The 57,671-nt window shown below is 48.8% G+C and carries 43 protein-coding genes, 3 rRNA genes and 1 pseudogene (2 of these 47 only partly in view); 27 read left to right on the top strand and 20 right to left on the bottom strand.

Annotated elements, in window-relative coordinates; all coding sequences use genetic code 11:
• Together ACO6UX_RS06440 and ACO6UX_RS06435 are read right to left on the bottom strand one after the other, a co-directional pair.
• A protein-coding gene (locus ACO6UX_RS06440; protein ID WP_422445930.1) for an AbgT family transporter crosses the window boundary here: on the bottom strand, positions 1-1,030 show its 5' portion. Its footprint begins 545 nt before the window's first position; only the first 1,030 of its 1,575 coding nucleotides appear in the window; it begins with the start codon at positions 1,028-1,030; its stop codon lies beyond the left edge, outside the window.
• A gap of 177 nt (positions 1,031-1,207) precedes the next feature.
• Positions 1,208-2,005, bottom strand: coding sequence for a substrate-binding periplasmic protein (locus tag ACO6UX_RS06435; protein ID WP_422445928.1), 798 nt, complete (start codon positions 2,003-2,005; stop codon positions 1,208-1,210).
• 94 nt (positions 2,006-2,099) lie between these two features.
• Between ACO6UX_RS06435 and ACO6UX_RS06430 the strand changes: the two genes are divergently transcribed.
• The gene (locus ACO6UX_RS06430; RefSeq protein ID WP_422445926.1) at positions 2,100-3,161 is read left to right on the top strand and encodes a radical SAM protein; all 1,062 of its coding nucleotides are present in this window, start codon (positions 2,100-2,102) and stop codon (positions 3,159-3,161) included.
• Positions 3,162-3,383: 222 nt separating this feature from the next.
• On the opposite strand, the gene ACO6UX_RS06425 is transcribed toward ACO6UX_RS06430, so the two are convergent.
• A complete protein-coding gene (locus tag ACO6UX_RS06425; protein ID WP_422445924.1) occupies positions 3,384-4,619 on the bottom strand; it encodes a hypothetical protein in 1,236 nt (411 codons plus the stop codon).
• A gap of 879 nt (positions 4,620-5,498) precedes the next feature.
• Between ACO6UX_RS06425 and ACO6UX_RS06420 the strand changes: the two genes are divergently transcribed.
• From ACO6UX_RS06420 to rrf, 3 genes are all read left to right on the top strand, one after another.
• Positions 5,499-7,067, top strand: a 16S ribosomal RNA gene (locus ACO6UX_RS06420).
• Between the two features lie 362 nt (positions 7,068-7,429).
• Positions 7,430-10,744 (top strand): 23S ribosomal RNA (locus ACO6UX_RS06415).
• A gap of 141 nt (positions 10,745-10,885) precedes the next feature.
• A 5S ribosomal RNA gene (gene rrf / locus ACO6UX_RS06410) occupies positions 10,886-11,001 on the top strand.
• The 16S, 23S and 5S rRNA genes sit together here, the layout of an rRNA operon.
• A 155-nt stretch (positions 11,002-11,156) precedes the next feature.
• Here the strand turns inward: rrf and ACO6UX_RS06405 are convergent.
• Positions 11,157-13,766, bottom strand: coding sequence for a hypothetical protein (locus ACO6UX_RS06405; protein WP_422445922.1), 2,610 nt, complete (start codon positions 13,764-13,766; stop codon positions 11,157-11,159).
• 228 nt (positions 13,767-13,994) lie between these two features.
• On the opposite strand from ACO6UX_RS06405, the gene putP reads away from it, so the two are divergent.
• On the top strand, positions 13,995-15,515 hold the full coding sequence (putP, locus tag ACO6UX_RS06400) for a sodium/proline symporter PutP (protein ID WP_422445920.1): 1,521 nt from the start codon (positions 13,995-13,997) through the stop codon (positions 15,513-15,515).
• Here putP and ACO6UX_RS06395 read toward each other — a convergent pair whose 3' ends face one another.
• A complete protein-coding gene (locus tag ACO6UX_RS06395; protein ID WP_209203948.1) occupies positions 15,516-16,064 on the bottom strand; it encodes a hypothetical protein in 549 nt (182 codons plus the stop codon). It abuts the gene before it with no gap.
• A gap of 150 nt (positions 16,065-16,214) precedes the next feature.
• On the opposite strand from ACO6UX_RS06395, the gene ACO6UX_RS06390 reads away from it, so the two are divergent.
• Positions 16,215-16,439 carry a hypothetical protein gene (locus tag ACO6UX_RS06390; RefSeq protein WP_101749297.1) on the top strand — a complete coding sequence of 75 codons (225 nt, stop codon included), beginning with the start codon at positions 16,215-16,217 and terminating at the stop codon, positions 16,437-16,439.
• Between the two features lie 53 nt (positions 16,440-16,492).
• Here ACO6UX_RS06390 and ACO6UX_RS06385 read toward each other — a convergent pair whose 3' ends face one another.
• Positions 16,493-16,837, bottom strand: a complete 345-nt coding sequence (locus ACO6UX_RS06385; RefSeq protein WP_422445917.1) for a hypothetical protein — start codon at positions 16,835-16,837, stop codon at positions 16,493-16,495.
• Between the two features lie 255 nt (positions 16,838-17,092).
• On the opposite strand from ACO6UX_RS06385, the gene ACO6UX_RS06380 reads away from it, so the two are divergent.
• The gene (locus ACO6UX_RS06380) at positions 17,093-18,544 is read left to right on the top strand and encodes an isochorismate synthase (protein ID WP_422445915.1); all 1,452 of its coding nucleotides are present in this window, start codon (positions 17,093-17,095) and stop codon (positions 18,542-18,544) included.
• 77 nt (positions 18,545-18,621) lie between these two features.
• On the opposite strand, the gene ACO6UX_RS06375 is transcribed toward ACO6UX_RS06380, so the two are convergent.
• The gene (locus tag ACO6UX_RS06375) at positions 18,622-19,857 is read right to left on the bottom strand and encodes a hypothetical protein (protein ID WP_422445913.1); all 1,236 of its coding nucleotides are present in this window, start codon (positions 19,855-19,857) and stop codon (positions 18,622-18,624) included.
• Positions 19,858-20,096: 239 nt separating this feature from the next.
• Here ACO6UX_RS06375 and menD point away from each other — a divergent pair, with 239 nt between their 5' ends.
• The 8 genes from menD to ACO6UX_RS06335 all read left to right on the top strand — a co-directional run bounded on the left by menD (position 20,097) and on the right by ACO6UX_RS06335 (position 29,057).
• The gene (gene menD / locus ACO6UX_RS06370; protein WP_422445911.1) at positions 20,097-21,848 is read left to right on the top strand and encodes a 2-succinyl-5-enolpyruvyl-6-hydroxy-3-cyclohexene-1-carboxylic-acid synthase; all 1,752 of its coding nucleotides are present in this window, start codon (positions 20,097-20,099) and stop codon (positions 21,846-21,848) included.
• A complete protein-coding gene (menH, locus tag ACO6UX_RS06365; protein WP_422445909.1) occupies positions 21,845-22,666 on the top strand; it encodes a 2-succinyl-6-hydroxy-2,4-cyclohexadiene-1-carboxylate synthase in 822 nt (273 codons plus the stop codon). Before menD ends, menH begins: the two co-directional genes overlap by 4 nt.
• A 20-nt stretch (positions 22,667-22,686) precedes the next feature.
• Positions 22,687-23,526 carry a 1,4-dihydroxy-2-naphthoyl-CoA synthase gene (gene menB / locus ACO6UX_RS06360; RefSeq protein ID WP_422445907.1) on the top strand — a complete coding sequence of 280 codons (840 nt, stop codon included), beginning with the start codon at positions 22,687-22,689 and terminating at the stop codon, positions 23,524-23,526.
• A 3-nt stretch (positions 23,527-23,529) separates the two neighbouring features.
• Complete coding sequence (menC, locus tag ACO6UX_RS06355; RefSeq protein WP_422445905.1) at positions 23,530-24,525, top strand: o-succinylbenzoate synthase; 996 nt, start codon at positions 23,530-23,532, stop codon at positions 24,523-24,525.
• A 36-nt stretch (positions 24,526-24,561) separates the two neighbouring features.
• On the top strand, positions 24,562-25,962 hold the full coding sequence (gene menE, locus ACO6UX_RS06350; protein ID WP_422445903.1) for an o-succinylbenzoate--CoA ligase: 1,401 nt from the start codon (positions 24,562-24,564) through the stop codon (positions 25,960-25,962).
• Positions 25,963-26,085: 123 nt separating this feature from the next.
• Positions 26,086-26,727 carry an RNA 2',3'-cyclic phosphodiesterase gene (gene thpR / locus ACO6UX_RS06345; protein ID WP_422445901.1) on the top strand — a complete coding sequence of 214 codons (642 nt, stop codon included), beginning with the start codon at positions 26,086-26,088 and terminating at the stop codon, positions 26,725-26,727.
• Between the two features lie 317 nt (positions 26,728-27,044).
• Positions 27,045-28,052 (top strand): ubiquinone anaerobic biosynthesis protein UbiU, encoded by a 1,008-nt coding sequence (ubiU, locus tag ACO6UX_RS06340; RefSeq protein WP_422445899.1) that lies wholly within the window; start codon positions 27,045-27,047, stop codon positions 28,050-28,052.
• Positions 28,053-28,184: 132 nt separating this feature from the next.
• Positions 28,185-29,057, top strand: coding sequence for a U32 family peptidase (locus ACO6UX_RS06335; RefSeq protein ID WP_422445897.1), 873 nt, complete (start codon positions 28,185-28,187; stop codon positions 29,055-29,057).
• A gap of 39 nt (positions 29,058-29,096) precedes the next feature.
• Here ACO6UX_RS06335 and ACO6UX_RS06330 read toward each other — a convergent pair whose 3' ends face one another.
• Positions 29,097-29,480 (bottom strand): type II toxin-antitoxin system VapC family toxin, encoded by a 384-nt coding sequence (locus tag ACO6UX_RS06330; protein WP_422445895.1) that lies wholly within the window; start codon positions 29,478-29,480, stop codon positions 29,097-29,099.
• Positions 29,467-29,748, bottom strand: coding sequence for a hypothetical protein (locus ACO6UX_RS06325; RefSeq protein WP_422445893.1), 282 nt, complete (start codon positions 29,746-29,748; stop codon positions 29,467-29,469). Before ACO6UX_RS06325 ends, ACO6UX_RS06330 begins: the two co-directional genes overlap by 14 nt.
• A 228-nt stretch (positions 29,749-29,976) precedes the next feature.
• Here ACO6UX_RS06325 and ACO6UX_RS06320 point away from each other — a divergent pair, with 228 nt between their 5' ends.
• Both ACO6UX_RS06320 and ACO6UX_RS06315 read left to right on the top strand, forming a co-directional pair.
• A complete protein-coding gene (locus ACO6UX_RS06320) occupies positions 29,977-30,114 on the top strand; it encodes a type II toxin-antitoxin system RelE/ParE family toxin (protein ID WP_422445891.1) in 138 nt (45 codons plus the stop codon).
• A complete protein-coding gene (locus ACO6UX_RS06315) occupies positions 30,095-30,385 on the top strand; it encodes a helix-turn-helix domain-containing protein (protein ID WP_422445889.1) in 291 nt (96 codons plus the stop codon). The genes ACO6UX_RS06320 and ACO6UX_RS06315 overlap by 20 nt, the downstream gene beginning before the upstream one ends.
• A 171-nt stretch (positions 30,386-30,556) precedes the next feature.
• Here ACO6UX_RS06315 and ACO6UX_RS06310 read toward each other — a convergent pair whose 3' ends face one another.
• Together ACO6UX_RS06310 and ACO6UX_RS06305 are read right to left on the bottom strand one after the other, a co-directional pair.
• Positions 30,557-39,055 carry an autotransporter domain-containing protein gene (locus ACO6UX_RS06310; RefSeq protein WP_422445887.1) on the bottom strand — a complete coding sequence of 2,833 codons (8,499 nt, stop codon included), beginning with the start codon at positions 39,053-39,055 and terminating at the stop codon, positions 30,557-30,559.
• Between the two features lie 196 nt (positions 39,056-39,251).
• Entirely contained in the window at positions 39,252-39,485 is a 234-nt protein-coding gene (locus tag ACO6UX_RS06305; protein ID WP_422445885.1) for a DUF6364 family protein, read from the bottom strand.
• A 330-nt stretch (positions 39,486-39,815) separates the two neighbouring features.
• On the opposite strand from ACO6UX_RS06305, the gene ACO6UX_RS06300 reads away from it, so the two are divergent.
• Positions 39,816-40,130, top strand: a complete 315-nt coding sequence (locus ACO6UX_RS06300; protein WP_422445884.1) for a type II toxin-antitoxin system HigB family toxin — start codon at positions 39,816-39,818, stop codon at positions 40,128-40,130.
• On the top strand, positions 40,127-40,552 hold the full coding sequence (locus tag ACO6UX_RS06295; protein WP_422445882.1) for a helix-turn-helix domain-containing protein: 426 nt from the start codon (positions 40,127-40,129) through the stop codon (positions 40,550-40,552). The genes ACO6UX_RS06300 and ACO6UX_RS06295 overlap by 4 nt, the downstream gene beginning before the upstream one ends.
• Positions 40,553-40,742: 190 nt before the next feature.
• Here the strand turns inward: ACO6UX_RS06295 and ACO6UX_RS06290 are convergent, their stop codons facing one another.
• From ACO6UX_RS06290 to thiM, 7 genes and pseudogenes are all read right to left on the bottom strand, one after another.
• Positions 40,743-41,111: a type II toxin-antitoxin system PemK/MazF family toxin gene (locus tag ACO6UX_RS06290; RefSeq protein WP_422445880.1), complete on the bottom strand. Its 369-nt coding sequence runs from the start codon at positions 41,109-41,111 to the stop codon at positions 40,743-40,745.
• A complete protein-coding gene (locus ACO6UX_RS06285) occupies positions 41,111-41,377 on the bottom strand; it encodes a hypothetical protein (protein WP_422445878.1) in 267 nt (88 codons plus the stop codon). The genes ACO6UX_RS06290 and ACO6UX_RS06285 overlap by 1 nt, the downstream gene beginning before the upstream one ends.
• 378 nt (positions 41,378-41,755) lie before the next feature.
• Positions 41,756-42,829, bottom strand: a complete 1,074-nt coding sequence (locus ACO6UX_RS06280; RefSeq protein ID WP_422445876.1) for a lipase secretion chaperone — start codon at positions 42,827-42,829, stop codon at positions 41,756-41,758.
• A 68-nt stretch (positions 42,830-42,897) separates the two neighbouring features.
• Complete coding sequence (locus tag ACO6UX_RS06275) at positions 42,898-43,854, bottom strand: esterase/lipase family protein (RefSeq protein ID WP_422445874.1); 957 nt, start codon at positions 43,852-43,854, stop codon at positions 42,898-42,900.
• A 44-nt stretch (positions 43,855-43,898) separates the two neighbouring features.
• Positions 43,899-44,069, bottom strand: a pseudogene (locus tag ACO6UX_RS06270) (IS1 family transposase); the annotation flags it as partial.
• 208 nt (positions 44,070-44,277) lie between these two features.
• Positions 44,278-44,790, bottom strand: coding sequence for a ubiquinone anaerobic biosynthesis accessory factor UbiT (gene ubiT / locus ACO6UX_RS06265; protein WP_422445872.1), 513 nt, complete (start codon positions 44,788-44,790; stop codon positions 44,278-44,280).
• On the bottom strand, positions 44,787-45,596 hold the full coding sequence (gene thiM / locus ACO6UX_RS06260) for a hydroxyethylthiazole kinase (RefSeq protein WP_422445870.1): 810 nt from the start codon (positions 45,594-45,596) through the stop codon (positions 44,787-44,789). Before thiM ends, ubiT begins: the two co-directional genes overlap by 4 nt.
• Positions 45,597-46,057: 461 nt before the next feature.
• On the opposite strand from thiM, the gene alaE reads away from it, so the two are divergent.
• The 6 genes from alaE to hemG all read left to right on the top strand — a co-directional run bounded on the left by alaE (position 46,058) and on the right by hemG (position 53,310).
• The gene (gene alaE, locus ACO6UX_RS06255) at positions 46,058-46,486 is read left to right on the top strand and encodes an L-alanine exporter AlaE (protein ID WP_163369906.1); all 429 of its coding nucleotides are present in this window, start codon (positions 46,058-46,060) and stop codon (positions 46,484-46,486) included.
• A gap of 407 nt (positions 46,487-46,893) precedes the next feature.
• Entirely contained in the window at positions 46,894-48,657 is a 1,764-nt protein-coding gene (locus ACO6UX_RS06250) for a dipeptide ABC transporter ATP-binding protein (protein ID WP_422445868.1), read from the top strand.
• 63 nt (positions 48,658-48,720) lie between these two features.
• Positions 48,721-50,289: an ABC transporter substrate-binding protein gene (locus ACO6UX_RS06245; protein WP_422445866.1), complete on the top strand. Its 1,569-nt coding sequence runs from the start codon at positions 48,721-48,723 to the stop codon at positions 50,287-50,289.
• 128 nt (positions 50,290-50,417) lie between these two features.
• A complete protein-coding gene (locus ACO6UX_RS06240) occupies positions 50,418-51,398 on the top strand; it encodes an ABC transporter permease (protein ID WP_422445864.1) in 981 nt (326 codons plus the stop codon).
• 5 nt (positions 51,399-51,403) lie between these two features.
• The gene (locus ACO6UX_RS06235; protein ID WP_422446157.1) at positions 51,404-52,372 is read left to right on the top strand and encodes an ABC transporter permease; all 969 of its coding nucleotides are present in this window, start codon (positions 51,404-51,406) and stop codon (positions 52,370-52,372) included.
• A gap of 332 nt (positions 52,373-52,704) precedes the next feature.
• Positions 52,705-53,310, top strand: coding sequence for a menaquinone-dependent protoporphyrinogen IX dehydrogenase (hemG, locus tag ACO6UX_RS06230; RefSeq protein WP_422445862.1), 606 nt, complete (start codon positions 52,705-52,707; stop codon positions 53,308-53,310).
• 28 nt (positions 53,311-53,338) lie between these two features.
• Here the strand turns inward: hemG and ACO6UX_RS06225 are convergent, their stop codons facing one another.
• Positions 53,339-53,959, bottom strand: a complete 621-nt coding sequence (locus ACO6UX_RS06225; RefSeq protein WP_422445860.1) for a hypothetical protein — start codon at positions 53,957-53,959, stop codon at positions 53,339-53,341.
• Positions 53,960-54,264: 305 nt separating this feature from the next.
• On the opposite strand from ACO6UX_RS06225, the gene ACO6UX_RS06220 reads away from it, so the two are divergent.
• Both ACO6UX_RS06220 and msrA read left to right on the top strand, forming a co-directional pair.
• The gene (locus ACO6UX_RS06220; RefSeq protein WP_422445858.1) at positions 54,265-55,065 is read left to right on the top strand and encodes a M23 family metallopeptidase; all 801 of its coding nucleotides are present in this window, start codon (positions 54,265-54,267) and stop codon (positions 55,063-55,065) included.
• Positions 55,066-55,116: 51 nt separating this feature from the next.
• Positions 55,117-55,758: a peptide-methionine (S)-S-oxide reductase MsrA gene (gene msrA / locus ACO6UX_RS06215; RefSeq protein ID WP_422445856.1), complete on the top strand. Its 642-nt coding sequence runs from the start codon at positions 55,117-55,119 to the stop codon at positions 55,756-55,758.
• A 275-nt stretch (positions 55,759-56,033) separates the two neighbouring features.
• On the opposite strand, the gene mnmC is transcribed toward msrA, so the two are convergent.
• Positions 56,034-57,671, bottom strand: the 3' portion of a protein-coding gene (mnmC, locus tag ACO6UX_RS06210) for a bifunctional tRNA (5-methylaminomethyl-2-thiouridine)(34)-methyltransferase MnmD/FAD-dependent 5-carboxymethylaminomethyl-2-thiouridine(34) oxidoreductase MnmC (protein ID WP_422445854.1). The gene runs 375 nt beyond the window's last position; 1,638 of the gene's 2,013 nt are visible here — the last part of the coding sequence; the start codon falls outside the window, past its right edge; the stop codon is at positions 56,034-56,036.

Raw genomic sequence — 57,671 nt, 5'->3', positions numbered from 1 at the left:
TAGAGGTCTTGAAGGTGCCAGAAACTTTACCGTAGACAATACCCGGAATGATAAACAGGATAAAAATCAGCGGCACGATAGACTGCATCAACGGTGCAGAGAATGCTGTGATTTCACCGGTCGGAGAGCGCAGTGGCGAAGTCTCAGGAATAACGGCAGCAACCAGCACTGCGATACCTGCCAGCATAGCCAGGCCAGCGGCATTAAAGGCTTTGCTTTCTTCTGGCGTAAAGGAGCTAAGGTCTGGAGCTTTCTCTGCATCTTCATCCAGGGCAGCAGTTCCCCGCAGACGTGGCTCAACAATTTTGTCAGTGACATACCAGCCAATAGCGACGATGACAATACTGGACGCACCGGTGAAGAACAGGTTGGCCAGTGGGTTCATCTGGAAAGCCGGGTCCAGAATCTGTGCAGCCGACTGAGTAAAGCCCTGCAGCAGTGGATCAATACCGGACGGGATAAAGTTGGCAGAGAAACCACCGGATACGCCGGCAAATGCCGCAGCGATACCCGCTAAAGGATGACGGCCCGCCGCATGGAAGATAATACCGCCCAGAGGAATAACCAGAACGTAACCAGCATCGGCTGCAGTATGGCTGACAATGGCAACCAGGATCAGCATTGGGGTTAACAGTTTGACCGGGGTGACACCCAGCATTTTCTTGAGACCGGTATTGATGAAACCGGATTTCTCCGCCACGCCGATACCCAGCATGGCAACCAGGACGATACCCATTGGGGCAAAGCCAGCAAAATTCTTAACCATGCTGGCAAGAAAGGCCGCAAGAGCGGAGCCGGTCAGCAGGTTTTTTACCGCCACAGTTTCACCGGTGGCCGGATGCACCATGTCCAGGCTCATCTGGGACATCAAGGCAGACAAAACCCAGACGATGACCATGCCATAAAGGAATAACAGTGTCGGGTCCGGCAGTTTGTTGCCTGCCTTTTCAACGGCGTTCAGGAAGCGATTCATCAATCTGGAATCGCCCGGTTTCACCTCCGGCATTGGAGAAGCTTCAGCTACACTCATGGATGACTCTTTCTCTTACTACTATTTATCGAAATGGTGATTATGTAAAGATTTTAAAAAATCAAAGATGAGATACGGAATGATCCAGATCAATTAAATATAATAAAGGGAAGTGCAGTGATAATATTTAGAGATATTTTCTGATAAGGGTGGTGAAATTCGAGAGATATCACTGGACTATCTCATACTGCTCTTTCGTTTTTCGAGGCTGAACCCCATCCATTTGTAAAGACTGTCGTTTAATACTTTATCCGCATAACCTGATTCCTGTCGATTGACCAGTTTCTCTGAAATTTTGTTGACGGGCAGAGTGCATCCAAGCGCTTTGGATACCGCAATGTAAAGATCAAAGGGGGAAAGCTCAACGGGCATTTTTTCCAGCTTGCCTTCCAGATCCAGCAGGGAGACAAAAAGATCACCCTGGATCTGCGGGTAGATGGCGTAATCAACACGACCAACGTTCAGCATTTTCAGGCCCTGCTGTGCATGGAAGGTTTTCACAATGCTCAGGTGATCGTCTGCGTACTGCTCAAACGCCTTGCTGAACCGGACATTTCGTGGTGCAACTCCTTTAAGATCCTTCATATCTGACCAGTGCCGGATATCACGCTGATCATCTCTTCGGGTTACAACCATATAGCTTTGCGTGTAAATAGGAGGGTAGATATGGTAGACCTCATTCAGGTATTTCTGCTGATAGGTCATGGCCGGATTAATATGGATGATACCCTGGCGAAGTTTGTGGGTGACCCGATTGGCTCCGCCAAAGTAATCATTAATGACACGGATACCTTCTTCTTCAAGAATTTCAGTGAGCAAATCGGAGGCTGCGCCATGAGTGCTCTGGTAGTCGCCCCAGCTTACCGGCGGAAGGTCAGGATAACCGGTCAACACAACTTCTTTGCACATGGCGCTGTGTGCCAGCAGTTGCCCGGAAAACAGTACATAAAATACCAATACTGTAAATGTTCGCAAATGCTTGTCCTTTATAATGTCTTTCTTTTCAGTCCTTGATGACCAAGGGCTCAAGCAAATTTAATGATAACAGAAATCCACTCTGGTGTGTTGTATGGGTATTGATATTCGTCATCTGAAGGATGGTTGTAAAATAGAAGACAGTAATAGGTCAGCACGTATCAATAGTCAGGGGTATTGGTGTTCTTTCAGGGATGGGGCATCGTTCTATCGCCGTTGCATGGATGGCTCAATAGTGTTGGGTGCAGAGGCGAGGCGACTGCCAGCTGGTGAGATGGATAGAGTGCTTGAGGCGTACCAGGGGTGGATCAAAAATATTGCTGCTGATAATAAAGTCATTCGGGCAAGCCAGCAGCTAACCAATAAAGATTATAACGATGTTGCTGACCTCTATCGTGAAGTCTATCCCGAAGAAGTCACCATTCTCCCGCCTGACCGTTATGGCGATATTGTTATTATGCCAGCAACAGGGTGTCCGAACAGACGGTGTACGTTCTGTGCCTTCTATAAAGATAAGCCCTATAGGGTTCTTAATGAACCGGCGTTTGCTCAACATCTTGCTGATGTAAAAGAGCTGTATGGTGCAAAGGTGCATTCATCTCCCGGTGTATTTCTTGGCTCAGCGAATGCAATGGCTCTGTCCCAGAGGCGACTGATGTGCTGTTTGGCATTAATAAAGGAAAAGCTTGGCACTTTTAAAAGGGAGGTTAGTACATTCGCTGATCCTGATTTCAGTGCAAAACGGACAACAGCGCAGTGGAATGAGTTGCGTGAGAGCGGTTTGCGTCATTTGGTGATTGGTCTGGAAACCGGTTGGGGTGAGTTAAGAGCCAACCTGGGGAAATCAGGAGACCTTGATAAATGTATAGCCATGATTAACAGTGCCAGGCGGGCTGGGATCCATATTGGTCTGACGCTGCTGACCGGAGCGGCACCAGGGGAGTTAAGAAGAGAAAATCTGAAACAAACGTTGATTACCCTTGAAAGTCTGGAGCTTTCCGGGGGGGATCTCATATACCTGTCACCGCTGAGCAAAAATGGCTTTGTGCACGATGCCGCTTTAGAAGAGCAAAGTGAGATGATGACGGTGATAATGACGATGACTGAGGCGAAAGTGGTGCCTTATCAAATGCAGCGTTTTCAATATTTCATGTGAACTGAAGACGACCGTCTTTTAATGTTTGCAGCAATGGTGGATTGATCGAAAGAAAAACAACCGGTTGTGTTCAGTTGAATAGTCCAGATGATAAATGCTTACGTTTAATAAATGAGATTATGTTCCTGACTTAGTAAATTAGCTTTACAAAGCTCCCATTAACAACAATGGGAGCTTTGCTATCGTCATTAATAAATATTCAAGCAACCTTGCCTCGGGCGCTTAGGGCTCATTAGTATCTATCGAGATTCTTATGAACATAGTGTCATTCTTTACGTATTTATCCAGGTTCTGTGTGGATAATTCCAGTATACAAGGGCAGCCAGAAGCGATGTTGCGCTCCTTTTTAGGCCTTTGAAAAGATGAAGAATAGGGGGCGGGGCGAAAAGCATCATGCCTGTCTTCGCCGTGCGTCAGATCAAGAATATTAAAATGGACTTTGTGTCGGAACGGCCAATGCAGGGTTTCATCGTAGTCACCTTTCATCACCACTAAAAATAAGCTGATATGCGTTCCTTTTCCCAAGCCGTCACCATTCAGGTAGAGCTTTGCACACAATTTATAGCCATAAGTGTTTGTAAAGAATACAGGGGAGAATAGGATATTCGTTTTACCACTTATAGCATCATTTCGTTTGGCAGTGAATTGATCAATTTTCCAAAGCAGGGTGCCGTTTGTGGTTACCGGATTTCCTTGTACGGCTTTGGCTTTGAGAAGTTGATCTATCAAATGAAATGCATTGGCCAGTTGGTTTTCAAGATCTTTAACAGTATGGCAACATTCTGTGTTGCGTTTTTCAAGGTCAGTGATGCGTTGCTCGAGTTCGGATGTCAGCGAGGGACTGGGGTGCAGTCTTGGATTTTGAGGAGAGAAGTAAAAGGCCCGGGTAAGCGTTTGCAGTTGTTGGTTCAGTGAATCAATTTTTTTATCCAGTGACTCTATTTTTACATCAATCAGGGATTCTTGCTCTTTGAGCATTAATTGCCTCATCTGTTCTACCTGTTTTATCAGCTTTTCCACGCGTATATCAAGCGCTGAGTGGCTTTCGGTAGCCTCCGAACTCGCGTGTTGGAGCATGGTTATCCTGTCTTCCAAAGTAAAGTTTCTACATACGGCAATGTGCTTAAGGAGATCCCTATAAAGCCCGTGCCATTGACAATCAGTATTTTCATTGGTGGTGTTTGAAGGGCATTGATATAGATGTGTGGATTCGATTTCACGGGAGTGAAATTTGTCCGGATAGGTCTCGGAGTTATCGATAGGGCAACGGTATACCTCTACATTATCCGGGGTGCCTGGTTGTTTGGTGCGTGGGTTTGGTTGCTCGTGCTTCAGGCAATGACGACACAGCAAGTGAATAACTTCATCAGAGCTGCAATGGTAAAGTTCTCCAGGCAGGTGATTCATTTTATTGCAATATACTACTTTTTTCGTGAATAGTTCAGGCATTTCGGTCATAACCTGAACGCCACGGTAATAAAAACTGGTTATGTTTTTTGATGGGAGTGTATACAGACTACTTGCTATTGATGTGTTAGTAGAGGTTGCCCGGCTGTGGGGCGTGTTAAGTGATAACTGACCTGCGTGCATTTGATTATCCACTCATTACTGGTTTCAATAACCATTCGATTATGAAACTGCATGAAAGTTCCGACCAATAATGCTTTGTCATGCAAAGCCCTCTCAGGTGGAAAGCAACCCGGCACTGTAGAGAGTGGTATTTTCATTGTGTAGCCAATTGAGCACTTGTTTTACCGACTCATAGTGATGCCCATAATCTCTATAAGTCAGTTGGCGTAGGTGATTGTACGTAAAACCATCATCGCTTATTGATTAACATCAAAACTTCTCTATTATTTGCACCACTTCCACGGACTGGCCCAAACGGTCATCCACGGATCAGCAGAATGAATCATTATCGCTGACCGGGAAGTGCGGTTTGAAAATGGGTTGTTTGGATTGAATGAAAAACAACCGGTTGACAAATCAAACTGGCGCGGTAAGATGCGCATCCGCTGACAGGGCTTGAGAGCAACGTCAGTGAGTTGGAAAGCTTCCTTCTTCTTCTGAAAAATGATCGCTTGACAACGAAAGTTGCCACGGTAAGATGTGCAGCCTTGCTGATCGGCGCTGACTGCTGAATCAGCGATTAAATCGCCACAGTTTAATCAGTTCTTTAACAAGATATCAGACAATTCGTGTGGGCGCTTGTGCGATTGCATCGGTTACAAAAGGCTATCACCTTTTGTTAATAGTTAAATGCGACGCTTAAGCGAACATACTCGTTAATTTGCAGTAAGTTCTATTGAGCATATAAATTTTTCGCATGAAAAATTTAAACTGAAGAGTTTGATCATGGCTCAGATTGAACGCTGGCGGCAGGCCTAACACATGCAAGTCGAGCGGTAGCGGGAAGAGCTTGCTCTTTGCCGACGAGCGGCGGACGGGTGCGTAACACGTAGGAATCTGCCTGGTAGTGGGGGATAGCCCGGAGAAATCCGGATTAATACCGCATACGCACTAGCTCTTCAAGAGCGGTGGAAAGGAGGGGACCCGTTTCTTTTATAAGAAGCGAGCCTTTCGCTATCAGATGAGCCTGCGTCGGATTAGCTTGTTGGTGGGGTAAAGGCCTACCAAGGCGACGATCCGTAGCTGGTCTGAGAGGATGATCAGCCACACTGGGACTGAGACACGGCCCAGACTCCTACGGGAGGCAGCAGTGGGGAATATTGCACAATGGGCGAAAGCCTGATGCAGCCATGCCGCGTGTGTGAAGAAGGCCCTAGGGTTGTAAAGCACTTTCAGTGGGGAGGAAAGGTTGAAGGTTAATACCCTTCAGCTGTGACGTTACCCACAGAAGAAGCACCGGCTAACTCCGTGCCAGCAGCCGCGGTAATACGGAGGGTGCGAGCGTTAATCGGAATTACTGGGCGTAAAGCGTGCGTAGGCGGCCACCTAAGTTGGATGTGAAAGCCCCGGGCTCAACCTGGGAACTGCATCCAAAACTGGGTGGCTGGAGTACGGGAGAGGAGTGTGGAATTTCCTGTGTAGCGGTGAAATGCGTAGATATAGGAAGGAACACCAGTGGCGAAGGCGACACTCTGGCCTGATACTGACGCTGAGGTACGAAAGCGTGGGGAGCAAACAGGATTAGATACCCTGGTAGTCCACGCCGTAAACGATGTCTACTAGTTGTCGGTTGTCTTGTACGACGGGTAACGCAGCTAACGCGATAAGTAGACCGCCTGGGGAGTACGGCCGCAAGGTTAAAACTCAAATGAATTGACGGGGGCCCGCACAAGCGGTGGAGCATGTGGTTTAATTCGAAGCAACGCGAAGAACCTTACCTGGCCTTGACATCCTGCGAATCTCTTGGAGACAAGAGAGTGCCTTCGGGAACGCAGAGACAGGTGCTGCATGGCTGTCGTCAGCTCGTGTCGTGAGATGTTGGGTTAAGTCCCGCAACGAGCGCAACCCTTGTCCTCAGTTACCAGCACGTGATGGTGGGCACTCTGGGGAGACTGCCGGTGACAAACCGGAGGAAGGTGGGGACGACGTCAAGTCATCATGGCCCTTACGGCCAGGGCTACACACGTGCTACAATGGTGCATACAGACGGTTGCCAAGCCGCGAGGTGGAGCTAATCTGAGAAAGTGCATCGTAGTCCGGATTGGAGTCTGCAACTCGACTCCATGAAGTCGGAATCGCTAGTAATCGTGAATCAGAATGTCACGGTGAATACGTTCCCGGGCCTTGTACACACCGCCCGTCACACCATGGGAGTGGGTTGCTCCAGAAGTAGTTAGTCTAACCCTCGGGAGGACGATTACCACGGAGTGATTCATGACTGGGGTGAAGTCGTAACAAGGTAGCCCTAGGGGAACCTGGGGCTGGATCACCTCCTTAAACGAAAACCGACGTCCATAAGCGTTCACACGAATTGTTTGATAATCAGTTGTCAGTTGGCAGTAGCCAGTGGGCAGTTGATTTTTCTTTGTTCTTTAACAATGTGGAATCCAAATTAAGCTGAATTGATTTAAAAGAGGCTCTTAATATAAGAAGCGTCTTTTAAAGAAAATTCTTGCTGAGACACTCTCAAGTTAATTACCGAAAGGTAATAGCTAATGTGTATGGCGATGAATTTCGAAAGAAATTCATTTGATCGTTAAAGGTAGTTATTGCCTATAACCAGATAGTTTGCACAATCAGCTGCCAACTGGCGACTGACAACTGCCAACTAAACGATCGAAGATCGTTTCGGGTTATATGGTCAAGTGACTAAGCGTACACGGTGGATGCCTTGGCAGTCAGAGGCGATGAAGGACGTGGTAATCTGCGATAAGTCTTGGGGAGCTGATAAACAAGCTGTGATCCAGGAATTTCCGAATGGGGAAACCCAACGGCATAAGCCGTTATTCCTTACCTGAATACATAGGGTCTGGAAGGCGAACCCGGGGAACTGAAACATCTAAGTACCCGGAGGAAAAGAAATCAATTGAGATTCCCCCAGTAGCGGCGAGCGAACGGGGACCAGCCCTTAAGCAATTTTTGGTTTAGTGGAAGACTCTGGAAAGTGTCGCCATAGTGGGTGATAGCCCCGTACACGAAAGGCCAATCATTGTGAAATCGAGTAGAACGGGACACGTGAAATCCTGTTTGAACATGGGGGGACCATCCTCCAAGGCTAAATACTCCTGACTGACCGATAGTGAACCAGTACCGTGAGGGAAAGGCGAAAAGAACCCCGTTGAGGGGAGTGAAATAGAACCTGAATCCGTGTACGTACAAGCAGTGGGAGTCGGTGGTCAGTTGTCAGTTGTCAGTTGCCGGTAGGCAAGCGACAACCGGCGACTGATTACCCGGTCGTCAACGTCGGAAATACTGGCAGATTTGCACAAGAGTAAAATACCACTCGGAGCAAAACTGACCACCGACAACTGACAACTGACCACCGATGACTGCGTACCTTTTGTATAATGGGTCAGCGACTTACTTTCAGTGGCAAGGTTAACCGTTTAGGGGAGCCGTAGAGAAATCGAGTCTTAATAGGGCGTCGAGTCGCTGGGAGTAGACCCGAAACCGGGCGATCTATCCATGGGCAGGTTGAAGGTTGAGTAACATCAACTGGAGGACCGAACCGACTATCGTTGAAAAGCTAGCGGATGACCTGTGGATAGGAGTGAAAGGCTAATCAAGCCCGGAGATAGCTGGTTCTCCTCGAAAGCTATTTAGGTAGCGCCTCGTGTCTCACCATCGGGGGTAGAGCACTGTTTGGGCTAGGGGGTCATCCCGACTTACCAACCCCATGCAAACTCCGAATACCGATGAGTGCAATCACGGGAGACACACGGCGGGTGCTAACGTCCGTCGTGGAAAGGGAAACAACCCAGACCGTCAGCTAAGGTCCCAAAGTAACAGTTAAGTGGGAAACGATGTGAGAAGGCCCAGACAGCCAGGAGGTTGGCTTAGAAGCAGCCACCCTTTAAAGAAAGCGTAATAGCTCACTGGTCGAGTCGGCTCGCGCGGAAGATTTAACGGGGCTCAAACTGTTCACCGAAGCTACGGAATTCAGTGGTCAGTTGTCTGTTGTCAGTAATCAGTTGATGAGGCAATGCATGTAGGGTTTCGAAGAGCTTGAGGTATTCCAGGCGGCGTATCGACTTTCGTTGAAAGTACATGCGATGAGTCTTGAATTTCCAAAGCACAAACAAATGCGTGGACTGGCAGATCAAATGCGCAGGGCCAGTAAAGGCATCTGTGCCAAAGTTGCAAGAATGTTGGTGAATTTGCACAAGAGTTTCCAATAACTCGGAGCAAAACCGATCACCGACAACAGACAACTGATCACTGGATTGGTAGAGGAGCGTTCTGTAAGCCGTTGAAGGTGCATCGGGAGGTGTGCTGGAGGTATCAGAAGTGCGAATGCTGACATGAGTAACGACAAGGGGAGTGAGAAGCTCCCCCGCCGGAAGACCAAGGGTTCCTGCGCAACGCTAATCGGCGCAGGGTGAGTCGGCCCCTAAGGTGAGGTCGAAAGACGTAATCGATGGGAAACAGGTCAATATTCCTGTACCCCTTCTGACTGCGATGGAGTGACGGAGAAGGCTAGGTCAGCGCAGCGTTGGTTGTCTGCGTTTAAGATAGTAGGCAAGGGATCCAGGCAAATCCGGATCGCTCTCTTAATTGAGAATGCCGAGAATTGATGACGAGGTTCTACGGAACTGAAGTGATTGATGCCATGCTTCCAGGAAAAACTTCTAAGCTTCAGGTCAGAAGGGACCGTACCCCAAACCGACACAGGTGGTCAGGTAGAGAATACCAAGGCGCTTGAGAGAACTCGGGTGAAGGAACTAGGCAAAATGGCACCGTAACTTCGGGAGAAGGTGCGCCGCTGCTGGTGATCGGATTTGCTCCGTAAGCTGGCGGTGGTCGAAGATACCAGGTGGCTGCGACTGTTTATTAAAAACACAGCACTGTGCAAACACGAAAGTGGACGTATACGGTGTGACGCCTGCCCGGTGCCGGAAGGTTAATTGATGGGGTTATCTTCGGAGAAGCTCTTGATCGAAGCCCCGGTAAACGGCGGCCGTAACTATAACGGTCCTAAGGTAGCGAAATTCCTTGTCGGGTAAGTTCCGACCTGCACGAATGGCGTAACGATGGCCACGCTGTCTCCACCCGAGACTCAGTGAAATTGAAATCGCTGTTAAGATGCAGCGTATCCGCGGCTAGACGGAAAGACCCCGTGAACCTTTACTACAGCTTCACAGTGGATCTTGATGTTGCTTGTGTAGGATAGGTGGGAGGCTTTGAAGCGGTGACGCCAGTCATCGTGGAGCCATCCTTGAAATACCACCCTGGCAATATTGAGGTTCTAACCCGGGTCCCGAAACGGGATCGGGGACATTGTGTGGTGGGTAGTTTGACTGGGGCGGTCTCCTCCCAAAGAGTAACGGAGGAGCACGAAGGTGTGCTAAGTACGGTCGGACATCGTACGGTTAGTGTAAAGGCACAAGCACGCTTGACTGCGAGAGGTACATCTCGAGCAGGTACGAAAGTAGGTCTTAGTGATCCGGTGGTTCTGCATGGAAGGGCCATCGCTCAACGGATAAAAGGTACTCCGGGGATAACAGGCTGATACCGCCCAAGAGTTCACATCGACGGCGGTGTTTGGCACCTCGATGTCGGCTCATCACATCCTGGGGCTGAAGCCGGTCCCAAGGGTATGGCTGTTCGCCATTTAAAGTGGTACGCGAGCTGGGTTTAGAACGTCGTGAGACAGTTCGGTCCCTATCTGCCGTGGACGTTGGAAGTTTGAGAAGAGCTGCTCCTAGTACGAGAGGACCGGAGTGGACGGACCACTGGTGTTCGGGTTGTGTCGCCAGACGCATTGCCCGGTAGCTATGTTCGGACGGGATAACCGCTGAAAGCATCTAAGCGGGAAGCCCCCTTCAAGATGAGACTTCCCTTGCCCCCTGAGGGCACTAAAGAGCCGTTAAAGACTATGACGTTGATAGGTTGGGTGTGTAAGTGCTGTGAGGCATTGAGCTAACCAATACTAATGACTCGTGCGGCTTGACCATATAACGCCAAAGCGATTTGCGAATCAGTTGACAGTGGTCAGTTGTCAGTTGGAGCCATACGCATAGAGTGTGAAGCAAGAAAACAGCTTAATTAAAGGATTCCATCTAGAGACTGGTTTCTAGTCTCTAGTATCTAATTAGCCTGGCGACCATAGAAGGTTAGAACCACCTGATCCCATCCCGAACTCAGCAGTGAAATGACCGATCGCCGATGGTAGTGTGGGGTTTCCCCATGTGAGAGTAGGTCATCGCCAGGCACCCAACAGAAAAGCCCGGTTGAGTAATCAACGGGGCTTCTTTTCTATATGCTTAAAATCCTCTTTTTGTTAACGCTGTTTTTGATTGCCTCTCGATAACTGTGCCCGGGTAATGCAGTCTTGTGTAAGATGTTCTTGCGCCAAACTTTGTGGTCTTAGTTCCAGTCGTCATCAGTATCAGCATTAGCATTAGCATCACCATCAGGATTCATTTTTTTTTTAAATTCCTCTATGATTGTGTTAAAGGAATCTGGTGCCTTGGCCTCGCTTTTTTTAGAGTTTGCAGCGGAGCGATCGCTTTTTTTGGCTTCAGGCACTTTTCTTAATTTTTGTAAGTTTTGTTCATTGCGAATTTCGTTTAAAAGTGCAACTCTTCCAGAATCTTGACCTTTAACTCCACTACTGGCTTGCGTGGTTTGACTTCCGGCTGATGGTGCTGGCTGTCGCGGAGGAGGAGGTGGTTTATGTCCACCATCTGTTTGGTCTTTAGCTCCACCACTTTTTATGCTTTTGCCAGAAGGTAGTGGTGGTGGCGGTGGTGGTAATGGTTTACTACCATCAGTTTGCCCTTTAGCACCACCGAATTTTGTGGTCTTGCCAGAAGGTACTGGCGGCGGCGGTGGTGGTGTCGGTACTGATTTACTACCATCGGTTTGGCCTTTAGCTCCACCACTTGTTTTGTTTTCAGAAGATGGTGGTTTTGGTGCTGGCCAGGTTGGGCGATTTGATGTTGGTAGTTTTGGTAGTTTTGGTAGTTTTGGGCGTTTTGGTGGTGTTTGTTCTTCGGGTCGTGGGGGTACTATTGGTGGTAGTTTATTTCCATTGGGTTGTATTTCAGCGTCACTGTTCTCTGTAGTGTTGCTGTTACTGGGTATCGGTGGTAATACTTTTTTGGCTTGTAAGGTCTGTGGCTTTTCAGTAGCTGATTCTTGATGCAGGCCTGAGGTAATGTTTGCGTCAATACTGTCTTGAGGTACTTCAGCATCACTTACTGCTGGAGCTTTGTTACTTGAGTCAGCAGAACTGCTACTCAAAGAGTGATTATTGCTTTCATCCATTTCAGCGTCGGGCTTGGCATCAACACCGATGTGGTCAGTTTTATTGGTTACTGGCTTTGCATGCAACATTCTCAGTTGTTTTGCTGTGTCAAGCTGTTGCGAAGTAACAGTGCCTTGCACTATTTTGGCTTGTCGACGATACCTCTTGGCATTTTTTGTCTCATCCTTCGTGTCTTTTTGATATGCATTTCTGGCCAGCTCACAGGCGGTATGCGCAACAACCAATTGATCATAGGCTTCTTTCTGATCAGAGTTTTCTATTACTGATCCTTGAACATGATTTTTGAGTGTTTTTATTTCCTTTTCAGGCAACCAGCCCTGTTCCTCAGACACAAGTTCTTTAAAGTGACTATCAATGCAAGCATGATTGAAGGATTGTAAAGCCAAATTAGAATTGGTATTTGTTGGATCCAGGCTTTGTAGGCTTTCCCATGGTTTGGTTAATTCTACTCCTCTATAAGCAGTCAGGAATGCTTCAGGATGTGTGATGGCTTCTGGTGTCAGATTCTGTTGGTCTTTAAAATATATTTCGACACTGGAATCAAATTGTTTCAGTCTGGAATTCAATGTTTCATACAGGCTTTTATATTCTTTTTGTAGACTTTTAAATTCATTAAATTTATTAACTTCTCTTTCTTCAATTTTTTGGATTGTAGCTTTTGTTGGTTTTCTTTTGCCTTCTAATAAATTTTCATTAACTGCCGTTGCTTTCGCCTCATTTTTTATGATTTGAGAGGCAGTTGTTAGTTTTTGATTAAGTCTTGTAATTATTTTGGGTATTATTTCACGTTGTTCTTCTAAATCTTTTATTTGTATATCTGTGCTTTTTTTGACTTTATTAACATACTTGTTATATTTTGTATCAGCTTCTTCCAAGAATGGATATATTATTGAATTTCTTACTTCTATAATTTGATCTGATAAATATTTATTCTCTTTCAGATTATTTCTTGTTTTGCACCAAGTCGCTACTTTTTCAACATCTTCGGAAAACATGTCGATCATAGTATCTCTTAGTGCTTTTCTATGCTCTTTGCATAAGTCATAACCAATCGTTTTGGCAGCCTTGTACAGACCTTTTACCACTTCACACTTTTGCTTGGTCAATTCAAGGGTTGGAGTATCTTCTTTACAAGGATCAATGCTTCTGAGGTGATTTGGCATTTTCTCAACAAGTATTGCCATTTGAGCATTAATTTTTTTAATTAGAGGGTCTGTTATTTTGGGTGGCAGGCGATGGTGATCGCCGAGTCTCTTTACTTCCTCGTATAATTGAAGGAGCTTTTCTCCCGAGTTGCAGGATTTGATTTCGTAAGAGAGATATCTCTTAACATCTGATTGAACAAGCTTCTGGAATTTTTTCTGGCTGATAAATTCGCAGTCATTTGGAATTTCGTTAGGAAGCATCAAAATACTATCAATATGATCCGATGTATTTTGAACTTCTTGTGTTAAAAGTTTGACCCGTCTGCTGGTCATGGATTCTTGGAACTTATGCATTTTTTGACTGCGAGCATATTTTTCTGGATTAATTCGCTCTATTTTAAGGTAATTCTCAATCTTTCGTCCCCACTTGGAAACCAGCTTCCCATGACTATCCAATATTTTACTGTCCTTGCCTGATTCAATTCCAACGTACCTTGCTGGTTTTTGGTCAGGTAATTTTATCTGGTTATAGGAGGGGGGTGATATGCGTTGACTGTCCATGTCTGTATCCACAAATTACAAGTTCATTTTTGAATAATAGCGCACCTTAACTGGATCAATATAAGGGCAGCTTTAAATCAAAATAATTTATTATCGAAAGGCTAAGAGTCATATTTTTGGCAGACTTTATTTGATAAATAACTAATTAAATCAGCAGGTATTTCAATTGAATTGAACAAATAAATGTGGGCTAACGTTGAAGATATATATACCAAGAGTTTAGCCATCATGGAAAACCAAATACAAATAACCATAACCTTTCTGATCTATTTTATTGCCATGCTGGGGGTTGGTTATATTGCCTGGCAGAGAACCCAGAACTCCTCTGACTATTTTCTTGGCGGACGCTCACTGGGGCCGTGGTCGGCGGCATTAAGCGCCGGTGCTTCTGATATGAGTGGGTGGCTATTATTGGGCCTGCCAGGGTATGCGTTTGCGGCTGGTTTTGAGGCGATCTGGCTGGGGCTGGGGCTATTGGGAGGAACCTGGTTGAACTGGCTTCTGGTGGCCCGTCGTTTAAGAATATACAGTGCGGTTGCGAATGACTCTTTGACGCTTCCCGAATTTTTTTCCAACCGTTTCTCCGATCTGAAGTATATTCTGCAACCGGTCAGTGCGGGTTTTATCCTGATTTTTTTTCTTTTTTACACCAGTTCAGGATTGGTAGCCGGTGGCAAACTCTTTGAATCTGTTTTTGGCTTCGACTACCAGCTGGCAGTGATTCTTGGCATGTTGAGTGTGGTCTCTTACACCCTGTTTGGTGGTTTCCTGGCGGTCTGCTGGACCGACCTGGTGCAAGGCCTGCTGATGTCGGCAGCACTGCTGATCGTTCCGGTGACCGTGCTGGAAGTCACCGGAGGTGCCGGGCAGGTGATGGCCGACATTAACCAACTGAACCCCCATCTGACCAGCATGTTCACTGATGTTCGGGGGGAAGCGCTTTCTGTGATTACGGTTTTGTCATTATTGAGCTGGGGGCTGGGGTACTTTGGCCAGCCACACATTATGGCGCGTTTTAAAGCGGTGCAGTCCAGTCATCAGCTAACCTTGGCACGGCGTATTGCGGTTTCATGGACTGGAATCTGTATGCTGGGTGCTTTGCTGGTTGGTTTAACCGGAATCATATATACCCAGCGGCAGGGATTGGTATTAGACGACCCGGAAGCTATTTTTATGCTGATGGTGAATACCCTCTTTCACCCGGTCATAGCCGGTATTCTCCTGGCCGCGATTCTGGCCGCTATTATGAGTACCGCAGATTCTCAGTTGCTGGTTTGTTCTACTGCGGTAGCAGAGGATTTTTATCGCAATATGCTGCGTCCCAATGCTACTCAGGCTGAGATGCTGTTGGTTGGCCGTATTGCCGTTGTCGCTATTGCGGTGCTGGCCACGGTGCTGGCACTCAACCCGGACAGTTCGGTGCTGGAGATGGTGTCTTATGCCTGGGCAGGGTTCGGTGCCGCCTTTGGTCCTGCGCTGCTGTTTTCCCTTTACTGGAAGCGGATGAATGGGTTGGGAGCCCTTGCCGGTATTGTTGTGGGAGGCGTAACTGTGGTGGTATGGCGTTCGCTCAGTGGGGGAATTTTTGAAGTTTACGAGATTATTCCCGGTTTTATCGCGGCGTCAGTGGCAATAGTGGTGTTTAGCCTGTTGGGAAAAGCACCTTCTGATGCGGAGTCCGAAACCTTTCAGGAGGTGCAGGCGCTTGTGAAATCACCATCCCCTGACAATAGACAAGCTGGTTGTTGATTAATTATGGCGCGGATAACGCCAGAAGTTAGGGCTGAAAGGCAGTGTCAGGGTGGTATCCACACCGGCAAGAGAAGCTTCCGGATGATATTTGCTCAGATGGTAGCGCACCCGCTGCTCCTGTTGTCTGGAAACATCCACCATAATCAGATGTTTGCCTTTTACCAGATCATCGTGGAATCGGGCCGTTTTGTAATTCTCGCGGGTGATCCCTGCCAATCCACCACTCCAGGCACCAAACATGGTAAAGACACCAGCGACCACCAGAAGGGCGGGTAGCGGGATCTCTATCCCGATTGGGTTCCACCACTCAATCACTGTGGCCGCCAGCAGGCCGACAACACCGCCAATGAGGGCTCCCAGTTCTCCGGAGTGAATGACATCGTTTTCCTGCAGCATATTGGCACTGTGAACCTGCTTGTGATACAGGCCAGCTTCGTTTCGGCTTAAAACATGGAGATGCCAGTTGGTGATGCCATCCCGGTGCAGGTCTTCAGTAATTTTGGTGACGCTGTCCAGAGAGCCGGTCAGGTAGTAAAGACGTTTCATGGTAAACTCCTGCTTTACTGCGCGCAGAATCTAAGAATAGAGTATAGATTATCCGGGAGGCTGCCTGAGAAGAGATCACCTCGCTGCTATTCTTGCCGGGGTGTTATTCCAGGCCTGCCAGAGGCCCACGTTGTTTTAGGTGAGTTGACGATGAAGCAAATAAAAGTTGCAGTCAGAAAGAAAGGATCCCGAAGCGCTCAGGAATTCAGTGAAGCAGATAATGAGCTGAAGCAGACTCTGGAGCGACTGGCAAAAAAGGGACTGAACCCTATGCAGATGTGCCAGAAGCTGATTGAACACGAGGTGAAGCATCCCGGCGGCGGGGACTGGACCTACGACCGGGTCGTTGAAGAGTGTGAGCGGTTGAAAGTGTGATGCCCCGGCAGCGGGTTGGCGAGGTTGCCTGAGCGCAACCTTACCATTTGCCGTTATTTTTTTGTGTCCTTCAGCAGGTTCTGGAAGCGGCGCAGCTTCTCTTCCTGAGTCAGCTGAGGGACTGTTTCCGACGGCTCCTGAATAAGCGGGCTGTAATCCAGCGTTGAAGCGTCCGCTGCTGTTTCCTGAGGTGTTGCGCGTTCCTGAAGCCAGGCATCCATCACATCAAGGGCCTCCAGCAACCCCTGATGTTCATCCGATACAGTCAGGTCCTCAGCATCCGCCAACTGATTTATTTTTTTTACCAGGTTACTGCGAATCTGGAGAATTCGTTCCTCCGAGATCTGCTCCCTGTTCTGTTCCAGCCATTGTCTGGCTGACTCTCCATTGGTGGCCATGGTGAATAGTTACCCGTGCTGATGAAACTGATCAAGGGTTCAGTTCTGCTGAAAGGCATGAATTTCAGCGTTGAAAAAAATGCAATGATAGAAAGTTACGTTGAAAAATTCATCTACTATTACCAACAGTCGGTTATACCCTTAGGGATGCTATGGCTTTTCTCGGTAAATACGATCCAGATACCGGTGGCCAATCTACGTACAATTTCGTTATCTTACGATGTCTTTTTTTAACGATCTTATTGGCAGGATGTCTTGACCAGTGTAATTCAGACTCAGTTGGCATTGATGGTGCAACAGTTGGAAAAGCTGTTATCTCAACCTGTGCCTGAAAAGCGGCTGGTCAGAATTGAGCTCCCTTTCCCGGCCATTCACCTACAGGGCTTTCTGGCGGCACAGGATGGCTGTGAAAAAGCATTCTGGAGAGACCGGGAAGGCGATCATGCTATCGCGGCGCTCGGTTACAGCTGGTCAGAAACATTATCCTGCCGACAGGACCTGGCTTGTGCATTTGCCAGTGCTCACAAAATCCTGAGCCATTTGCCGGCGCATAGGAGCAGTCACTGCCTCTGCTACCTCTCTTTTGCGGATGATGAAGCGTCAATCTGGCCTGCTTTTGGTTATGGCAGGGTCATCCTGCCACTGCTGGAACTGGTTCAGACTCGCAAGGGAACGGTGTTGGGTGTGAACCTCAGGTCTGACAATACTTTGGAATACCATGGCAGTATTCGCAAGGCTCTGGAGATTATCGCAGCACTCAACTACTGCCAGCAGTTACCCGAGGCTGACTTTACGTTTCAGCTCGCAGGTTATCAGCCTGATGCCAATGTCTGGAACCAACTGGTGGACAAGGCCCGGCAGGCGTTTGCATCGGGTGTGCTGGATAAGGTGGTGCTATCCCGGGAAACGTGTCTGAAACTTGAGGGGCATCTCTCCCCATTCTCATTGCTTTACGCATGGCAGCAGGCGAATCCGCATTCCTATCAGTTCCTGTTTCAGGGGCAGGGGCAAACGTTTTTTGGCTGCTCTCCGGAGCGACTGGTGAAGCGACTGGAAAATATTATTTCTACCGAGGCCCTGGCAGGTACCATTGTCCGCGGTCAGAACCTGCTTGAAGATGCTCAGCTGGAAAGCCTGCTGATGAGCGATGGTAAAAATATCCATGAAAACCGTCTGGTTCTGGATGATATCTGCCATAGGCTGCAACCCTTCTGCCAGTCCCTGGAAGCGGATCGCAGCCACTCGATTGTTAAATTGCGCCATATTCAACATTTGCGTTACCAGATTCGTGGTGTACTGAACCACGACGTGAGTGATCAACAGTTACTGGACGTACTTCATCCGACCCCCGCAGTGGGGGGCGCTCCAAGAGGGGATGCATTCTCCTTTATTGCCGCCAACGAACCCTATGCTCGTGGCTTGTATGCCGGTGTGTGTGGGATTGTTGGTGTTCAAAAGAGTGATTTCAGTGTGGCAATTCGCAGCGCCCGTCTGGCTGATAATGCCCTGATGCTTTACTCCGGTGCGGGTATTGTGAAGGACTCGGTGGCCGAAGAAGAGTGGTCCGAGCTGGGCAATAAAATTGCCACGGTACTGGATATTCTTGATCGTCATCAGACCGGTGATATCGCTGTATTGTCGGGTCAGGCAGGGCAACGTGTAGACAGTGACCATGATTATGCAGCACTCTCTTCACGTACCTGCTGACAACCCTGAAAAGTTCAGAAGCGATGAAAGTAGTGCAATACTTTCATTTATTCTGGTTGATCGGATACGATATTAAATTAATTATCAATCCCCAATTTCATGATCTGATCAATTAATTCTTGTGTTAAACAACCTGACGCAATTAATCCTGTAATAATTTTGTTTAGTGGTATTCCTTTGGCACGACAAGCTTCAAAACTAAGTCCCAGCAGATTGTCATCATCCAGAACGACTTCAGGGAATTCCAACTGTAAGCTGAGGATATCAGCATTTGATCGGAAGGCATTCTTGATTTTTTCTTGAGGACAGCTGACTGCTAATAATAGATGTTCGATTTGTTCAATAATAAGTTCACTCTTGTTATCTTCCCTGGCAGCATAATAAGCTTGTTCAACGCTATCATCTCTCTCGTACAGAGCGAATTGCCAGGATTCCCACTCTTCTTTAATAAATGTTGTTGGGTTGTTGCTGGAAGTTTCAGAAGATTCGCCAAGTTCAGGGTTGGTTTCGTACAACCCTACCTGACACTGATAGTTGGTGTTTAACACAGAGATAAACTGACTCATAAGTTTTTTGTCGTTGTCAGCCAGGTTTCCGTGGGCCACAGATAATCTGGAGAACTCTGTTGCAAGCTGTGAGGCTGCCTGATTCTGGAGTGCATTAAAGGGATCCTGGTGACTCGTTGGCCTGGTGGCGGATGCACTGCGTGAAGCTGATTTCCCAGTATCAGGGATACCTTCGTTGTATATTCTATTGATAAGATTTTCCTGCACAAGTCCTCTTTTGATCGCAGTCTCAATAAAGGGCTTTGCTTCTACAAGACGGGTTTCAAGTATTGCTCTAAATTGAAAAGGGGTGTCATCTTTTAATACAATTGCAATGAGATGATCATTGAAATATTGTGGATCAATGGCTCGTAAAAAATCTGTCAAAAGTTCAGTTCTATGATCAAAAGGTATATTTTTAACGATATCTTCAATAGCATCATATTGTTGGCTATCAACTAAATTGTTTTGCCATTCATTCCAGTCCCAGCGCTTTGGATCAGTAGGATTTGCCAGATGATAAAGTCCGGGAGTTAACGTGAAGCGTGTTGACGATAACTCGTTCAACCGACTAATGGTTCTGGCAAATAATGATTTTCTGATATCGCTGATATTAACGGCATTAGTTTGCCGTTGTTCATTGATTTCTGTAGATTTTTTAATAAAATTTTCGGCCAGTTTATTGATGTCATCAGTTTCCTTCAGTGAATTGCCCATTGATTCTTGATAAGTTGATGGCCTACCGGTAGCAGAAAAAGTTGTGTCCACAATAATACACCTCAAAAAATGTTTGACAGAACCTGCCTGTAGAGAATATAAGCAGCCGTTAAAGTAATGGTTTGATAAATAACCCTGTGGAATTAGAGTCTCATATTGAGGAAAAGTTCATAACCATATCAACAGCCCATGACTACCGGGCTGGAATCATCTTCGGCAGTTCAGGCCTTTTCTGATGAAAGGTCTGGAAATTCCCACCATCACTGGCTGCTCATGCGGTGAGTTAGTTCATGACAGTTAAAACCAACGACGCAAATATCAACGGCATCTGGTCTGCAGTGCTGATCGAAGAACTGTGGCGACTGGGTATCCGGCATTGTTGTATTGCCCCGGGATCCCGCTCAGCACCATTGACCTTTGCCGTAGCAGATCATCATGGTATGACCCGCCATATTCATTTCGATGAACGAGGGCTTGGTTTCTTCGCCCTGGGTCTGGCCAGGGCCACGGGAGAACCGGTGGCTTTGATCACTACTTCAGGCACTGCGGTTGCTAATCTCTACCCGGCGATTATCGAAGCTCACCAGTCGGGTATACCGCTGGTGGTTCTGACGGCTGATCGTCCTCCCGAGTTGATTGACTGCGGTGCAAATCAGGCCATTGATCAGCTGAATATCTTTGGTAACTACACCGGTGCGACGCTGAACTTGCCAACGCCGGACAGGTCCATCTCCCTCCGTTGGCTGCTGGGCAGTATTGATCAGGCGTATGCCCGCTCATCAGCGCTGGGGCTGCCTTTGCATATCAACTGCATGTTTCGGGAGCCGCTCTACCCCCATCAGGTGGAAGCAACGGTTCCTATTGAAAATGACGTCTATCTTGCCAGTATCCAACCATGGATAGCCTCATTAACGCCTTACACTGAGTACTTTGTACCAGAGTTAACCCGGCTGCCTGATAGTGGTCGCTGGCAGCATTTTGCCGACGGTAAAGGCCTGATTGTTGCGGGGCGGGTGATGCCTGAGACTGACGTTAATATCATTGTGCAGTTATCAGAACGCCTGGGCTGGCCATTAATTACCGATGTTCAATCACAGCTGCACGGTCACCGGAAAACCATCAGGCACGCTGACCTGTTACTGGCCAGTTCTGCCAGCGAAAGTCTGTTCAATAAGGTCGACCGTGTGCTACAGATTGGCGGTTACCTGACGTCGAAACGATTGGATCAGTTTATTGCCCGGCACCATTGGCAGGAATACTGGATGCTTGACCCTGCTCCCAGAAGAGTCGATACAGGGCAGCGGCAGAGTGTGCGTCTGGTGGGTGATATTGATTCAGTTTGTCGTCAACTGTTGCTCAACAGCGAAGCGATACAGGCTGACAGGGAATGGAGCACACCATTTACAGCCCAGGCAGAAAAGCTTGGTGAATTGCTGAAAAGTCAACGACCAGAGCAGCTTAATGAGCAATGGCTCGGTGCTTCTCTGGGGGAACTGTTACCACCCGGAAGCCACTTATTTCTGGGGAACAGTCTGCCCATTCGCATGGTGGATATCTTCTCAGCACACCATTTGCCCGGGGTTTATGCCAGCCGTGGCGTCAGTGGCATTGATGGGCTGATTGCTACTGCGGCAGGATGTGCTGCCGGACACCAGGGGCCAATGGTGTTATTGATCGGGGACATCTCTTTCCTCCATGACCTTAACTCCCTGCAATTGGCTGCACGGAGCAAAACGCCGATGGTTATTGTGCTGATCAATAACGACGGTGGTGGTATTTTCTATGTGACCACCAAAGGGTGTAGCAACGAGGTTGCCCATGTGACTAATGATTATTTTGTCACACCCCACGGTCTTACAGCAGAGCATGCGGCTGAGATGTTCAGAATTGGTTACTCGGCACCGCAATCCATTGATGACTTTAACGCGCAGTTTCATAGAGCCTGCAGTCAGGCTGGTTGCTCCATTATTGAAGTCTTTACTGAATCCGGCCTTGGGGCAAAAAGTATTGAACAGGCCGTCGCTATGGCGAAAACACTGTGAACCTGTCTTACTACTGCGCTGGTGATGTTCATGCGCCAGTCCTGGTGTTACTGCATGGGTTTCTGGGCAGTGCAAACGACTGGGGCTCCCTGCTGGCAGCGCTGAAAGACGACTATTGCCTGATTGCTGTTGACCTGCCGGGCCACGGCTCAAGTCTGTGGCTGGAGGAAGATAAACAGGGCGCTGACTACTTCTGCTATCGCCTGGAACAGACGGTTCAAACCATTGAACAGGTGGAAGGCATCAGCCTGAAACGATTCAACCTGCTGGGCTATTCACTGGGAGGACGTCTGGCCATGGCGTATACCACTGCTTTCCCCCAGCGAGTGGCGCAGCTGTTACTGGAAGGAGCGCATCCCGGGCTGGTCAGTGAGCAGGAAAGAAGCGAGCGTTATCGGTCAGATCTGCAATGGGCCAGACGCTTTACTGAAGAATCAGTGGCTGATGTGCTTTTGGACTGGTATAAACAGCCGGTTTTTTCTGACCTGGATGATAGCCAGATTGGCTCGTTGATTGCTGAGCGATCAAAAGGCAGTGGTTCGGTTCTGGCTAATGCCTTGATGGCATTCAGTCTATCGAAGCAGCCAGACTATCGCCAGGCACTTTCCCGGCTCAAGGCTGATTGTCAGCTCAGCGCCGGTTCACCACTGTCCGTTCATTATTTTTATGGTGAAAATGATCACAAGTTCGGGCAGCTTGGACAGCATTTGCTGACAGAGAATGTGATACACAGTGTCCACCCGGTGACCGGGTGTGGACACAATGTTCATCGGGAGCAACCAGAGGCTATGGCCCGGTTGCTCAGAGAGCTCTTCTGAAGAGCTATAAGGAGTTGGATATGAGCAAGCAGCTGGATTCAGGTGTGATCTGGGAAAACCTCAGCGGTGATTATGAGGACATCCTCTATCACCGGGCAGAGGGTATGGCCAAAATTACCATTAACCGCCCGGAAAAGCGCAACGCCTTTCGCCCACAAACCATTGTAGAAATCCAGAAAGCCCTGGAGTCGGCACGTTTTGATGAGTCGGTGGGTGTGGTGATTCTGACCGGTGCCGGAGATCTGGCTTTCTGTTCCGGTGGTGACCAGAGCGTTCGCGGCGATTCGGGCTACAAGGATGATAAAGGAACTCATCATCTGAATGTTCTCGACCTGCAACGTCAGATCAGAACCTGTCCAAAGCCGGTGATTGCCATGGTGGCCGGTTATGCCATCGGTGGTGGTCATGTCCTGCACCTGGTTTGTGATCTGACGATTGCGGCGGATAATGCCCGTTTTGGTCAGACCGGCCCGAAAGTGGGGTCATTTGATGGTGGTTTTGGTGCCAGCTATCTGGCACGTATCGTTGGTCAGAAAAAAGCCCGGGAAATCTGGTTCCTCTGTCGTCAGTACGATGCCAGACAGGCTGAAGATATGGGGCTGGTCAATACCGTTGTGCCTCTGGCAGAGCTGGAGCGGACAACCGTAGAATGGTGTCGTGAGATTTTGCAGCACTCTCCTCTGGCGCTTCGCTGCCTGAAATCTGCCATGAATGCCGACTGCGATGGTCAGACCGGTCTTCAGGAACTGGCGGGTAATGCGACTCTGCTGTTCTATATGAGCGCAGAGGCACAGGAAGGACGGGATGCTTTCCTGGAAAAACGTCAGCCGGATTTCAGTCCCTTTGGTCGTAATTCCTGAAGCATGAAAGACTGTAAGGCCGATATCCTGAGGTATCGGCTGCCTTTAAAGCAGCCGTTATGGCTGAAGCACGCCTGCCTGAATAAGCGCGAAGGGCTGATTTTGCGTTTGCGTATCGGTGACCGGTGGGGTTATGGCGACATAGCGCCACTGCCCGGGTTTAGCCGTGAGAGTCTTGCAGACGCGGAAGAACAACTTCAGGCTTTCTGTCGGGCCGTTAATGGTGGCAGGCCGTTATCTATCAACAGTGCTTTTCTCACTGATGTTCTGCATTTGCAGCCAGTACCGTCAGTGCTGTTTGGTATTGAATCGGCTCTGTGGTGGTTGCAACAGGACCATTGGTTTGACCCGCCAGCAACCGGACCACTTTTGCTGGGTAGCACCGAGGATATCCTCCGCCGACTTGCGCTGTGGCAGGGAAACTGGCCGACAGAATTCAAGTTGAAGATAGGCCGAGACTCAATAGAAGACGACTGTGTCAGAATTAAACAGGTTCTGCAGGCTCTGCCAACGTCCGTCAGCATCAAGCTGGATGCCAATCAGCAATGGACATTGGATCAAGCCCTCAGGGTCACAGCCTCTATTGATGTCGAGCGAATTACTTATGTTGAAGAGCCGACCGCGCATGTGGCCGAATTCTCACAACTCTACCAGCAGACCGGGCTTCGCTTTGCCCTGGATGAAACGGTCCAACACCCGGAATACCTCCTACACCCCATGCAGGGTCTGGCGGCCATTGTGATCAAACCGACGCTGGTGGGTGGTTTGGCCCGTTGCCGACAGCTGGTGACAACCGGCAGAAGCGTTGGTGTCAGGACTGTTTTCAGCTCTTCTTATGAGTCGTCTATTGGATTGCACATACTGGAGCAGCTCAGCGCTCAGTGGACACCGGAAGAACGACCGGGTCTGGACACCTTATCGGCTTTTACCGACAGCCTGACCTCAGCAAGGATTACTGCCGGTCAGCCGGTTGCCATTAACCCCGCTTTTTTTCAGTAATACAGAGCTGAACAGAAGCATAGCAGAACGCCGTTGATGAAAACGATCTTCCCCGAATTGCAACACTGTCCCTTGCGTTATCGAGCCATTCATCAGTCCTCCTGTACAGCGATTCAGCTGGAGGAGGGCGGAGTCACGTTTCGGCAGCTGGATGCGTGGGTGGATGAGTGTTGTCGTATATATCGGGATAAGGGCATGAGAGTGGGCCGCCGTCTTCTGTTTGTCACCCATAAACCATTGGACACTGTGGTGGTTGCCCTGGCCTGCCTTCGTTCCCAATGGGTTTTCTGCCCGGTAAACCCGGCGTTTCCGGAAGCGCAAATGTCGGGATATCGTGATCGTATTGGAGCTGCGCTGTTGGCAGACAGTGCGGGTATCGATTTTCATCAACGGATTGCTCATACACGGCCACGGCCGGAGAGCAGACTTCAGCCCATTAAGATCGATGCTGAAGCCGTTAACGACCTGATCGCCACCTCTGGAACGACGGGCATCCCAAAGGCGGTAGCGCACAGTTATAAAAATCATTATTTTAGTGCCCTGGGCTCCATGCATACCTTGCCATTAACCTATGGTGATACCTGGCTGTTATCCTTGCCGCTGTTTCATGTGGGCGGATTGGCCATTGTTATGCGTTGCCTGCTGGCTGGTATCACAATGGTGCTGTTTGAGCGTCGGTTGTCGTTGGATGACATGCTGATCAGACAGCGGTTGACCCATCTTTCCCTGGTGAATACCCAATTGTTCAGGCTGCTGCAGTCCGGGTTATCACTCTATGATTTGGGCGTACGTTATATTCTGCTGGGTGGCGGCGTTGCTTCCCCGAGGCTGGTGGAGGCGGTAAAAGCACAGGGGGTCACTGTTCTGACCACCTATGGTCTGACCGAGATGGCCTCTCAGGTGTGTACCGGAGAGCCTCTGTTTACCAGTGGTCGTGTTACTTCCGGAGCGGTATTGCCATGGCGTGAGGTCCGTTTAACAGAGGACGGCGAGATTCAGGTGCGTGGTGACACTCTGGCCAAAGGCTATTTTCAGCAGGGCGAGGTGACGCCATTTCCGGGTACCCGTGGCTGGTTTAATACCGGTGACAAAGGACGTTGGCACGGTGACCAGTTACAGGTCTGTGGTCGTATGGATAATATGTTGATCTCAGGGGGAGAGAATATTCATCCTGAAGAGATTGAGCAGGCTTTGCTGACCTTCCCGGAGATTGTCCAGGCGGTGGTCGTTGCCATGACGGATCCTGAATATGGCCAGCGCCCTGTGGCTTATGTTCAGACGGTGGACGGTACCCTGAATGAACCATTTACAAAAGAGAGGCTGGCAGGCAAGATAGCTAAATTCAAAGTGCCGGTACATATTCGTTTATTTCCTGAGCAGGTAGCGGAATCAGGGATCAAGATTAATCGCCGCTTTTTTCAGGCACTTTTGGAATAATACGACGATACAGGCAGATTTCTGCCAACAATGTACTAGACTAGGTTCAACAAACTTAGCCAAACCAAATTGCAGGGCGCAATTGGTTTGAATTTAGCAGTCAGACGTTGAAGTTAGAATAATATGAAAAATAACCCCATTAGCTACAACGCTTCCAGCGCCCGGACCTCTTTTGATGAGGCGCTGTCCCATAATTCCCCAGTCAGGGCTTTTCTGGCTGTAAAACTTCCTCTTGAACTTGCTGCAACGCTGCATAAGAAAGCCATTCATCGAGCCGGTGAAGGTCATGTTCATGACTTGCGCTGGGTAGCTCCCCAGCAGCAGCACATTACCCTTAAATTCCTGGGCAATAGCTCCCCCCAACAGTTACAGCAGTTAATCAGCAATCTTGAAAATGATCTGGCGGACTACCATACCTTTGACAGTATGACCGGTTGTTTTCGTTTCTTTCCAAATGGGCGAAACCCCCGGGTGCTGGCTCTGGAGATGCATTCAGGACAGGAGTTAAAACGGCTAGCTGATATCTGTGAGCAGGCAGCAGTGCAGTCAGGCTTCAGTGCTGAAACCCGGAATTTTCGCCCCCACGTAACCCTGGGGCGGTTTAAACGACCAAGGTATGTCACCCATAGTCAGTATTTTAACCTTCCCAGCTTCCGGGTGACGGTGGGTGAGGTGGTATTACTGGAAAGTGAGAACACTGCAATGGGAACGCGATATAAATCTCTCCATGCTTTTCCGTTGTTGCCTCTTGCTATTAGTGCATGAAAACACTGATGAGTAGATGGTTGCCTGGTACATGGCTTCAATGAGTTTGACGTATACAATCTCCGTTCACCCTGAGCGCCCTTCGGCTCCGCTCAGGATGCACGGACGAAGGGTGCTTGGCACGATCTCAGAGTCCTGAGTTTCCGCCCTTCGACAAGCTCAGGACGAACGGAGTTCGGAGGCATGACAACCCGCCAAACTCATTGAAACCATGTGCTAAGTGTTGATACTTGTTTTTCTGGCTATTTCTTGATAAGTATCAAGTCGGTTTTTTGTTCAGCGTGCTATGCTGCGCAAAAACTACTGGATAATTCTCTATGGAATTGGTGTGTCCTGCCGGTAACCTTCCTTCCCTGAAAGCCGCTGTCGATAATGGTGCTGATGCCGTATACATCGGCTTTCGTGATGAAACCAATGCCCGACATTTTGCCGGTCTGAACTTTTCTGATCAGCGGGCCATGAAGGCACTGGACTACGTTGATAAAAATCCCCGTGGAAAAAAGGTGCGGCTTTTTGTTGCGGTAAACACCTATGCTCAGGCGACCAACTGGCACCGCTGGAAAAAAGCAGTGGATATGTGTGCCGACTTCGGTGTCGATGCCCTGATTGCTGCCGATATCAGCGTGCTGGACTATGCCTGCAAGCGATACCCCGATCTTAATCTTCATCTTTCCGTTCAGGCTTCTGCCACTAACCAGGCCAGCCTGTCTTTTTATCATGATCATTTTGGTATCAAACGCGCAGTACTGCCCAGGGTGCTGTCGTTAAAACAGGTTGAGCGACTGGCTCAGAAAAGCCCGGTGGAGCTGGAAGTATTTGCCTTTGGCAGTCTTTGTATTATGGCCGAAGGGCGCTGCATTCTCTCTTCTTATGTGACAGGGGAATCGCCCAATACCGCCGGTGCCTGTTCTCCGGCATCCGCTGTGCGCTGGCAGACAACGGCCAATGGGATGGAAACCCGACTGGGAGGTTTGTTGATCGACCGTTTTGATCACCACGAGCAGGCCGGTTATCCAACCCTCTGCAAGGGGCGCTTTACGGTGAATGATCAGGTCAGTCATGCCATTGAAGAGCCTACCAGCCTCAATACCCTGGATCTGATCCCTCAGCTGTATCAGTCTGGCATCAGTGCGGTGAAAATTGAGGGCCGCCAGCGAAGCCCGGCCTATGTTGCCGAAGTGGTGAGAATCTGGCGGGAAGCGCTGGACCATTACCAGGTCAATCCAGATCGTTTTACCACCAATGAACGCTGGATGGCTGGCCTTTCCCGTTTGTCTGAAGGTAGCCAGACTACACTGGGTGCCTATAATCGCCCCTGGCAGTGATGTTAGCTGCTTGACACTCTCTTTTGATTTAAACCACAAAGACACGAGCCATAAAGGTTTACATGCTTTGCTTTCTTTGTGGCTGGCAGATCGCGTTTTCGGGTAACGCCCGGCGCAGACAGGGAATAAACTATGCAAATCACCCTTGGCCCATTACTGTTCTTCTGGCCTAAACAAGACGTTATGGCGTTTTACGAGAAAGTAGCCGAGTCCGCCTTTGAACGAGTCTACCTGGGAGAAGTCGTATGCTCGAAAAGACGTGAGCTGAAGTTGGATGACTGGTTAGCCATTGCCAGGTTATTGCAGTCTAAAGGCAAAGAAGTCGTTCTATCGACACTGACGCTGATTGAAGCTGAGTCTGAACTGGCTCAGGTGAGCAAGGTCTGTGAGAACGGAGACTTTACTGTAGAAGCCAACGATATGGCCGCTGTCCACTATCTATCAAAAGCGGGCGTCCCTTTTATTACCGGTCCTTCGGTGAATCTGTACAGTGCTGAAGCATTGCAGGTTCTGCATGGTACCGGTTTAAAACGCTGGGTTTTGCCGGTTGAACTCTCTTTTGAGCACCTTAAGTTGATTATGGGGCGTTTGCCAGAGCTGGGCATTCATGATCTGGAAACCGAGGTATTCAGCTATGGCTACCTGCCACTGGCCTACTCGGCCCGCTGTTTTACCGCCCGAACCCATGAGCTGAGCAAAGACAGCTGCGAGTTCAGCTGTATTAAGTCATCAGCAGGTATTCCCCTGGCGACCCGGGAAGGTGATGCGCTGTTTACCATCAACGGTATTCAGACACTGTCTGGCAGTTGTCATAATATTCTGGATCAGTGGCAGGTGATGGCCAGTGCCGGAGTGAAGGCCATGCGTCTTTCCGGGCATTCGGAAGATATTCTGAAAGTGGCTGATGAACTGGCGCAGGCAATGGCGTTGGGGAGAAAGGTCATGACTTCGGACATTCAACAATGTAATGGCTATTGGTCAGGAAAGCCCGGCATAACCCATTGAGTAACAGGGAGCAATGATAGAACCCCCATTAAAGTCTGCTCAGTAGCGGGCACTGAACGCCTGAGGTAAATGCTCAATGATACGCTGATCACGGGTAATCAACGGGCAATCGCAAAAAATGGCATCAGCGGCAATCAGCCGGTCAAAAACGTCCCGAGTCCAGTGAATACCCATAGCCGATTGCACCAGTCCTGCGGTGGGCGTTTTTGAACAAACCATGCCCACATCACCATACAAATCCGCCACTATCTCGGCAGGGGTATAGGCAATCCGGCCAATCTCATGCAAATACTGAAGCTCCAGCCTGGCCAGTTCCGGCAAAACAATATCATGATGTTCAAGCTGCTCCTGAGCCTGCGGGGAAACCTTGCCCAAATCACCACTGTGCAGAAAGACCGCAATATGCGTATCAATCAAAACCATTATCTGGCTCCCACTGGTGGGTGATCGCTTCCTCAAGACCTTCTGCCGTATCAGGACCATCAGGCAGCAAGGTGTTGCGGACCTTAAGATTTCCAAGTTTTGATGAAGCTCTGGTGACAACATCCAGTTTTAGCAGAGTTCCCCCCCGTTCAATGGTTAATGGCTTACCACTGGCGATCACTTCATCGACAAGCTGATAGATATTCTTGCGAAGCTGAGTCAGGGTTACCCCCTGGTTACTCTGTTTTGGTTCTTGTTGCGTAGACATAACACAAAATCCTGAAGGTGTGTACGCTCATAAATATAGAGCGTACATCTAATAACCGCAAGACTACAGTTTTTTTGGACTTGCCTGAGCAGCGCAGGAGCTGTTGCCGCATAGGGCAACTCTCGGGCAGCTTCCCTGAACGATGTTGACATCACCGCATTGATAAAAGTTAACAATATTGCTAACCTGTGTTTATGAAACAAACGACGTGGCAAATCCACTTCTACAGTGACCGGGTTGCTAAGGACATGGGTAAACTGCCTTTTGCATGTTTTCCAGAAAAAAACTCAAAAGACGCCAAAAAGAGAGTTAGAGCTTGGCTATCAGCGAATGAGGGAGGTACAGCGTGGCAAACTCAAGTTATAAAGCGTTTCGGGATAAAATGCTTGAACGTGATGATGTCCAAGCCGCCATGGCCGAAAAGGCAGAGTTCTTCGCGCTTCGCCGCGAACTGATCCGCATGCGGCAGGAGGCAGGGTTGACCCAGGAAGAAATTGCCCGGGTAATAGGCACCCAGAAAACCAGCATCTGCCGTCTTGAAAGTGCCAACAGTAAAACCTTGCCCAGCCTGGGCATGTTGAAAAAATACGCCGAAGCGACCGGGCACAAACTGAACATCACCTTCTCACCCGTCTGAAACTATAGCCGACAGAATAAATGACCGGCAGGTGTCAAGAATCAGGGCTTGACCCCGGTTTTCTCGGATTTCTCTGCAAAAAAAAAGCCTCCCGAAAAGGGAGGCAACTCTGTACACACTCTATAAGCACTACGCACACATAACCGTTAGCCTGAAATATTACTCCTCCTGCTAAAAGTCATACCGCAGCCGGGCGATAAACCCATCGGACTTGAAGTTATCCATCCAGTCATGGCTGTAGTTGAACGACAGCGTCATATTACTATCCAACTCCATATCCACCGAAGCGGCAAACTGGAAGCGGTTATCGTCACGCTTGGCACCGTGTACGACAAAGCTATCGCCTCCGGCAGCATAGTGAGCGGTCATGGTCACCGGGTCATCCTTAAAGTCGTGGAAGGCCATCAGTTTGAAGGCTGGCTGGAATACCATATCATCCATGTAGATATCGCCCATTAACTTAACCCCGACACCAAGCTCTAAAATAGAGTAATTGTCATTTTTAACATTGTCGTATGCCAGGTGATTAAGAGCAGCGGATTCTGAATAATCATCAGTCTCTATACGGTAGTAGTTAAAGGCACCGAGTGGTTGCCAGCTCCAGTCATCATCCATGGGCATGGTATAGCCAGCTGTCAGGCTGATGCCCCAGCTTTTGGTGTCATAGCTAGCCTTAACTGCATTACCAACGACGGAGCGCCGTGCGTCATTATCACCAGAGGAGTAGCTGAGCTGGCCATCCAGGAACATCTCATCCTGGGTAAAGGCACCGTACAGGCTGAAAATATGATTTTTGGAATCCATGCTGCCGCCAGAGCCTTTACCACTGATATCTGTTTTAGCGTAGGTATAGGCCAGCCCCACATCGGTCATATCATCCAGTTCGGTATCCACCCCCAGGGTAAAGCCATTGGTTTTGGCATCAAAGCCAAAAACACCGTCATGTTCATCCTGGGTGGCATCGTTATAGGCATACTGAATCCAGAACCCGCCGGACTCCATCATATCGCCACTGCTGATGCCGGTGCGGATGCTGGTAGTGCGGGTCTCAATGGCTTTACCGGACATTCGCTGTGCGCCCTGGGCGGCACTGACGGCACTGGCGGTGTTATCCGGGGTGAGCTGTCTGGCAAGTTGGGCAGCCTGGTCGGAGGTTTTGGCAAGAGGGACCACAAATTTATTGAGGTTGTCATCGCTTTCGCTCACCGCCACTTTTTTGTTAGCGGCAACTTCCAGGGCTCTGACAGCAGAAGCGGGTGCCCCACCGGCTGTCGCCAGTTTACGGACATGGTTGACCATAGGTTCCCTGGCAACCACCATACGCTTGTTATCTTTACTATCCAGCATGGCGGTAAAGTGCTCATACTGCTCATTCTTAACATCCAGAGTAACGGCTCGTTTGATGGGGGCTTTGGAGATCATCAACTCTTCTTTATCTTTAATTTGTACTTCTTTCAGGTCCACAACCACCTTGGCATCAGGTTCAATTTCAATGCGATCTGCAACGACCACTGGTCGGTCGGGATTTGTACCGGGACCCATCTCCAAATCGCCAACCTGATGGTAAAGGTCGCCACCGTCATTGACTGTTTCGTGGATTTTCAGTTTACCGCCTTTAACAATATCTAATTTAACCTTACCTTTGATAGAGCCTTTTAACTCATCGGTACCGCTGATCATAATATCACTCACACCGGTGATATTGCCTTCTATCATACCGCCTGTTTGCTCAAGAGTTACTGTTGCGTTTTCGGATACCCCGGTGAAATCAATATTGCCCTTTATATTACCGCTGCTAGTCACTTTCAGTGTTTTAGATTCAGTTGGGTTAAAGGCAATCTTCAGCGATGATGGCGGCGCTACAGCATCAGCTTTTTTCGCCGCAACCTGAACATCTTTGCCAATCGTGGCAATCGTGCCAATGGCACCAACGCTAATTCCCTCCATAATATCAATGCTGGCCTTATCGCCGACCATGGTAACCGCTCCAGTTGCTGACCAGTCATTATCGGTAATTTTCAGATGATGAACCGCGTCGGCCGTTGTCAGTCTTGCACCCTTGGCCAGTTCCAGCGTATCGATCCCTTGTGCTGTTGTTAACGATACCGGGCGGCTCTGGGTATTTAACACCAGGCTTTGCTGCTTCACCAAATCGGCTTTTAAAGCCTTACCTACCCTGACTGATTTAAGGCTTTCTGCCTGAATGCGGTCAACATCAGTCACCAAACCCATCTGCCAATCATTGGATTTTATGTCAATGTTTTTCACATTGGTGATAGTGCCAACCACCGCAGCTTTATCGATGGTCAGTTTTTCTATTAGCCCGGACTCATCTGCACTGATCTGAATTGGGTTATCAGACTTGGCATTAATATTTAAAGTCTTTGGCTGGCCTGGCTTTTCTGCATCAGCCCCTACCAAAGAAATACCACTAATAACTGTCTGGTTCCCTGATGCCGGCTTTTTGGCAGTGATGCTTTGCACGCCACTCATAGCTGAGCGCAGTTCCCAATCGTCAGCGCTGTTGACTTCAATATTGTTAATAACAGGAGCTGATACTGTTAGCTTTGTACCACCCAATATATGCAATTGGTCGATTTTGCCAGCAGCAGCACCGGTCTTAGTGGTGGTAATCGCCAGTTCGTCAGACATTACCTGCAAAGAACCGGCTGCGTTGTCTTTGTCTGTAATAGCATTTATTACAACAGCGTTGCTATCACTGACATAAAGGTGGTTTACGGTACCGTCGGTGGTGAGTGCGCTGACTCCTTTGGCCAGGCCATTGACTTGCCAGCCAGCGATATCGCCAACAGTGATTTTGTCAACGGCGGCGAGGCCAAGTTTATTAACGCCGTCGCTTAAGTTGAGCTGTGAAGCACCGAGTATATGCAGGTTACCGATCTTGCCTTGAGCTCCGACAGTATCAGTAGCAATCGCCAGCTCTTTAGACATCACCTGCAAAGAACCGGTAGCGATGTCTTTGTCTTGAATGGCACTTGGTATAGCAGCGTTGCCATCGCGGACATAAAGATTGTTCACGGTACTTTTGGTGTTGACTGCGCTGACTGTGCTGGCATATCCGGTAACTTTCCAGCCAGTGGCATCTTTGCCAACAGTGATCTTGTCCACTACGGCGGGGCCAAACTTATTCACACCACTGCTTAAGCTGAGCTCTGTGGCACCGAGTATCTGCAGGTGGTCGATTTTTCCGTTAGCATCGGTGGCAATTGCCAGTTTGTCAGACTCCACCTTCAGTGAATTCAGCGATTCGGCAGCGTTGCCTTGAACATCACCTGCAGGTGCTGGTTTATTGGTAACTGAAAGGTCTGAGATGGCACTGGAGGTTTGCACCGTGCTTACCCCGGGTAACCATTCCTTCGCTGACCAGTCAGTACCGGTAATGTTCAGTTGTTTGACACCGTCAGCATTTCCCAGTCTTGCACCACTGGCCAGTTCCAGCGTTTTGATCCCTTTTGCGGTTATCGATACCGGATGGCTCAGGGTATTTAACACCAGGTTCTGCTGATTCACCGGGCCAGTGGTTAAATCCTTACCCAACTTGACCTGGGTAAACTCATGGGTTGGTGCCTGGATGGCACCAGCATCCGTAACCGAACCTACGTTCCAATTTTTAGCATTCTCGTCAATGTTAATGGTGGTAGCTCCCTGCAGTTTAACTGCTGCCAGGCTGGCACCATCATTGATCTTCAAAGTGTTAAGCTGGCCGCCTTTGGACACAGTAACCGGCAGCGGCTGGCCGCTGGCAGTGGTTACATTCAGGGTCTGGCCTGGTGCGGAGCGCTGCTCTGACTTTGATGGCCCGGCAACATTCAGTGCGGTTAATACCCCTTTATCAAGGACATTGACGCTGTTCAGGTTGCTGAACGTTCCAGATGCCGTCCAGTCCCCGGCATCGGCCTCTCCACCGGCTATGGCCAGAGAGCTGATGCTGTCAATATCTCCCTCTAAAATACCACCACGGATTACTAACTGGTCATTTTTACTGCTGTCATTCTTGAGTTCGGTAACCAGACCTTTAGCAATTTCAAAGGTCGTGGTGGGGCGGTCAGTAGAGCTGAAGTCGATGGAGTAGTGCGTATCGTCGGCGGTTTTCAGATAAAACGCTGTCGGCATGCTCGCAGTAGCAAATGGAATGTTAAGTGCTCCATCACTGTCTTCAGATCCTTTTTTGACAGCTTTGATTGTTGAATACTGGTCAATAGACGACAATTCAAGCATTTTCAGGTTGGCAGGAACAGAGTCAGGCATATAGCGGTATTCAATGCCGAAAAAGCCTGCAGGCATCTTATTCTTATCATCAGAAAATCCTACATCTCCCGTAAATACAAGGGTATCTTGTTTTGAGGGGTGACCGTTTATGTTGTCAAACGTCATGCTCTTAGTTGGCGTAAACTTGAGACTGGGGCGTTCGCTGGTATTAGCAAAATCAATTTTGGCAATCGCATCACCACCTGTAATGTGAAAGAAATCATCCGCCGGTTGGTCAAACGCTACGTTCAAGACACCCTTCGTCGAGCCAGAGCTGGCCCTGGAGGCGGGGCTACCGGGACCTTTTATGGTTATGGAGTTTGCCTTGACAGCATCATCAACAGTAATTAGAGAAGGGTTTTTTAACAAACCGACCTGCCAATCAGAATTAGGTGAATTGATCTTAATCTGTTTCACATTTGAGATAGTGCCAGCCGCGGCTGCATCACCGATGGTCAGAGTTTTTATTAGCCCGGACTCATCTGCGCTGATCTGAATGGAGTTGGGAGTATTAATATTTAAAGTCTTTGAAACGTTTTCTGGTGGCTTTGTCGCACCAGACCCTTGTAAAGTAATCGCACTAATAACTTCCTGGTTACCTGAATCCTCTCCTGATGCAGGCTTTTTGGCAGTGATGGATTTCATGCCACTCAGAGCTGAGAGCAATTTCCAATCGTCAGTGCTATTGACTTCAATATTGTTAATAACAAGATCTGTGCCTTTCAGCGTTGTACCACCCAATATATGCAACTTGTCAATTTTGCCGTCAGCGTCGCCGTTTTTATCAGTTTTGATATTCAGTTCGCCAGACTGCACCACCCGCAAAGAAGCAGTGTCTTCAATTGCACTCGCACTTAGCTTGTGGTCTTGGGTACCGACATAAAGATGCTTAATGGTACCTGTGGTTTCGACGTTACTAGCTTTGGCCAAACCCCTGACTTTCCAGCCATCGGTTTTGCCAACAATGATTTTATCAACCGAGGCGGGGCCGGGCTGGTCTTTCCCATCGCTGATATTGAGCTGTGCAGCACCGTGTATATGCAGGTTGTTGATTTTGCTCGCGGACTTATCGCTTGCATTTGCGACAATCGTCAGATTGTCAGATCCTGCCTTCAGTCGTCCGTCAGCTTTGTCAATGGCACTTAATTCTTTAGCTTTACTATCGTCGACGTGAAGATGTTCAATGGTGCTGGTGGCGGTAATTTTAGAGGCATTTTTTACCAAACCGGCCTGCCAATCAGTAGTAGCTGAATTTATTTCGATATTTTTCACATTGGAGATATCGCCAATCCCTGCTGCTTTACCGATGGTCAGTTTTTCTATTAGCCCGAGCTTATCTGCGGTGACCTGGGGAGAGGTTGCAGGGGACTTGGGAGCTACGATACTCAAAGTCTTTGCATCCTTAGTTAAATCTTTTGCATTGGCCCCCACCAAAGAAATAGCACTAATAACTGTTGGGACACTTGAAGCCCCTGATGCAGATGCAGGCATTTTGGCAGTGATTTTTTCAACGCCACTCAGATAAGGGAGCAGTTTCCAACTGTCAGCACTATTGACTTCTAAATTTTTAATAGCAACAGGGCCCGATCCTTGTAGCTCTGTGCCACCCAATATATGCAGATTGTCGATTTTGCCAGAACCGGTGGTAGCAATCTTCAGTGCGTCAGACCTGACCTGCAAAGAACCGACAGCACTTCTTTGATTGCCAACAGGTACATTAGCGCCGCTAACGTTGACAGAAAGATTGTTAACGGTGCTGTTAGTGACAGTAATTTCAGAGGCATTGTTTACCAAACCGACCTGCCAATCAGGATCAGCTGAAGCTGTAGCTATTTCGATATTTTTCACATTGGAGATATCGCCAATCCCTGCTTCTTTACCGATGGTCAGTTTTTCTATTAGCCCGAGCTTATCTGCAGTGATATTGGGGTGGTTTGTATCGGATTTGAGAGCTTTGATACTTAGAGTCTTTGCATCAGAATCATTTAAATTTGTTGCATCGGATCTCAAAGAAATAGCACTAATAAATGTTGGGACACTTGAAGCCCCTGATGCAGATGCAGGCATTTTGGCAGTGATGTTTTTAACGCCACTCAAAACAGGGAGCAGTTTCCAATCTTCAGCGCTATAGACTTGAATATTTTCAATAGCAGGGGCCGTTCCTGTTAGCTTTGTGGCACCCAATATATGCAGGTCGTTGATTTTGCCTTCAGCCCCGCTGGCGGTATCGGTAACAATCGCCAGCTGGTCAGACATTACCTGCAAAGAACCGACAGTGTTGTCTTTTTCTTTGTCTGTAATGGCACTTGGTACAGCAGCATTGCCTCGGACATAAAGATTGTTAATGGTACTGCGGGTGTTGACTGCGCTGACTCCTTTGGCCAGGCCGTTGACTTGCCAGCCAGCGGTATCGCCAACAGTGATTTGTTCAACTGCGGCGGGGCCAAATTCATTAACGCTGTCGCTTAAGTTTAGCTGTGTAGCGCCGAGTATATGCAGGTTCTCGATTTTGCTGTTAGGGTTTTTGGCGATGTCGGTAACAATCGCCAGTTTTTCAGAGATGACCTTGAGCGTATCACTCCCATTACTACCACCACTTGTCTCAGGGTTCTTATCATAAACATTAAGATTAATAATGCCGACGGTGTTGAGTTTGGTTACTCCGCTGGCAAAACCGTCAACATCCAAGTTATCGCCATCTGGTTTGCCAACTTCTTCGCCAACAATGATCTTGTCAACTGTGGCAAAGCCGGACTGATAATTTGCTTCGTCATCGCTTAGTGTGAGCTTGTTTTTAGCACTGAGTATGTGCAGGTTGCTGATTTTACCTTCGGCACCACCGCTTATATTGGTAGCGATTGTTAGACCGTCAGACTTAGATTTCACCCATAAAGAACCAGCAGCACTGACTGGCGTTTCGTTTTCGATGATATAGAGATTTTCAATGGTGCCAGTGGTTTTGACTACGCTTACATTTTCAGCCTTACCAGCGGTTGTCCAGGCAGCGGTAGGGCCAACATTGATTTGCCCGACCGAGGCGGAGCCAGAGGATGTTTCACCAAAGGTGAGCTGTTTAGCGCCCAGTATATGCAGGTGTTCTATTGTGCCAGGACTATTGGTGGTAATCTTCAGGTTTTCAGATCCTACCTTCAGCAAACCGGCAGCACTTTGAATACTGCTTAGTTCACTAGCCTCTTTATCATCGACGTAAAGTTTGCCAACGGTGCCGGTGGTGTTGACTTCGGTTACACCTTTAGCCACACCATCAACCTGCCAGCCAGCAGTGCCGCCAACAGTGATTGTGTCAACTGTAGCGGGGCCAGGCGACGAGCTGTTACCGTCGCTTAAGTTGAGATGTGTAGCATCGAGTATATGCAGATTTTTGACTTTGCTGTCAGCACCGCTGGCGGTATCGGTTTCAATCGCCAGAGTTTCAGATGCCATTTTAATTCTAAGGGTATCAGGATCAGCGCTCGTCACTAAGTCTGAATCTTTTTTACTGACATAAAGGTCTTCGATCGCGCTGTTGGTGTTCAACTTGTTTGCACCGGATACATGCCCCTGGGCTGTCCAGCCCGTGCCGGTGATATTGATAGTTTCAAAACCACTGATATTGTTCTTGATGCCGTCGCCAGTTTTTTTAATGTTCAGCTCATTGTCTTTCCCGGCATTGCCCTTTATATCCCCAGTAAACGTACCCTCATTGATATTAACGGTGACCTTTCCTGTTGCGGCTGATGCATCAATCGCCGCAGAGGCATGTAATCCCTTAACAGTAGATCCCGTATTAAAGGTAGCGGTAGCTGCTCCAGTGATTTCTATAGCTGCTGCAGAGCTCTCTATGCTGCCGGAGTTTATCAGCGTGCCACCCTCAATTTTAATAGCTGCTTTAGAATTAGAACCCTTTACCGTGCTGGAGTTTGTCAGCTCGCCGCCCTCAATGACAACGCCGGTGGTATCGTCCGCACCCGAAAATGCATCAATCTCACCGCCACCACCTATGGTTAATTTGTCAGCTTTTAATCGTACGCCCGTAGCATCTTTAACTACACTCACCTTTCCTTCATTAGTAATTGTATTATTGCCAGTTTTACTGACAATACTTGCATCCCCTGTTCCCTCTACCTTGATAGTGGCATTAGACGGGATTGTCAGTGTGCCACCGGTCATTGAAATGTTGCATGCTGACTGACTGCTACCCCCATCGCAAGTATCTTTTATCGTGATTATCCCGGCTGGCACAGTTTTTTCTTCATTACCACTGATTGGTACCGCTTGTTTAGGAGGCCAATCGTCTAAACCATCGGCATACGAGCCATTACTGCCAACCCATCCAGCCAGCACCGAACTGATAGCCAGGACCAGGGCCTTTTTGCCTGATGTAATAGACATACGACTCATTGCTTACACCTCAAATACCGGGGAAAGTTTGCAAAGCGTTCAATCACGGTTTAAAAAACGAAAAATGAATGACGAATGACTTATGTAAAAACGACGATTAGCGAACAAATGGATGGTGCACGGTAGAAAGTTAAGTAAGAGAGTAGTGGATAAACTACCAATTATATATATTGTTTATTTCAGGTCTTTCCTGTTTTCATAGTTTCAGGTAATAATTAAAAATCAGCTCTTTTTCGCTGATAATGCCTGCCAGCTCCGCATTGCGGCCGGTTAGTTGTTTTTCGGGTCTAACTTTGCCTGTGTCCGGCTCTTCGGGCAGGGTTTTCAGAAAATTTTCAACCAGCCTGGATAAGCTTTGCTGCTGGCTTGCGCCATATATTTTGGCTTGTCTGATGACTTCAGGGGTAACGGTTAGCGTCAGTTTGCTCATAAGGAATTGTCTTTTAATAAGTTCCCGATTTCCGTTCACCCTGAGTGCTGAGCTTGTCGAAGTATCGAAGGGTCGTGCCACCGAACTTCGACAAGCTCTGTCCGAACGGAGTCAGGCAATGAAAATAGGGAAGTTATTTCCAGGCAACTCCTAAGGCAACGATGTCAGAGGCGGTATCATTCGCTTGGCCAACCCTGTATTGTCACTTGAAAACGACCTCGATTGTCATCAATTGCAATATGGCTTCCCTGCATATAAAGGCAATATTCACAATTTGTAAACAAATCAACCCTATGCTAAAGTTCACAATAAGTAAATTTTGAGACCACTATGCACGTTATCTCCAGGAAGCCGTTTCACGACGCGGCCAAGAAATACCCTAACAATGCAGCTGCCATTGATGCCGCTTATAAAGCATTGCGAAATGGTGACTTTAGCAGCCCGCAAGCATTGAAGGCCCTGTTTCCAAGCCTGGATAATTTTAAATACAAGGACAAGTGGTGGATTATTGATATTGGTGGTAATAACCTGCGACTCATTGCCTTTATCGAATTTAGAGATAACCGAATGTACGTGAAGCATATTGTCCCTCATTCAGAGTACGACAAGTTATGCAAAAAGTACCTAAAGGAGGCCGGTTCATGAGATACGCCAATTTAAAAGAAAAGGCAGTGGACTTTTTTGCAGAGGCTCGTTTCATCAGTCGCATCCACAATGAGTCTGAGTATGAGCAAGCTCTGGAATTAATGGATGAACTGATTGAAGATTATGACCGATACCTGCCATTGATTGAGGTGCTTTCTATCGCTATTGAAAAATGGGAAAAAGAATCCGCAGAGTTTTCTGAGTTTAACCGACGCATCGAAGCACTTGATGATGGTGTCGCTATTCTTCGGACTTTGATGGATCAGTACCACTTAAAGGCAGATGATCTTAAAACCGAATTAGGCAGTAAAAGCCTGGTATCGATGATCTTACACGGCTCAAGAAACCTGACCAGAGATCATATTCAGGCTCTGTCCGAGCGATTCAAGATTTCACCGTCTGTGTTTTTTCATAAAACCTGAGCGGTTTCCAAAAGGCGTTACATCAAAGTAAGTCTTAAATTGTTTCTGGCCCCAAGTGCTGTAACATCATTTTTGCCTCCTTCTCGCGATCTTTGAGGGCAAGATTGCTCAACTTTATCCCAGACTGACGAGGTTTGCGGGGGCAGATTTTGATTGTGACAGGCGAAGCCTGAGAATGTTTGTCTGGCGGTTAATCAAGGAATGTTTCAGCGCCAATCAGGGGAAGTAGCTTCAGGATCGCTTCTTTATAAACGGCTGCATCTACATGACCAACCCGTTCAGCCCGGCGATGCTGCCAGTCCAGGGTACGAATCAGCCCCGGAATAGCGAAGGATGGCTCTATATCCAGGCCGCAAATCTCCACATTGGCGGGCCGTTTTTTACCCCGGGAGCTGATGGGAATACAAATGGCCTGGCCAATGGCCTTGTTATAGAGGCGCGAAGAGAGCACCAGTGCCGGTCGGCGCTTGCCAATTTCGCCCCCCTTGCCCGGATGGAAATCAAGCAGGACAATGTCACCCCTCTCGGGTATGTAAACCCCGGAACTTGAGGAGGCCATCAAAAGTCCTCCTCACCTGGCCGTGTATCTTCCAGCCAGTCGCTGACTTTATTGTCTGCCAGGGTCTCCTTCAGGCTGGCGACCAGCTCCTGTTCTGAATAAGGGAGCGGACCGGCGGGCACCTTGCGGCGGATAAACAACCCATCGGCATGGATCTCAACCTCAACCCCCATACCTTCTTCAAAACCGGGAATATCCCGCATCGGTCCGCTGATCCGCAGGGCCAGGCCGTTGCCCCAGCGTTTGATGGTGGATTCTGTTCGCATTGTCCCTCCATATCTGCTGTGTAAATATACCAGTGTATACGATGTAGATACTTTGGCAAGGTAGAGGTTTCCCGGCAAATAGTAACTTTGCTGGGGGGGGGGTGCGTTTTGGGGAGTGGATTTTAATAGGCGTTGGCTGTTGGCCGAAAGAGACAGGCTGCTTGTGCTTTTGCGGGGAGTGACCTTCACAAATTTCAGGTAAATGCAGAACTTGTTTCGTGGCAATTGCCAAGGGGGGGCGGAGTCACAGGGTTTACACCCTCGTTCCCATGCTCTCCGTGGGAACGAGTCCACAGCAGCATAACCATTCTTTCTATAGCCTCTGATTCTCAGAGACTATGGTAAAATCTGATTCCTTAATTGAGCTGCTGGCCTGCATCAGGCACCTGTTTTTTGTCGTTCATAGACTTCGACCCGGAGTTGCTCTCTGGCCTCAAAGAGCGACTCTTTGAGGGTTTCTATCTGCTCTTGCTGATCCTCCTGACTTAAACCTTCTGCTGACAGGATATGATTTCTCTGAACCAGGTACTGGTCGATCCGGGACTGCCAGACAGCCCGGTCTTTTTCCAGCTGCTCAAAACGCTCTGCTGCCTCGTAGCCAAACATCTCTATTTTGAGGGATCGAATTTCACTTTCGTCAGCTCCGGCCTGCTTTAAATCCGCTGTTCTGCGATGTAATTCATCAATGATCTGAACCTCCCTTCTGGCTTCGATCATTTCCTGTGGGGCACTTGCGTCAATCTGCTCAAGTTGATACTGCTTTTCCTGATCGCTGAGGGAGCCATCGTTCAATACGTTCATTTTGGCAAAGGTATATTGATCGTATCGTTCTTCCTTGCCATAGAAAGCTTCACGGACCTCTCTGGTCAAATAGATGGATTTCAGTCGGTCGATGTCTGAAAATTGCGCTTCTAGCAAAGAAAGATAGAGCGTTTTATCAAATTCGATACCATCCGCCGCTAATGCCTGAAGAGAGGGAGAGCGTTCCAGCTTCAACCGGTACAAGGCGAGTTTTAAGTCGATATAACTGTTCAGAATCGCCCTGGCCTCAGACAGTGCCGGTTCAGTCAGTGAGTTCGTCAGGTATTCATTGATTCTGCCAAGAATGGTTTCAATCGGTTCCTCTTCTACGGCAGAGAGAAAGTAGTCGAAGATCTGCCTGATATCACTGGCAATGATCAGGTGTCCATTATCGTCTACAGCCAGACGTCCCATAACCTTGGTGTCTTGAAGTGTATCGGGCAAGGTTCCGAAGCTGGACATATAAACCGCTGAACTATTTGATGATGTCTTTTCCAGAGCATTGGGTGAGGACTGGTCAGAGATAACAGGTTGGGCTGCCTCAGGCTGACTATCTGTTTCAGCGATTTGTTTATAGACGATTACGCCAATACAAAACAAGAAACAGATAAAACAGGATATTTTGAGTTGTCTGCGTCGTGATGCTTTCATGAATTATCTGCCTGTACCGTTTGGAGAAGACCTTTCATAGACCTTCTCCAACTGATGACACCTTGCTTTTATAAGCCTGCTGTTTTCAAGCGTACAGCGTGGTTTTCATAAAGGGTAACCGGATCGGTTTCAAAAAGATGGTGAATACCAAAAAGATGATTGATAGCATCCAAATGATTCAGGCTGTAATCAGTGCCAATGACTTTACCCCAGTGCTGACTGCATTGGCCGACCAGGCCATCATCATTGTTGCCGCTGATGCCTGTGCTGGTCAGCATCAGGAAGGCGTCTGAAATATCAAAAACGTTGGTTGCGGCATCATTGCCTCCCCAGGAGTAATAATGCACTCCATTCACTTCCTGGGCACCCTGGCCACAAGATGAGGATGGCATGCCGTCGGGAAACTTTTTGTTGAACTCTGCCGCACCGGCTGTCGTCAAGAATGTGATCGAGTCCAGGGCATCCTGCGGATTCTCAGGGTTGCCAGCAAGAAAGTCGGTTATTTGACCCATCAGCTCAAGAGCCTGAGCTATAAAAGCTTCTGTGTTCCCACCCATCGGAACCAGGCCCCGGGCCACATCGGCAAACTCCGAGCCAAAGTTGACGGCGTTTATGGTGGTTACAGAGGCTACTAGGTCAGGCCTGACACCCGCTGCGTAACGGATAGTGGGTCCACCAAGGCTGTGCCCTGTCAAATTGAATTTTTCGGCACCGGTGGCGGCTTGTAAATCTTCCAGATAGGTCACAAGCTGCTCTCCCCTGACATAGGCGTCTTCCCAGGCAGAGAGGTTGGGGCTGTAGACTTCGGCACCTCTCTCCTTGAGAGCATTGTGAACACCGTAAAAGTAATCAATGCCCAGAATGGAGTCGAACCCGGCCACACCATGCACCAGAACAATAGGGTATTTGGTTTTGTAGGCGTCACAGTCTTGCCAGAACATACAGGCTGCATTGGCCTGTGTGCTCAATAGAACGCTAAATGTCAGTGCTGTCCAGAGGATTTTTTTTATTATTGTGTCTGTCATGTCAATCTCAAATTTAGTTGTCATTGTATAATGGGCTAAACCTCTTATATCCCGTGAATATTAATGCCAAACTCAATCCTATTAATCAATAAGCCAATGACGAAATCATGCATTCTCTTTGGTTTTGAAAAGCATATTGTCTTTTTTATCAAGCGCTTGATCCAAGTTCTGAAATTCAAATTTTTGCGTTCTGTTTTTTGAGCGTTTTTCTTACATACATTATGTTTTTATTCGAACTGAACCGGTTGTCTGACGACAGGCTTTATATTGCCATAGAGTTTTACTATCGAAATGGTTGCGGGATTGTAAACACTTCGGCAAGGCAGAGGCTCCCCGGCAAACAGCAACATTGCCGGAAAGCAAAGCTTTTATTGTGCTTTTTGGACAGTGGATTTTAATAGGCACTGCCAACTGCCCACTGCGTCAGACTTTTTTTCTCTGCAATTGCTGCCCCACTCGCGCCAGTTGCTGCACAGGAATCGGCAACTGTTCCAGCTCCAGGCTATCCAGCAGGTTTTTTACTCCAAGCCCCAGCTCAGTGTCACCCTCAATCATCAGGCTGCGTTGAAAGAACAGGGTATCCGGGTCTTCCTGTCGGCCGGCCAGTTTCAGGAAAGATTTGCTGTCTCCCCGGAATTCAACATCAAAGTGTCGTGGGCCGGTAGCGGTCAGCTGACTGCCATCGAAACTGATAAAGAAGCTGATGTCGAGATCGGTAATATGGATTTTCAGGCAGCGATTTTCCAGAAAATCAAAATCGCCTTCTTCTATTGGCGTATGGAAGATGTGGTTGATGGCTTTGGTCAGCGGCTTGTTCACCATGGCTGATGGCAACAGCCTGACCGGCAGGCCCAGTAACTCAATACCTGGTTTTTTGAATCTCTCCCGCAGGTTAATACCGGGCAGAGGAGGTCTAATAGATGACAGCAGACTCAATGACAGCTCCTTCTCATATTGCTCACTTTTTCAAATTTCTCAATGGTGGCCCGGTCCAGCAAGTACAGCTCATCCAGTATGCGCAGTTGCAGGGAGCCAGGGCCGGGGCAATCCATACTGGCCAGTTCGCCGGCAATGCCAAGACAGGTAAGGCCGGATACGGCCGCAATCAGTGGTGTATCGCAGACCGCAAGAAATGCGCCGATGATGGCAGTTGCCGTACAACCGGTGCCGGTTACTCTGGCCATCATAGGGTGGCCATTATTGATTTTGTAGACGTCGTAGCCATCGGTCACATAATCGGTAGCACCGGTTACCGCGATAATCAGGTGATGTTCACGGGCCTTTTCCTGAATAAATTCCAGGGTAGACTCACTGCTAGTGCTGCTGTCGACGCCTTTGCCCTCATTGGCACCGGTAAACAGGGCTTTGATCTCGGAGGCGTTGCCCCGTACGACGGATGGCTTGTTGGCCAGCAACTGTTTATTGCCTGTCAGCCGGAAGGGTGTTGCCCCGACACCGACCGGGTCGAGAATCCAGGGCTTTTCAAGTTGTAATGCCGTTTCTGTGGCCAGAAGCATACTTTGCAGACTGGAGCCGGTCAGCGTTCCAGTATTGATCAGCAGGCTGCCGGTAATGCTCACCATATCAGCGACTTCTTCAATGGCATGGGCCATGATCGGCGATGCACCAATGGCCAGCAGGGCATTGGCTGTGGTGTTGGTGACCACATCGTTGGTGATGTTGTGAACCAGCGGCTGCTTTTCTCTCACTTCTTTGAGTGAATGAATCATTTGTTCTTGCATAGGAAAGGCCTTTTTATCCATGCTCAATAATAATGATGTCTGGCGGACAGTGCATTGACACGTGTCACGGTCTTGTCTCCTGACAAATGATTTCAAGAGTAGATCATTTGTTATCAGGTTGGTTGTTGTTGGCAACTATTCCTGTTTAAAAGAGATATCTTGAAATTATATTCTGCAAATTATCTAAATATGGATTTATTGGCTATTGTTTTTTGTCGTATCTAGCTATATTTTTTACCGCCTGAATACTACCGTTTTAGTTCAGTTTTCTGCTTATCAGTTATCCCGTCAGATCTCAGTTTTTACCTATGGAAGGGGCTTCAGAACCTTCTCCTGAACAGACTGATGGATTCTATTTTATTTCAAAAGAATTGACCGGTTCTTCCTTCACAGAATCGGTGCAGGGATTTTTTTGTGCTTTTTCTGCCCGATCAGGGCTTTTTGTTTCAGGAGCGAGGGAGATGGTTTTTAATCGGGATATGTTGGCGGATACTTTTGCCATGATTACCTTTGGTATTGTGGTTGGCATGAGTGTTGAACTGCTGGCAGGGCTGAGTTTTGAACAGTCACTGCAATCCCGTCTGATGAGTGTTCCCGTTAACCTGTTAACGGCAAGAGCTTATGGACTTTACCGTGACTGGCTGATTCGTCGTGGCCGGTTTATCGGCAATGGGTTTATGCAAATGACGCTGCTGGATGCCCTGGCGTTTCTGTCGTTTCAGATTCCGCTGTATGCCTTGCTGTTATTGTCGACAGGTGTCAATCTGGAGCAGTTGCTGGTTGCCTGTGCAGGGCAGATAGGAGCGATGCTGATTATGGGGCGGCCATACGGAATCTATTTGCAGCTCTGTCGCAACTGGTTCAAGCCTGTCACAATTCCTGCTGTATAAAAATTCTTCAGTTTTTCATGAATAAAGCCCTGATTCGTAAGCGATTTTCGAATCAGGGCTTTTTATTTTCCTGTCCTGGCGTTATAGTTATTTTCCGAAATGAGTCGACATGGTTTTATGTATTTGTCGACGCACTCTGGCATTAATAATGCCTTAATAACATAACCTCCATGCACTCATGTCACCCATGAGTCCGGCCTGAACTTCTATTCAATTTGTGACGGCTGTTATGGGGGATAAGCTGTATCACGTATCGTCTGTATCTGTCGTAAGTCAAACTGCGCTGCCCTCTGTGGGGGGACCATTGTTATCCCATATACGACAGCGTATTTGCATCATGGCTTGCGAGTTTCAGAAGCTGAGGTTCACCTTCTGACGTTCGGGACTGAGCATTACAAGGGGGAAGCATGTCCTTACTGGAAGTAGAAGGGCTGCGCATTGAGTTTCCATCTCGTCATGGCACTGCTGTAGCTGTTAAAGGGGTTTCATTTACCCTCGAAAAGGGGGAGATACTGGGCCTTGTCGGTGAGTCCGGTGCCGGTAAATCCACCGTTGGTAATGCGGTCATTGACTTGCTGAGCCCTCCCGGTGTGGTGGCTGGTGGTAATATCAAGCTGGATGGCCAGGCCATCAGTGGTCTCAGTGGCGAAGCCATTCGCCGGATCCGTGGTCGTCGTATCGGGTTTATTTTTCAGGACCCAATGACGTCTCTTAACCCGATTCTGACCATTGAAACTCAGATGGTGGAAACCATCATGGTCAATCTGGGGCTTGATAAAGCTGCGGCCTATAAAAAGTCAATAGAACTGCTGACCTCGGTCGGCATTTCAGAGCCGGAAGTCCGTATCAGGCAGTACCCTCACCAGTTTTCCGGCGGTATGCGACAGCGTGTTGTTATTGCCATTGCTCTGTCCGGCGACCCTGAGCTGATTATTGCCGATGAACCCACCACGGCGCTTGATGTCTCTATTCAGAATCAGATTCTCGAATTGATCCGCAAACTCTGTAAAGAGCGGGACGTTGGCTGCCTGCTGGTCACCCACGATATGGGCGTTATTGCCAATGTGACGGACCGTGTCGCTGTTATGTATATGGGCGACCTGGTGGAACTGGGTTCCACCGAACAGATTCTATGTCGCCCGGAACACCCTTATACCCAAAGCCTGATCAGTGCTGTGCCCAGAACTGATATTAAACTGCACCGCTTTCCCAGGGTTGAGTACATTGAAAAAGAGCAGGGGTGTCATATTGATGTGAAGAATCACTGGCTGGGGCAGAAAGAGCAGCTTTCTGAATTGAATGCAGAGATTAGCGACCATTCAATGGTAACGAGTGCCCTGCTGAAAGTGAAAGACGTTAACCTTCGTTTTGAAACCCAGTCTGCGTTCCTGAAAAAAAATCGCCGTTACGTTCAGGCATCCAACCAGGTGTCTTTGGAAGTGCGCGCCGGTGAAACCTTTGGTCTGGTGGGGGAGTCCGGTTCCGGTAAGTCAACGATTGCCCGGATTATCGCCGGTCTTTATCCACCAGACTCCGGATTGATTGAGTTTGCCGGTCAGGATATTACCCGGCTGACTGAAAAGCAGCGTAAGCCATTTCGCCGTCAGATTCAGATGGTGTTTCAAAATCCCTATTCCAGCATGAATGCTCGAATGACGGTGCAAGACATCATTGCCGAGCCCATTCGTTTTCATCAACTGGCCGAATCTGAACGTCAGATCAATAGTATCGTGGCGGATCTGCTGGATCACGTTGGCCTTGGGCGTGCGGCCGGGGTCAAGTATCCCCATGAATTTTCCGGCGGCCAGCGTCAGCGCATCTCCATTGCCAGGGCATTGGTAACCCGCCCGAGATTCCTGATCTGTGACGAGCCGACCTCGGCGTTGGACGTATCGGTACAGGCTCAGATTCTCAACCTGTTAAAAGACCTTCAGGAGGAGCTTGGCCTGACCATGCTGTTTATCAGCCACGATCTGCCGGTTATTCTGCAGATGTGTGACCGCATCGGTGTGATGAAGATGGGAACACTGGTTGAAGTGGGGGACACCGATCGGATTTTCAGTGATCCTCACCATGAGTACACCCGACATCTGATCAATATGATGCCAAGGGTTGAGCATCTGTCCCGCAGTGGGTTGGATATTGAAGCCAGTGTTGCTGCGCATTCTTAGGTATAGTTCTTGAGTAATTTTAAAAAGTGAAACACCTGTAATGGGGGAACGATGAAAAAAACCATGAAGCTCTCTATTAAGAGACCTATAAAAAGACTGGCCGGAGCCATTCTGGCAGCATCATTGGCGGTAGGGGCCCAGGCCGCTACTTTAAAAATGGCCTACGATTCCGATCCGGTATCTCTGGACCCGCATGAGCAGCTGTCCGGTGCCACGCTGCAGTTGTCGCACCTGGTATTTGATCCACTGGTTCGTTGGGATGACAACCTTCAGTTTGAGCCTCGTCTGGCGGAAAAGTGGCAGCGTATTGATGACAGGACCATGCGCTTTACCCTGCGTAAAGGCGTTAAATTCCACAGCGGTAATGCACTGACGTCTGCCGACGTTCAATGGACTTTTCAGCGACTGGCCAGCAGTCCGGATTTCAAAGCGGTGTTCGAGCCTTTTGCCGCCGTGAAGGTCATTGACGACCATACCTTTGATCTGGTGACCAAAGAGGCGTTCCCCCTGGTATTGAACTCTGCCACCTATATCTTCCCGATGGACAGCAAGTTCTATGCAGGTCTGGATAGCACAGGTCAGGAGAAGTCGCTGCTGAAAAAGCACGGCGATACCTATGCCTCTAAAAATGCTTCTGGTACCGGGCCGTTTATTGTGACCGAGCGTGAGCAGGGCGTGCGTGTCGATTTCCAACGGTTTGCTGGTTACTGGGATAAGCAATCGCCGGGTAATGTGGATGAAATTGTGCTTACCCCCATTAAAGAAGGTCCAACCCGTGTAGCCGCTCTGCTGTCCGGTGATGTGGACTTTATCTTCCCTGTGCCGCCTAACGATCATGAGCGTATCAAGCGGTCTGGCAATACGGATCTGGTAACACTTGGTGGCACCCGTATCATCAGTTTCCAGTTGAACCAGGAGCGTGTTCCCGCGTTCAAAGACCAGCGTGTTCGTCAGGCCATTAATTATGCCATCAACAATGACGGCATCGTTAAGAAAATAATGAAAGGCTTTGCGACACCTGCCGGTCAGCAGGGGCCAAAAGGCTACGCCGGTTATGTTGATGATTTGCAGCCACGTTATGACCTGAAAAAGGCCAGGCAGCTGATGAAAGACGCCGGTTATGAAGATGGCTTCGCCATCACCATGATGGCTCCCAATAACCGTTATGTGAACGATGCCCGGATCGCTCAGGCGGTGGCTTCCATGCTGTCAAAAATTAACATTAAAGTGGATCTGAAAACCCTGCCAAAAGCACAGTACTGGCCAGAGTTTGATGAGCGTTCTGCGGATATGATGATGATTGGCTGGTACTCCGATACGGAAGATTCCGCCAACTTTACCGAGTATCTCACAGCCTGTGCCGATTCGGTTTCCGGCTGGGGACAGTACAACTCCGGCAATTACTGCAATGAGGCAGTAGACGCGCTGGTTAAGAAGGCAGGTTCTGAAACCGATCCAACCGTACGGGCACAGATTCTGCAGGACGTTGAGCGTACCCTCTATGAGGAAGCAGCCTTTGTTCCCCTGCACTGGCAGAACCTTGCCTGGGGTGCCAGCAAGAACGTGGCCGCCAAAGACGTTGTTAACGTGATGAACTTCCCTTACCTGGGCGACCTGGTGATTAAGGAGTAATCCCTTGAACACCTTTATCTGAAGGACGACAGCAGTCATTTTACTTCCTGTGAAGTGACTGCGGTCAGCACCGGTTAGTTAGCCGGTGCATCGACTATTGGCATCGCAGGCTATGGGCATCGATATTTATGCTGTTATTTTTAATGCGTAGGCTTATGCAGGGGCTGATAGTGATGTTTGTCATCAGTATTATCAGCTTTTCCATACAGGACAATCTTGGGGATCCACTCCGGGAGCTGGTAGGGCAATCGGTGTCAGAAGCCGAACGTGAAAAGTTGCGTGACGAGATGGGGTTAAACGACCCGTTCCTCACTCAATACACAAGATTTATGGGTAACGCGTTACAGGGCGACCTGGGGGATTCTTATTTTTTTAAAGCACCAGCGCTGGACGTTATCCTGGCCAAAATGCCCGCCACCCTTGAGCTGGTGTTTGCCGCGAGTTTGATCATTATTCTGGTGTCTATTCCCGCTGGTGTGTATTGCGCCATCCGACCCAACAGCTGGTTTACCCGGTTAATTCTCGGGTTCAGTATTCTCGGCATTTCTGTCCCTGTCTTTCTGACCGCTATTTTCAGTATTTACCTGTTCTCTATTGAGCTGGGCTGGCTGCCATCTTATGGTCGGGGTGAGCTGGTGCCGGTTATCGGTGGCTGGGAGAGTGGCCTGTTTACCCGGGATGGCCTGTTGCATCTGATTCTGCCTGCCATCTCGCTGGCCAGCATTATGCTGCCACTGTTTATCCGACTGATTCGCTCTGAAATGTCAGAAGTGTTGCATACCGAGTACGTCAAGTTTGCCAAAGCGAAAGGGTTGAAAAAGGCTCGTATCTATTTCCTCCATGCCCTGAAGAACACCATGCTGCCGGTGATCACTGTTGGCGGTGTGCAGATAGGAACCATGGTCGCTTATACCATTCTTACGGAGACTGTCTTCCAATGGCCGGGCATGGGCTTTCTGTTTCTGGAAGCGGTCAACCGGGTGGATACGCCGCTGATTGTTGCTTACCTGATCGTTGTGGGTGCCATTTTTGTGGTGGTGAATACGCTGGTGGATCTGCTGTACGGCCTGATTAATCCCACCGTCAGACTGGCGAGGAGTGCCCAATGAGTGAAATGATGTCGAACGCGCCGGTCGATCAGGAATCTACTGCGGCCAATATAGCGCCAGGGCGCTGGGAGCGTTTCAGGAACTCCACCTTCTGGTACAGCTTCACCCGTGACAAGGTGGCCATGGTCTGTGCCCTGATTTTTGCGCTGTTGGTTGGGGCTGCGCTGTTGGCTCCGATCCTGGCACCCACCAATCCCTACGATCTTTCAACCATTGATATTATGGATTCGGAAATTGCCCCGGTGTGGTCAGCAGAGGGGGATGAACGTTTTCTGCTGGGCACCGACGACCAGGGTCGTGATCTGTTCAGCACCATTCTCTATGGTATGCGCATCTCATTGGCGATCGGTCTGTTTGCGGTGTTGCTGCAGGCTTTTCTGGGGATTGTTCTGGGCCTGACCGCCGGTTACTTTGGTGGTCGAATCGATAGTTTTCTGATGCGGGTTGCGGATATTCAGCTGTCGTTCTCTACCATGATGGTGGCGATTATCGTGCTGGCGGTTTTCCAGGCCTCTTTTGGTTCGGAACTCTACAGTAAGCTGGCCATGTTAATGCTGATACTGGTGATTGGTATTGCCGAATGGCCTCAATATGCCCGTACGGTTCGGGCATCGGTATTGGCAGAAAAGAAGAAGGAGTATGTGGAGGCGGCCAGGGTTATGGGCTTTGGTGCCGGGCGCATTATGTTTCGACATATCCTGCCAAACTCACTGTCGCCTATTCTGGTGATCTCGACGGTGCAGATTGCCAATGCGATTATCAGTGAGGCTGCGTTGTCGTTCCTGGGTCTTGGTATGCCGGTATCCCAGCCCTCTCTGGGGTCTCTGATCTCCAGTGGTTTTGAGTATATCTTCTCTGGCAGCTGGTGGATTACGGTTATTCCCGGGATTGTGCTGGTGGTGCTGGTGTTGGTGCTCAACCTTCTGGGGGACTGGCTCCGGGATGTGTTGAATCCAAAACTGTATAAGGGCTAGCACATCATTTCGATGAATTTGGTGTGTATAATCTCCGCTCACCCTGAGCGTCCTTCGACCCAGCTCAGGATGCACGGTCGAAGGGTGATTGGCACAGTATTCAGGGTATGGAGTTTACGCCTTTCGACTCCGCTCAAGACGAACGGAGTTTGGAGGTCAATAAAGGAACCCGTCAATGACTCCCAAACTCCGTTCGTCCCGGACGGAGTTGCAGGGCGACCATCTGAACAACTTCTATTCGCCGCTTTGTTGATCTGAGTTAACACTACCGACTTATAAGTTGGTTATTATCTACGCAAATATTGGTTTTATAATTACTCACGTATTTAGATATGTCCCGTATAGCGTTGTTGCACCAGGGGTGTGAAGGCCAGACCCGAAAAATTACCGAAAGAATCGGCTACTGCCTGGCCCAGGCTGGTCATGAGACGTTTGTCAGCTCTATTACTGATCTGAACGACGGCTTCTTACTTCGGTCTTATGATGGTGTTATTCTTGGTTGTTCGATTCGTTATGGCAAACACCATAAAGCGTGTTACCAGTTTATCAGGCAATACAGTGACCAGCTGGCAACCATTCCGGGTTACTTTTTTTCCGTCAATCTGACCGCCCGCAAGCCTGAACGACGGGACCCTCATAACAACCGTTACCTGCAGAAATTCCTGAAACAGAGTTCATGGACTCCGGACCGGGTGGAAGTGTTTGCCGGTGCTTTGCTGTATACCCGATATCGCTGGATTGATAAACAGATGATCCGCTTGATTATGAAGCTGACCGGGGGGCCTGTTGATGTTACCAGGAATACCGAGTTTACCGATTGGATGCGGGTTAAGGCATTTGCCGAACAGTTAAACCGGGACTTTCAGAAAATAAGCCGCCCAATGGCGGCTGAAGCTTATAAAAGTACCGTGATTGAAAACCTTCAGTTCCCGGAATGATTAAATCCAAAATGATGTCCTGAGGCTTTTATTCGTTAAATTTGGACAATTCCTGACTGAGTTGCTGTGTGAGCCATGGCTTCTCCGGCAGTGGTGCATCCAGACGGGGGGCATCCAGGGTTGCCGCATGATAGATGTCCCTTGGTAGATGAACCACGCTGAGAGCAAGAGCTATGGCAGCAGATGCCAGAGTGGCAACTGCGCCAATGCCAAGCCCGAGAACGGCACCGGTACGGATGCCTGCCTCTTTGCCAACATAGGCACCAGCGGCAACAATATAGGGGTTAAAAGAAAAAGTCAGCAAGTCTAATATCTGAGGAATCAGAGCCACAGTAAATCCTGCTGTAGCACCGACTGCCGCACCGGCACCCATGCCCAAAAACATGCCTGCGGAGCCACTGAACATCATGGCCGTTAAGATTCGGTTTCTGACCGCCTTGAATGGATAAACCAGCCGGTCTTTTAAACTTGGCTTTGCCAAAAAGTCAGTGCCCGACATACTTTTCTGGGTAGCTGAAGTAGTTGATGGCTTTGTGGTCTTCCTTTGCCCGAAGCGCCCTCCGTTGATCATGTCAGTTTGGAAGTCAGTAAGAAAGGTGGTCTTTTGTTGATTGCCAGTAGTAGCAGTAGCAGTTCCAGTTCCAAACATAGATACACTCCATTATCCGTAGTTTCTTCAATACAATCCGGTGTATTGGGCGTTTTGTTCAAGTTATGGGAGTAATTTATAACGAGCTGAGCCAAAAGTTCATAACACTGTGTTTAGTATTACTGACAATACTGCTGATTCTTATTTTTGCAATGGTAGGTGTATATAACTTATTGATATTAATATCTTATCTCTCTAAAAATAAGTTATTGCCATTTAAGGCTGTTTTGTTATGTGCCAATTTTGTTAAACATCATAATGTCGATAATGATTACCAGGCAGGATGATAAAAGGAGAACGTTTAAATGCATCTCGTTACAGGTTTTTTTCTTCTGGTGTTTTCTCTGATGGTCAGTGCAGACGGTCTGCAGAGCCAGCTGACACCCGGAGGTATTTTGGTCGGTCAGGCAGCACCGGGGAGTCGGATTGTTTATGACAACCAGGAAGTCAGAGTAGCGAAAGATGGGCGCTTTATTCTAGGCTTTGGTCGTGATGCAGAACTGAAGCAGTTCTATACAGAGCATTTTGCCAGTGGCGAACTGAAGACGTTTTATTTAATCCTGAAGCCTCGGGAATATGATATTCAGCGGTTGACCGGGATTGCCAGAAAATATGTATCACCGGATGAGCGGGTGCTATCCCGCATCCGCAGAGAAGCTCAACAGGTGCGTGCAGCCAGAGTACCTGATACCGATCAGGAGGATTTTTTTAACGGCTTTGACTGGCCGGTAAAAGGTCGCATCAGTGGCGTTTATGGCAGCCAGCGCGTGTATAACGGTCAACCGGGGCGGCCACACTACGGCCTGGATATCGCCGTACCCACAGGCACACCGGTAGTGGCACCGGCTGATGGGGTTGTGCGACTGGTGGACCCGGATCTCTACTATTCCGGCGGCACCATCATTATTGATCATGGCCACGGTATTTTTTCCAGCTTTCTCCATCTCAGCAAAGTCTCTGTGAAAAGTGGGGCGGCTATCAAACGAGGGCAGACTATCGGTGAAGTGGGTGCCACTGGCCGGGTTACCGGTGCCCATCTTGACTGGCGCTATAACTGGTTTGATAAGCGGCTTGACCCTGCACTGTTAACCCTTGGGGATCAGTAAATCCATCAGACCCTGCGGTATGTTATGATCCCTGCCAGGGAGGACATAATCATGACATTCTTTGGTAAAGACCCTGATAAACAGCAACTTCCAACTGAAGAAAAAGCCCTGCCGGGCAGGGAAGACGTGATGCCGGTCCCGGCCCGGCATTATGTCAATGGACAGCCATTGAGGCCGCCATTTCCCGAAGGCTTGCAGACCATCTACCTGGGGCTTGGCTGTTTCTGGGGAGCAGAGCGATTGTTCTGGCAACTGCCCGGTGTTTATACAACGGCGGTTGGCTATGCAGGTGGTTACACACCCAATCCTACTTATGAAGAGGTCTGCACCGGAGCAACCGGGCATACAGAAATGGTGATGGTGGTTTACGATCCTGAAAAGGTAACGACACAGGCTTTATTAGCATGTTTCTGGGAATCCCATGACCCAACCCAGGGAATGAGGCAGGGTAACGACGTGGGAACTCAGTATCGTTCAGCCATTTATACCACCACGGATGAACAGGCCGTATTGGCTGAAAGCTCAAGGAGTGAATTCTCAACGTCTTTGCAACAGCAGGGCTATCCGGACATTACCACAGAAATTCGTGGGGCTCCGCCGTTTTACTACGCAGAAGAATACCATCAGCAATATCTGGCCAGGAATCCCGGCGGTTACTGTGGTCTGAAAGGTACGGGTGTTTGTCTTGGTTAACTACTTAAGTAGCCGCTAAAGATTTTCACCCAGACAAAAAAAACGGGCAACCAAGAGATAGATCAGGTTGCCCGGACGCAGTTTGCTGAATGGATTGAAACAGGAGCTTCATGAACAGGTAACCATGTGTTACCTAATCCATGCCTACTAAGATAGACAGCCATTGTTGATTCCTCCCTGCGTATTGCTACCTGTTTTTTTGCGATTTTTACCTAGTTTATTGGTCGAGGAAAGACGGCAGTCTCGCTTCCGTTATAACTCTCGTCATAAGCCTCCTATATTTTATTTCTGATCAGATCCCTGATCAGGAAGCGGGAGGGGTGAATCGCTTCCAGCAGTTTTGCAGGCATTGATAGACCGACAGTACTATCGGGCTCACCGGTGATCATGGTGGCCAGAATCTCACCGGCAACAGGGCAGGAGATTATTCCCCTGGAGCCGTGTCCGGCGGTCACGTACAGGCCTTCCAGATATTCAGGGCAGACGTCAATGGTCAACTTGCTGTTTTTTCTGAGGGGTGCATAAGCGGCAACAAAGTGCTTAAGGTCAACGATGGGACCCACCACGGGCAGGTAATCCGGTGTTGTGCAGCGGAACCCTGTGCGTCCGCCGGTCACTTGTGCATCAGTTCCGCCGAGTGCCTGATACATGGCAGGGAAATTCCCGGCCTGCATGGCCAGGTTTTCCAGGTGGTCGGCTTCTCGAACTTCTGTACCTTTGTCGTTAAAACTGAACGTTGCGCCCAGGGTGTGATAGCCATCGACAGCGGGGGCTATATAGCCTTCTCCGCAGACACAGGAGGCCAGTTTGTCACTTTCGGTGGTTGCTCTGGCCTGAGTAATCTGGCCACGGATGGCTTTAAGTGGCAGGTAGTTAAACTGTGACAACTGATGACTGGCCGCTCCCCGGGCAATGATCACGGTTTTACTGTGCAACCTGTCGCCATCGGTTTTCACCAGCCAGCCCTGCTCAACGGGTTCGATCGTATTCACCGTCGTGCTGGTGACCACCCGAATGTTTGGGTGATCGGCCAAAGCCTGACAGAGTGCGGGTGGGTGCACCCAGCCTGCCTGGGGAAAGTAGAGGCCGGGATAGTGAATACCCAATCCGGCGATATCGCTCAGTTGCGCTTCCGTCAGGTATTGCAGCAGAGCATTCGGATGTTGTTTATCCAGGGCCTGGTATCGTTGATCCGTTTTGGCATCAATGGCTAACTGGATAACACCGCACTGCTGCCACTGTTCAACTTCCAGTGCTTTTAGCGTATCCAGGGTGAATTGATAACCTTTAAGGATGAACTGGCTGAGCGGCGTGTTATCGGCAGAAAGTTTGGCATAGAGAACACCCTGCGGATTACCCGATGCTTCGCTGGCCAGGGCCTGATGTTGTTCCAGAATGGTGACCTGCCATCCCCGACGGGCCAGCGCCCATGCAGCGCTGCAGCCCGCCAGACCGCCACCGACGACGATGGCTGTTTTTTCAGGGTTGCTGTGGCCAGCGGGCGCAAACCAGGGTTTGCTCACAGGCAGACCCGGGGGGACAAAGCGGCCGGCAATCATATCCCGCTTGCGGCCAAAGCCCGGTTGTTTGGTCACTGAGAAGCCTGCCTCCGTCAGCCCGTCCCGAACCAGTCTGGCCGCAGTGAAGGTGGCGTAGGTTGATTGCTCATGGCTTTTGGCTTTCAGGGTCTGGAACAGTTTGGGTTGCCACATATCCGGATTTTTGGCCGGGGCAAAGCCATCGAGAAACCAGGCGTCAACCTTCTCGTTGATATGAGGCAATGTGTCCAGCACATCACCAATCAAAATATGAAGACGGATGTGTTTGCCTGATGCGCGGTCTGAAAATTGCAGGTCGATATTTTCCTCACTCAATTGATAGGCGCTGATCATTCTGTTGGCCAGAGGTGTCAG

This window comes from Endozoicomonas sp. ALB091 (assembly GCF_049310265.1).
Taxonomy (GTDB): domain Bacteria; phylum Pseudomonadota; class Gammaproteobacteria; order Pseudomonadales; family Endozoicomonadaceae; genus Endozoicomonas.
Note: the sequence above shows the minus strand (reverse complement) of the source record. Positions and strands in the feature narration are given on the sequence as shown.

Excerpts from the sequence above, each read along its gene's own strand:
- ACO6UX_RS06220 (WP_422445858.1), top strand. The coding sequence starts at position 54,265 with ATGCATCTCGTTACAGGTTTTTTTCTTCTGGTGTTTTCTCTGATGGTC.
- ACO6UX_RS06385 (WP_422445917.1), bottom strand. The coding sequence starts at position 16,837 with ATGGCCACCAATGGAGAGTCAGCCAGACAATGGCTGGAACAGAACAGG.
- ACO6UX_RS06305 (WP_422445885.1), bottom strand. The coding sequence starts at position 39,485 with ATGAGCAAACTGACGCTAACCGTTACCCCTGAAGTCATCAGACAAGCC.
- ACO6UX_RS06395 (WP_209203948.1), bottom strand. The coding sequence starts at position 16,064 with ATGAAACGTCTTTACTACCTGACCGGCTCTCTGGACAGCGTCACCAAA.
- ACO6UX_RS06335 (WP_422445897.1), top strand. The coding sequence starts at position 28,185 with ATGCAAATCACCCTTGGCCCATTACTGTTCTTCTGGCCTAAACAAGAC.
- ACO6UX_RS06330 (WP_422445895.1), bottom strand. The coding sequence starts at position 29,480 with ATGGTTTTGATTGATACGCATATTGCGGTCTTTCTGCACAGTGGTGAT.
- ACO6UX_RS06430 (WP_422445926.1), top strand. The coding sequence starts at position 2,100 with ATGGGTATTGATATTCGTCATCTGAAGGATGGTTGTAAAATAGAAGAC.
- ACO6UX_RS06275 (WP_422445874.1), bottom strand. The coding sequence starts at position 43,854 with ATGACAGACACAATAATAAAAAAAATCCTCTGGACAGCACTGACATTT.
- thpR (WP_422445901.1), top strand. The coding sequence starts at position 26,086 with ATGAAAAATAACCCCATTAGCTACAACGCTTCCAGCGCCCGGACCTCT.
- ACO6UX_RS06240 (WP_422445864.1), top strand. The coding sequence starts at position 50,418 with ATGCTGTTATTTTTAATGCGTAGGCTTATGCAGGGGCTGATAGTGATG.
- ubiU (WP_422445899.1), top strand. The coding sequence starts at position 27,045 with ATGGAATTGGTGTGTCCTGCCGGTAACCTTCCTTCCCTGAAAGCCGCT.
- alaE (WP_163369906.1), top strand. The coding sequence starts at position 46,058 with ATGGTTTTTAATCGGGATATGTTGGCGGATACTTTTGCCATGATTACC.
- ACO6UX_RS06310 (WP_422445887.1), bottom strand. The coding sequence starts at position 39,055 with ATGAGTCGTATGTCTATTACATCAGGCAAAAAGGCCCTGGTCCTGGCT.
- ACO6UX_RS06405 (WP_422445922.1), bottom strand. The coding sequence starts at position 13,766 with ATGGACAGTCAACGCATATCACCCCCCTCCTATAACCAGATAAAATTA.
- ACO6UX_RS06290 (WP_422445880.1), bottom strand. The coding sequence starts at position 41,111 with ATGGCCTCCTCAAGTTCCGGGGTTTACATACCCGAGAGGGGTGACATT.
- hemG (WP_422445862.1), top strand. The coding sequence starts at position 52,705 with ATGTCCCGTATAGCGTTGTTGCACCAGGGGTGTGAAGGCCAGACCCGA.
- menC (WP_422445905.1), top strand. The coding sequence starts at position 23,530 with ATGAAAGACTGTAAGGCCGATATCCTGAGGTATCGGCTGCCTTTAAAG.
- ACO6UX_RS06225 (WP_422445860.1), bottom strand. The coding sequence starts at position 53,959 with ATGTTTGGAACTGGAACTGCTACTGCTACTACTGGCAATCAACAAAAG.
- ACO6UX_RS06235 (WP_422446157.1), top strand. The coding sequence starts at position 51,404 with ATGATGTCGAACGCGCCGGTCGATCAGGAATCTACTGCGGCCAATATA.
- menB (WP_422445907.1), top strand. The coding sequence starts at position 22,687 with ATGAGCAAGCAGCTGGATTCAGGTGTGATCTGGGAAAACCTCAGCGGT.
- ACO6UX_RS06295 (WP_422445882.1), top strand. The coding sequence starts at position 40,127 with ATGAGATACGCCAATTTAAAAGAAAAGGCAGTGGACTTTTTTGCAGAG.
- ACO6UX_RS06250 (WP_422445868.1), top strand. The coding sequence starts at position 46,894 with ATGTCCTTACTGGAAGTAGAAGGGCTGCGCATTGAGTTTCCATCTCGT.
- ACO6UX_RS06280 (WP_422445876.1), bottom strand. The coding sequence starts at position 42,829 with ATGAAAGCATCACGACGCAGACAACTCAAAATATCCTGTTTTATCTGT.
- msrA (WP_422445856.1), top strand. The coding sequence starts at position 55,117 with ATGACATTCTTTGGTAAAGACCCTGATAAACAGCAACTTCCAACTGAA.
- ACO6UX_RS06300 (WP_422445884.1), top strand. The coding sequence starts at position 39,816 with ATGCACGTTATCTCCAGGAAGCCGTTTCACGACGCGGCCAAGAAATAC.
- ACO6UX_RS06245 (WP_422445866.1), top strand. The coding sequence starts at position 48,721 with ATGAAGCTCTCTATTAAGAGACCTATAAAAAGACTGGCCGGAGCCATT.
- menE (WP_422445903.1), top strand. The coding sequence starts at position 24,562 with ATGAAAACGATCTTCCCCGAATTGCAACACTGTCCCTTGCGTTATCGA.
- ACO6UX_RS06325 (WP_422445893.1), bottom strand. The coding sequence starts at position 29,748 with ATGTCTACGCAACAAGAACCAAAACAGAGTAACCAGGGGGTAACCCTG.
- thiM (WP_422445870.1), bottom strand. The coding sequence starts at position 45,596 with ATGCAAGAACAAATGATTCATTCACTCAAAGAAGTGAGAGAAAAGCAG.
- ACO6UX_RS06425 (WP_422445924.1), bottom strand. The coding sequence starts at position 4,619 with ATGACCGAAATGCCTGAACTATTCACGAAAAAAGTAGTATATTGCAAT.
- ACO6UX_RS06285 (WP_422445878.1), bottom strand. The coding sequence starts at position 41,377 with ATGCGAACAGAATCCACCATCAAACGCTGGGGCAACGGCCTGGCCCTG.
- menD (WP_422445911.1), top strand. The coding sequence starts at position 20,097 with ATGACAGTTAAAACCAACGACGCAAATATCAACGGCATCTGGTCTGCA.
- putP (WP_422445920.1), top strand. The coding sequence starts at position 13,995 with ATGGAAAACCAAATACAAATAACCATAACCTTTCTGATCTATTTTATT.
- ACO6UX_RS06390 (WP_101749297.1), top strand. The coding sequence starts at position 16,215 with ATGAAGCAAATAAAAGTTGCAGTCAGAAAGAAAGGATCCCGAAGCGCT.